This is a genomic window from Amycolatopsis sp. WAC 04182 (assembly GCF_003947465.1).
Classification (GTDB): Bacteria; Actinomycetota; Actinomycetes; order Mycobacteriales; family Pseudonocardiaceae; genus Amycolatopsis.
The window spans coordinates 167,999-225,669 of record NZ_QHJJ01000002.1; the positions used below are offsets into that span (position 1 = coordinate 167,999).

A 57,671-nucleotide genomic window follows, 5' to 3' on the forward strand; every position below is an offset into this window, starting at 1 on the left:
CGTGTTCGTAGCGGACTTCGGCGACCCATTCGATGCGGAGCGGCTCCCAGCTCAGGTCCTTCTGCGGCGCCCACCGGCTGCCCGCGCCCGGCATGCGCCCGCCCGCCTCCTCGTGGGTCTCGGCCCACTCGCGCCACGGATGGTTCTCCAGCGCGTTCTCCCGCAGCGGCGCGAGCTCGTCCACCAGCTCACGACGCCTCGCGGCGGTGAAACTGCTGGCCACGCCCACACTGTGCAGGACGCCTTCGTCGTTGTAGAGCCCGAGCAGCAGCGACCCGACGCCGACACCGTCCTTGTGCCACCGGAACCCGGCGACGACGCAGTCCGCCGTCCGCTGGTGCTTGACCTTCCACATCACCCGCTTGTCCTGTTCGTACGGCGCGTCGGCGGGTTTGGCCATCACGCCGTCGAAACCCGCGCCCTCGAACCGGGTGAACCAGTCCTGGGCGACGTCGGGATCCTCGGACAGCGGGGTGAGGTGGACCCGGGCGAACTTCGTGTCGACGACGCCTTCGAGCAGCTTCCGCCGCTCCGCGAACGGTTCGGGCGTCAGATCCCGGTCGTCCAGCGCGAGCAGGTCGAACACCACGAAACTGGCGGGCGTCTCCTCGGCCAGTTTGTTCACCCGGGACGCCGCCGGATGCAGGCGCAGCTGCAGTGTCTCGAAGTCGAGACCGCCCTCGGTGACCAGCACGATCTCGCCGTCGACGACGCAGCGCTCGGGCAGGGCGTCTTTGAGCAGCTGGACCAGCTCGGGGAAGTACCGCGTCAGCGGCCTGTCGTTGCGCGAGCCCAGCACGACCTCGTCGCCGTCGCGGAAGACCACGCAGCGGAAGCCGTCCCACTTCGGCTCGTACAGCAGCCCCGGCGTGCGGGGCAGTTCGTGCACGGCCTTGGCCAGCATCGGCTTGACGGGTGGCATCACGGGCAGGTCCACGAGGCCGATCCTAGGCCGCGTCACCGACAAAAGCGCGAGATCACAGCTCGGCCAGCAGAAGCCCGCTCCGCGGTTTCGGCGTGAAGTAGGTGGCCTTCCTCGGCATCCGCGATCCGGCCGCGTGCACGGCGAGCACCTCCGCGTACGGGACCGGGGCCAACAGGAATACCGCGTCCGCGTCTTCGGGCACCGGCGCGCCCGGCAGCAACGGACGCACGTTCGGCCCTTCCGGGTCGACACCGAGCACCCCGCGAAGCAGCTCCTGCTCCACCACCGAGTGGTCGCCGCCCGCCTTGCCGAGCGTCACCCGGAACGCCGACTCGCCCGCCAGCACGGTCACCTCGCCCGGCTCGGCGGGCGGCCCCGGCGGGCCGGGATGGACGTCGAACCCCGCCTCCGTCCAGCGCCGGACCAGGGTGGCCGGGCCGAGTCCGGTGCCGGCGAGCACCCGGTGGATGGGCCCGATCCGCAGCCCAGGCCCGCCGGTGACCAGCGCGAGCAACGCGCCACGCCCCGACGCCGCAGCGGCCGCGACCCGGTGATTGCCGTCCGCGACCAGGAGATCCAGCTCGTCCAGCGCCGCCAGCAGTTCGTCTTGGGCCGGGCCGGGACCGGCGAGCCACAGTTCGTGCTTGCGCCCCGGGCCGTCCACTGTGGACAAGCTCGGCACCTGACCCCGGCAGAACCGCTCGATCAGCGCGGTCAGCTCCCGGCCGCCGGTCGCGGGCACCAGCATCGCGGCACTCGTCGCGACACCGAGCCCGGCCAGCATCGCCGCCCGCTCCGCGACGACATCCGGATAGACGTCCTCGGTGTGCCGCACCCGGGTCACCCCGTCGTCCCGGACCGCGGCCGGATCGACCAGGCACAGCACGCCCAGCGCGACCCCGTCCGGCCCGTCGATGCGATACGGCGCGACGACGTCGGCGACCGGGCGATAGTGCCGCTCCCGGATCCGCTCGAACGTCGCCCTGGCCTGCGGCAACGCCGCCTCGATCGAGAGGCCGCCCGCCAGCGCGGCCGGCGTCCTCGCCGGGTGCTGGACCGCCAGCAGGCTGTCGCCGTGCGCCCCGGCGAGCGCGGCCTCCACCCGGCCCGGGTCGGCGAACTCGTCGACGTCGGGGCCGGGGACGCTGTCGCGGACGGCCCAGCCGCGGCCGATCGGGCGGATCCAGGTGCTCATCCGATCCATTTTGCGGGATAGCTCACGGAAAAAATCGGTCCCATGACCGGGTGTCTCCGTGGAATGCTTACCCATGCGAAGTAGTTGACGTCGTTCATGAGCCCGAGGAGACCGTCACAGATGACCACCCCGGCCCCGGTCACCGCGAAGGAAGGGGTCGGTTTCCGGTCCGAACGCGGCCCTGTCCTGATCGCCGTGATGCTGTGTTCCGGCCTGATCGCGCTGGACTCGACCATCATCGCCACGGCGGTGCCCTCGGTGGTCGCCGATCTGGGCGGATTCTCGCAGTTCCCGTGGCTGTTCTCGATCTACCTGCTGACCCAGGCGGTCACCGTCCCGCTGTACGGCAAATTCGCCGACGTCCTCGGCAGGCGGCCGGTAATGTTCTTCGGGATCGCGGCGTTCCTGGTGGGCTCCGTGCTCTGCGGCGCGGCCTGGAGCATGCCGGTGCTGATCGCCGCCCGCGCGGTGCAGGGCATCGGCGCGGGCGCCATCCAGCCGATCGCGCTGACCATGGTCGGCGACATGTACACGGTCGAGGAACGCGCCAGGGTGCAGGGCTATCTCGCCAGCGTGTGGGCCATCTCGTCGGTGGTCGGGCCGACGCTGGGCGGAGTGTTCGCCGAGTACCTCGACTGGCGCTGGATCTTCTTCATCAACCTGCCGCTCGGCGCGCTGGCGGCGTGGATGCTGTTCCGGAACTTCCGCGAACGCGTCGAACGCCGCTCGCACCGCATCGACTACCTCGGCGCCACGCTGCTCACCCTCGGCTGTTCGCTGCTGATCCTCGGCCTGCTGGAGGGCGGGGTCGCCTGGGGCTGGGCGTCCGCGCCGAGCCTGGCGATCTTCGGCGGCGCGGTGGTGCTGCTGGCGGTGTTCGTGTTCGTGGAACGCAAGGCCAACGAGCCCGTGCTGCCGCTGTGGATCTTCACCAAACGGACCCTGATCGGCGGGAACCTGATCGCCGTCGTCGTCGGCATGCTGCTGATGGGCCTCACCTCGTATCTGCCGACCTTCTCGCAAGGCGTGCTCGGCACCGGCGCTCTCGTCGCCGGATTCGCGCTGGCGGCGTTGACCGTCGGCTGGCCGATCTCGGCGTCGCTGGCGGGCCGGGTCTACATGCGGATCGGGTTCCGGGACACCGCGCTGATCGGCAGCGGGATCGTCATCGCGGGCGCGGCGCTCACGGTGTTCCTGACGGCGGGGTCGTCGATCTGGCTGGCGGCCTCGGCCGCGTTCGTCCTCGGGCTGGGGCTGGGCCTGGCGTCGAGCCCGACGCTGATCGCCGTGCAGTCCACGATCGGGTGGGAACGCCGCGGCGTCGTCACCGCGACCAACATGTTCAGCCGGTCGCTGGGCAGCGCCGTGGGTGTCGCGATCTTCGGCGCGATCGCGAACGCCACCCTGGCGAGCCGCTTCGCCAGCCCGCCCGCGGGGGTCACCGGCCTGCCGTCCGGGGTCGACGCGACCAGTGTCGTCCTGGAGGGCCACGGCCCGGACACCCCGACGACGACGTTCGTGCGCGGCGCCCTCGCGGACGCCACGCACCACGTCTTCCTGGCGATGCTGGTGGTCGCCGTGCTCAGCGTCGGCGCGCTGCTGCTGATGCCTCGGCGGACCGAAGAGCTGAAGTTCGACTAGTTCTGCAGCGGCACGGCGTGCTCGACGAAGTTCTCGACGAACCGCTCGATCGGCTCCGGCCCGGCCGGGTACAGCACGAATTTGCTCAGCCCGGCGTCGACGTACTCGGCGATCAGGTCGCGGGCGGCGCTCCAGCTTCCCGCGATCAGCCGGGACGTGTCCGCGTCGGACCTGGCCGCGAGCGAAGCCGCGAGCGCGTCCGGGATCCCGTCCTCCGCGACGACGAGGCTGATGCCGAAATGGTCGGCCTCGATTTCGCGGTCCGCCTCGGCCGCGGCCTCCTGGATCGCCTCGCGGCCGGCACGCGCCTCCTCCGGCGTGAGGAAACTGGCCAGCCAGCCGTCCGCGAGCCTGCCGACCCGCCGCAGCGCGCCCGGCGCCTTCCCGCCGAGCCACAGGTCGAGCCGCTTGACCGGCCGCATGCCGAGACCCGTGCCCTCGACGCGGAAGAACTCGCCGTGGAAGGTCACCTCTTCCTGTTCCAGCAAGGCCCTGAGCAGCCGCAACGACTCGTCGAACACCGCGGCGCGGCGGCCCTGCGGCACCGGGAACAACGGCAGTTCCGCGTCGCGCGCGGGCTTCAGCCCGAAGACCGGCAGGACCCGTTTCGGCGCGAGCGCGGCGAGGGAGGCGAGTTGTTTGGCGACCAGGACCGGGTCACGGCCGGGCAGCACCATCACCCCGGTGCCGACCTTCAGTTTCGTGGTGCGGGCGAGCGCGTGCGTCAGCCCGACGACCGGGTCGATCCTCGGCGAGTACACCGCCTCGGGCAGCCAGAGCGAGTCGACGCCCGCCCGCTCCAGCAGGTCGACCGCGGCCCCGAACTCGCCGGGCGCCGTCCCGGTCCCCAGCCCGGCACCGATCCTGATCTTCAAGTCCTCCGCCACACTCGCTCCCTTCCACGGTGTTCCCAGCGTGAACAACCCCGCACAAGCATGGACGCATTCCGCGAATCCCCCGTACATTCCAGTGTCGTGCGGGCCGTTCCCGCACGGATTGGGGGATTTTTCGATGGCAGGACAGGCTCCGAGCAGTTGGACGCGATGCTTCCATCGGGCGCCGTCGGCCGGGATGCGGCTCCTCGCCTTCCCGCACGCGGGCGGATCGGCGAGCGCGTACCGCTCGTTTTCGGCGGCCCTCTCGCCCACGGTCGAGGTGCACACCGCCCAGTACCCGGGGCGACAGGACCGGATGGGCGAGCCGGTCATCGACGACATCCACCTTCTGGCCGAGCAACTGGTGGACGTCGCCGCCGCGCTCCCGAAACCCTTCGCCCTCTTCGGGCACAGCATGGGCGCGATCGTCGGCTTCGAGGTCGCCCGTCGGCTCGAAGCGCGAGGCGTCGTGCCCGCCGCGCTGTTCGTCTCGGCCCGTCGTGGTCCGGACGTGCAGAAGGAGAAGTCGCATCACCTCGCCGACGACGACACGTTCCTCAACGAGGTCAGCCGTCTCGGCGGCACGGATCCCACGATCTTCGCCGACCCGGACATCCGCGCGCTGGCGTTGCCCGCGCTGCGCGGCGACTACAAGGCCGTCGAGACCTATCGCTACCGGCCCGGCCCCGACGTGAGCTGCCCGGTCGTGGCGCTCGCCGGGAACGCGGACCCGGTCCTGCACCTGCCGGACGTCGAAAACTGGCGCGAGCACACCACCGGCTCGTTCGAGATGGAGGTGTTCGAGGGCGGTCACTTCTTCCTCGAGGACAACCTCGACGCCGTCGTCGCGCGCATCCTCGGCAAGCTGACCGTCAGTCCCTGAGGCCTTCCCTGCTCGCCCACGCGACGACCTCGGTCCGGTTCGCCAGGCCCAGTTTCGCCAGGATGCTCCGCACGTGGCTTTCCACCGTCCGTTCGGAAAGCACCAGCTTCTCGGCGATCCGGCGGTTGCTCAGCGCGTCGGCGAGCAGGGCGACGATCTCGCGTTCCCGCCCGGTCAGCGGGTCGGCGGCGCGGCGTCCGGCACGGATCCGGTCGAGCAGCGCCGCGGCCCGCGCGAGTGGCCCCGGCATGGCCAGTCGCCGGAACTCGGCGAGCGCGTCGCGCGCGATCCCTTGCGCGCGAACGAGATCGCCCCGGGCGACCAGTGTTTCGGCGAGCAGCAACCTCGCCTGGGCGACCCCGGGCCGCGCGCCGATGCCTTCGTTGACGGCGATCGTCCGCTCGTACAACCGCACAGCCTCGTCGTGACGGCCCAGGACGGCATTGAGGCGGGCGGGCTGCTCCAGGGTCGAGCCGGTGCAGAAGACGCCGGCGCCGCCTGCCGCGATCGGCCGTACTTCTTCGAGGCGCCGCAACAGGTATTCCGCCATCTCGGTGTCGTGGAAGGCCTCGACCAGCGGCACGAGGTTGGGCAGCGCGCCGGTGGCGTGCACGGCGAACTCCGGGCTACGCACCAGCGGGACCACCTGCTCGTACCGGACCCTCGCCTCGTCGAGATCGCCCATGAGCAGGCTCAGCAACGGCCGCGAGACCAAGGTGACCGGCAGATGCGGGGCCCGCTCCAGCAGGCTCGCGTAATCCCCGCGGAGATCGCCGGGATCACCCGTGAGCAGCACGAGCTGGGTGCGGAAGGCGTAGGACATCCCTTTCGCGGAGAAGTCGTCCGCGAGTTCGGTGTCCGCCAGGTCCTCCGCCTCGAGGTCGAGCGCGCGTGCCTCGGCCAGGTCTCCGCGCAACGCCAGCACCGAACTGCGCAGCCGCAGGTCGTGCCAGCGGACCAGTGGCAGTCTCGTCAACCGGGCCAGTGTCGTCACCGCGACGAGTTCGTCGTCGACGAGCGCCATCCGCCCGTCCTCCAGGGCCGCGTCGATCCGCCATTTGTGGCCCCACAAGGAAACCAGCGGCTGCCCGGTCCGCGCCCCCAGCTCGGCCGCCAGCGCTCCGAGCCGCAGCCTTTCGGGGAGCGGCAGCTTTTCCGGTGCGACCTTCATCCGGGCGCGGACGGCGTCGATCAGCGCTTCGGGATCACCTGATTCCTCAGCGAGCGCGAAGGCCTCGTCCGCGAGTTTCCCCGCTTCCGCGAACCGGCCGTAGTCGGCTTCCACCGAAGCGCTGTGCGCAAGCAGACGTGCCCGCGTCGTGCGGTCGACGCCGTCCGCCGCGAGCGCGCGGGTGGCCAGATCACGGATCCCTGGCAGGAGATCCGGCGCCGCGACGTCGCGGACCACCAGCGCCGCGCGGGCGAGCAGCCCGGCGTCGGCGGCGCGCCGGGCATGGTCGAGACTCCGCGCGAACCGGCCAGTCCGGTATTCGGCGACGGCGAGGTCGAGCAGGAGACCGGCACGGTCCACTTCGGACAGACCGGCCTTCGCCCTGGCGTCCAGAGCGATCGCGAGAAAGCGCGCGGCCTCGTCGAAGGCCAGCGCCCGGTTCGCTTCCGCGGCCGCGATCGCCGCCCACTCCGCCGTCTTCACCGGCGCGGACGCCGAGCGCAGCCAGTGCCCCGCGACCGTCCCGGCGAGCGCAGGATCACGCCGGGCGTGTGCTTCGAGCGCGGCCGCGACGCGACCGTGCAACGCTTCCCGCTCGGTTTGCCCCAGATCCGCGTAGATCCCGTCGCGGACGACGGCGTGCGCGAACCGCCCCTCGCGCAGCACCCCGGCCTTCGCGGCTCGATCGAGCCCGTCTGCCACCTCTTCGAGCGACAGTGCGGATACCTCGGCGAGTAGGGCGGCTTCGACGTCCTCGCCGATCACCGCCGCGATCGCGAGCAGCCGCCGCACCGAGGATGCGAGGCCCGCCACCGTGGCACGCACGAGGTGGCCGAGTTCCGATCCACCCGCCGAACGCGCGATCGCGCCGAGATAGAGCGGATTCCCGCCGGAGCGGCGATACGCCTCGCGTGCTTCTTCCTCCGCCAGCCCGGTGAGGAGCGCCCGAGCCTCGGGCTCGGCCAACGGCGGCAGCGAGATGCTCCGCGCTCCCGGACGGCGCAGGAGATCCGGCAGGGCCGCGTCCAGCGCGGGCGTGTGCCCGGTGTCCCGATGCGTCGCGATCACGGCCAGCTTCGAGCGCCGCAGCTCCCCCGCCAGATGCCGAAGAAGGCGCAGGGACGCCTCGTCGGCCCAGTGCAGATCCTCCAGGACGACGACCAGGCCCGCCGGTCCGGCGGCGGCCACCAGCGCGTCCGACGCGGCGGCGACCAGCCGGAACCGTGCGGCCTGGACGTCGGCGGCGCCCTCGGTCTCGGCGAAAGCGGCCGTCACGGCCGAATCGACCGACGGCAGGGCCTCGACGACGCGCCGCCACGGCCACAGCGGCGGCGCGCCCGGATCGTCGGCGCACCGGCCCCACACGACGGCGGCCACGTCGGACACGGCCTCCTCGACCAGCCGGGTCTTGCCGATCCCGGGCGGTCCCGAGACGAGCACGAGCCCGCCGGAACCCGCGGCGGCGTCCGCGAGCCTGCCGCGCAGGATCGCCAGTTCAGCCGCCCTGCCCACGAACGGTTCCCGGTTCACGGAAGGAGTATCGCTCCGCGGGCCCGATTCCGTACCGCACTGCGTACTGGCACTGATGTCCGGCGGCGGCCGTCAGCGCAGAGTCGGCGTGTCCGACGGAAAGGAAAGCCCATGTACGCCACCGTGCACCAATTCCGGCGTTCGCACGCCGACGAGTCCGAGGGCTGGGGCCACGCCCTCGCCGCAGATCTCCACCCCGGCACCGGATCACCGGGCACCTGCACCCTCGCCCAGGTCGGCGGCCTGACCGGGCTCGTCGTCGCGTTGTGGCGCGACCGCGGGTCCGCGCTCGCCGCCGCCGACCGCCGCACCCCCGGCACCTTCGACGCCCGCGTCTACGAGGTCTCCGACGTCGAAAGCGGCGCCGCCGAGCCCAGGATCGCGCAGGCGACCTGGTTCGACCGGCCGCTCACCCAGGCCCAGGCCGACGCCGCCCGGTTCGGCGGGCGCGAACGGATCCGGCCCGCCGTTCGGGGACTCGACGGGGTCGGCGGCTTGTACGCCCTGACCGCCGACGACCGGTCCGGCCTCATCCTCGGCTTCACCGAGTCGATCGAAGCGATGGAGGCCGTCCAGAAGACGATCATGAGCACCGAGTTGCTGCCCGGCGAGGATCCCGCGCTGCTGCCGGGCCCGGACCGGATCGACGTCCACCGCGTGCTCCACACGTCCCTGCCCTCGCTCGGCCTGGTGGGTGAGCCGCGATGACCGCCGGGACGTCCGCGCGCGTCGGCACCTGGGCCGTGCTCGCCGAACGGACCTCGGCCACGTTCAGCGTCCGGAACTTCGGCTTCCGCGTGGTCCGCGGCTCGATCCCGGTCAGTCTGGGTTCGGTGCGCGTCTCCGCGGACGGTGTGGCCGCCGTCGAAGCCGCGCTGGACCTCGACGGCATCGACACCGGCAACGCCAAACGCGACGCCGACCTGCGCAAACCCGGTCTGCTGGCGATCGACGCGCATCCCGTCCTGACCTTCGCGGCCGACCGGGTCGAAGGGGGCCCGGGCGAGTGGTCGGTCCACGGCTCCCTCGGCGCGCGAGGCGAATCCTGCCTCCTGACCGTGACCGCGACCGGGCCGGAGGACAACGGCGACGGCACCTGGCGGGTGGTCGCCGCCGCCGTCTTCGACCGGCTGGCGATCGGTCTCCGCGCGCCGAGGTTCCTGATCGGCAGGGAGATCACGATCGCGCTCGACGTCGTGCTCGCCCCGCCCGGGTGATCAGGCCCAGGCGGAAAGTTCCTTGGCGAGCGCGGACGGCCCGCCGGCGGTGCGCAACGTCGGCGCGCCGGGCCAGCAGTCCTGGTGTTCGCCGGCGCGCAGGCTTTCGGCGAACCTGGCGACCAGCCTCGGCTGCGACGCCACCGTCCGGCCGCCGAGGTAGGCGACGACGACATGGTGATCGTCGCCCGAATGCGTCGCCACGGCGGCGGACCAGCCGTGCTCCTCGTGCCACATCAGGTCCACATCGCGCTCGGGGAACCCGGGAAGACGCCAGTTCAGCCTCATCCTGGCGGTGACCGGACCGGCGAGGTCGACCGTGCACGCGTCCATCCGTATCCCCAAGGCCGCGGCCACGTCCTCCAAGTAGGCGTTCAGCCTGGTCTTGAGCTCCAGACCTGCTTCCGTGGGCGCGGGGGTCGAGGTGGTCACGGTCCCTCATCTTCCTGTCACTTTGAGTTGGCGTGACGGGAATTACCCACCCCGGAGCGGCTTCACACCCTCATTTCGTCACACCACGGTTTCGGTTCGCTCAAGCCGTGGCTTCGATGACGCGGGTCAGTGCCTTGTGGAGCGCCTCCAGCTCGGAGACCTCCATCCCGAGCTTCTCCACGACGCGGTACGGGATCTTTTCCGCCTCCGCGCGCAACGCGCGACCGGATTCCGTCAACTCGACCGTCAGCAACCGCTCGTCCTCGGAGCTGCGCCTGCGCGTGACGTAACCGATCGTCTCCAGGCGCTTGAGCAGCGGTGACAACGTCGCGGGCTCGGCACGCAGAGCGACACTCAAGTCCTTGACGGCCTGCGGGCCCCGCTCCCACAGCGCCAGCATGACCAGGTACTGCGGATGGGTGAGCCCGTGAGGTTCCAGCAGCGGACGGTAGATGGCGATGACGCTGCGCGACGCGACCGACAGCGCGAAACACACCTGACGTTCCAGCGCGAGTGGATCCTCGCCCAGATCGATCGACTTCATCTCCGGCCCCTCCGAGTTCATGCCGCCGATCCTAGCCGTCACGCTAACGTTTAGCGTACTAATCATTAGTGTACTGTGAGAGCATCGACGGAAGGAGTCGCCCGATGCCCCGCAAGCGCCCGGACGTGTTCCGCTGGCTGTGGTACTCACTCGGCGGCAGGCTGCCCGAGCGCTACCACGACTGGATCCTCCACGACGCGACCACGGGAAGCTGGCGCTGGCGGCACGTCGCCCGCAGCACGGTGATGATCGCCCCGCTCTGCGCCGTGTGGCTGCTCCTGCCCGGCCCGCTCACCCTGCGGCTGGCGATCGTGCTGATGGCCGCGCTCGTCGCGTACTTCTACTCGATGGCCTACATGGAGGAGAGCATCGAGCACCGGCTCGCCAAGAACGGCTTCCCGCCGGGCATCGGCCGCCGGACGCGCGCGGCGGCCGTCGCGGTCGCGGAAGCCGACGTGACCGAGCGGTACCTCGCGCGGTACCGGAACCAGCCCTGATCTTCTCTTCGTCACGGTGCCTGCCTCCGCCGCCGGACCGGTGTCGCGAAAGCCACTTTCGGGACGTCTGATGTCCCGAAAGTGGCTTTCGCGACACCGCCGCCGGCAGCCGCCGTGGGTTCAGGCCGCCCGACGCATACGCGCCTCGGCGGCACGGTGCGCGGCCACGAGTTCCTCGGCAACACGCTTCGGCTCCGTTCGCAACCGGCTGGGCAACGTCTGGAGAACGACGATCCCCGCGGCGGCGTACCTGGCGTTTCTCGCCACCGTCGCCGCGTATTGCTGCTTGCCGAAGTGGAAATCGTACGAATCGATCTCCCAGGCCAAGCCGGCCGCCACGAAGTAGCCGTCGGCAGTCGCGATGTACTCGCCGTCCTCGTCCCGCAACTCGTGATTCCACAACGGTTCCGGCAAGCCGCTCATCCGCCACACCTTCATCGCGTCGACCTCAGCGGCGGAGCGGGCACCGTCGGCGATCCGGTGCAACGCCTCGCGCGGGATCGCGGTTCCACGGCTGCTTCCGGCATCGAGTTCGGCGAACAGTTCCGGAAGGCTCGTGCCTCGTTGCACCGTCTCTGCCAGCAGTGCGGAAACATCCTGGCGCGACCCGAGGCGACGACAGCAGTCGAGTACCGACCGGACCAGCGGTGCCAGCGGCACTCCATCGACCACGATCGCCTGTGGCAGCCGGGTCGTACGTTCGATGAGCACGTGCCCGGAACTGCCCACCTTGTGTTCGAGGGGCACCAGAAGGTGAAGGAGATAGGGATGGTCCGGCATACCCCGCAGTCCCTGCCTCCGACAGGAGACTGCTCCCGTCACCACGGCGTCCGGCCCGGCGTACAAGAGCGCGGCATCGATCAACTGCCGCCGCGTCGGCACGCCGGAACTCAGCAGTACGACACCTGGCAACAGCCGTTGCCACGGCTTCCCTGGACGGCACCGGCGATAGCAGGTCATGGACGGAACGCCCAGTTCCCCGAGTCTGGCGACGGTGATCACGCCACCGCGGCTGTGTTGATAGAGCCCCTCGGGGTCACGGGCCCAGTCTCCGGTTTTCACCCCTTGATCGTCAGCGCACCGACCGATCGAGCGCTAGCCCCGTTTCACAGACCTGTGGACAACTCGTCACACCAGTCCCACTGTGGATAACCTCGGGATGTTGCGAAAGCCACTTTCGCAACGTTGAGGGTTGCGAAAGTGGCTTTCGCAACGCCCCGGGCCACGTCGGCGCCCCGCAGCAAGCCGCCCGCGACCAGGACGGATGAGCCGTCGCGGCTAGAGTGCGCGGTGATGAGACGCAAGCTCCGCCCGCCGCTCCCGCCCCGCCACGGGCTCGACCCCGCGAGGCTCAAGATGCCCGCCGAGGGGCCGTGGACGACGTTGCGGGAGCACCTCGTCGAGCGGCTCCCCCGGGTCGCCCCCGAGCGGATCGAGGAGATGCTCCGGGAGGAGCGCATCGTCGGACTCGATGGGCCGCTGGGCGTCGATTCCCCGTTCGTGCCGGACTCGTTCATCTGGTTCCATCGCGACCTGCCCGACGAGGTCGACGTGCCGTTCGAGGTCTCCGTCGTGCATCGCGACGAGCATTTCCTGATCGCCGACAAACCGCATTTCCTCGCGACGATCCCGCGCGGGCGGCACATCCTGCAGACCGCACTGGTCCGTCTGCGCCGTGAGTTAGACCTTCCGCAGCTCAGTCCCGCGCACCGGCTCGACCGGGTCACCGCGGGGCTGATCCTGTTCGTGATCACTCCCGAAGTCCGCGGCAAGTATCAGACGATGTTCCGGATCGCCTGGTGCGCAAGGAATACGAGGCGATCGCCCGGTACGACCCGGATATCGCGCTGCCACGAGAGATCAGCAGCCGGATCGTCAAGGAACGCGGGGTCATCGCCGCGCAGGAGGTCGACGGCCCGCCCAACGCCGAAACGCGCGTCGAGCTGATCGAGCACCGCGACGGCCTCGGCCGGTACCGCCTGATCCCCGCGACCGGCCGCACCCACCAGCTCAGGTTGCACATGAGCGGTCTCGGGTTGCCGATCCTCGGCGACGACTTCTACCCGGAACTGACCGAAACCCCGCTCGACGACTTCACCGAACCCTTGCAACTGCTGGCGAAGGTCCTCGAGTTCACCGATCCGGTCACCGGGGAACGCCGCCGGTTCGAGAGCAGGCAGACGCTCCAGGCGTGGACGGATCTCGACGCGTGGCGCCGCGGGCCCTTGCCGCGAAGGCCTCCTTACCTACCCTGAAGGTAGTGAAGGAGGCCTTCACGGACTCGGAGGCTTACTTCCGCCAGAACTTGATCCCGCTCCAGGTCACCTTGACCGGCCCGGCGCCGCTCGCCGTCCGATAGGCGCCGAACTTGTCGTAGTAGCTTCCGCCGCTGCTGCTCACGGTCTGCTTCAGCGAACCGTTGATGTACACCTTGTGCGTGCTCCCGACCTGGTGCACGGTGTTGACCCGCACGGACGTCCCGACGGTCGCCCCGCTCCCCAGGGTGTCCCCGCCGTGGACGGCGTAGAGCCGCCCGCCGCGTTCGACCGCGAGCATGAAATACGGCCCGGCGGTCGGCGCGTCGCGGAAGGTCTGCTTCAGGCTGATCCGGCTGCCCGCCATGCTGGTGATCCGGAACGAACCCTCGAACTGTCTGGTCCCGCCGGTGTAGGTCACGTAGCGCCGTTCCGCGCGCTGATCCCCGCTTCCGGTGGAGCAGGTCAGTTCGAAGTTCAGCCCGTCGACGGTGCCGCAACCGCGTTCCTGGACCTTGAACGACGGGTTCTCCGCCGTCCACGGCCCGGTGCCGACCTGGGCGTTCGCCGGCATCGCCGACGCGATCAGGCCGAGCACGGCCGCCGCGACCACCCCGGCGGTCCGAAGACGTCTCCGCATCCTGCCTCCTGCACACTCAGGGCGGCGGTGTTGGTCCAGACCAGGACCAGGCTGCGACTGTACGAGCACGAACCGTCGTCGGACAAGACGTTGACGCCCCGGCGTCCCGCTGATTGGGTAACGACGGTGATCCTCTCCTTGACGGTCCTCGAAGGACTGGCGGCCGGGACGATCGACCTGGCCTTCCGGCGCTGGTCGAAACAGAACGTCCACCCGGGCGACGTGATGCGCCTGGAGGCCGGGGTGATCGAGGTGGTCTCGGTCGAGATCGCCGACCCCGCCACCATCACCGACGCCGACGCCCGCCGGTCCGGCGCGGAGTCGGCGAACGCGGTGCGGGGCACCCTGCGCGGTCCCGCGGACGCCCCGGTGTACCGCATCGGCCTGCGCCACCTCGGCCCCGATCCCCGGCGCGCGCTCAGCGCGGACGCCGAACTGTCCGAAAAGGACTTCGAGGGGATCCGCCGCCGACTGTCCAAGATGGACAAGCGACGCCCGTGGACGCACGAGACCTTGCGCCTCATCCACGACAATCCCGGACGCCGCGCCCAGGAGCTCGCCGACCTCCTCGGCCGCGAGAAGGATCCGCTGAAGGTCGACATCCGCAAGCTCAAGAACCTCGGCCTCACGCTCAGCCTCGAAGTCGGCTACCGGATCTCCCCGCGCGGCGCGGCCTACCTGCGCCTTACCGAGGATCCCGGTAGAACGCGCTGAGTTCCGGCGCGAGCCGTTCCGGCGGGACACTGTGGAACTCGCCGTCCAGCCCGACCTGCCGCGCTCCCGGGACCACCTTCGCGGTGACGAGAGCGGCGGTCTTCAGCCAGTCCGTACTGCCGTTGCTGTTCACCACCAGGACGGGTGTCGCGGTGGACGCCAGCTCGCCGGGCACCTTCGAGTCCTTCATCACGAAGGCGTCGTAAACGAGCGTGGGCGCGAACGACCGCAGTTCGGCCCACATCGGCGACGCCTTCGCTTCGGCCACGGCCTCCTCCGGGGCACCGACCGCGGACATCATGAACAGGGCGACGGCGTCGTCCCACCGGTCCGCCGCGACCAGCTCGCGCATCTCGTCGGCGTACCCCTCGGGAACTTCTTCCGTTTCGCCGCGATAGGGCGGCTCGAAAACCGACAGCCGCGCCATCGGCACACCGGCCGCGGCGGCGAGGAGGGCGAGCGCGCCACCGGAGGAAATGCCGTGCACGATCGCCGGCTCGCCGAGCGCGGTGACGACCGCGGCCAGGTCCTCGATCTCGCGCTCGACCGCGTACGGCGCGATGTCCCCGCTGTCACCCCGGCCCCGCCGGTCGTAGGTCACCACGGAGAACTCGGCCGTCAGCTCCGCGACCAGCGGTTCGTCACCGCGCCGGTCGTTGCCCGCACCCGCGACGACGACCACGACCGGCCCCGCGCCGCGGCGTTCGAACGCGATCGGCGTCCCGTCAGCGGACTTCGCTGTGTTGATCATGGGCACCATCGTGCCACTCGAACACCCGTTCGACAAACGAGCGAAGTCGGGGTAGGTTCGGTTGCCATGACCCCCGCGCTTCAAGCCTCGCTGTTCGACGAGTGCGCCGCGCTCGGGCTGGGCTCGCTCGACGGGCTCCGGCGCACCGAGCTGACCCGTGGCGCCTGGATAGACGTGCTCCCGGGCTGGCTCTCCGGCGCGGACGAGCTGTTCACCCGGCTCGCCGAAGACGTGCCATGGCACGCCGAAAGGCGGCAGATGTACGACCGCGTCGTCGCCGTCCCCCGGCTGCTGAGCTATTACCGCGAGGGCATGCCGCTCCCCCACCCGATCCTCACGGAGGCGAGGGAGACGCTCTCGGCGTACTACGCGGACGAGCTCGGCGAACCGTTCGTGACCTCCGGCCTGTGCTTCTACCGGGACGGGCGCGACAGCGTCGCCTGGCACGGCGACGACACCGGCCGTTCCCGCACCGAGGACACCATGGTGGCGATCGTCTCGGTCGGCGCCGCCCGCCAGCTGGCCCTGAGGCCGCGTGGCGGGGGCGAGACCGTCCGGCACGCCCTCGGCCACGGCGACCTGATCGTCATGGGCGGCAGCTGCCAGCGGACCTGGGAACACGCCGTCCCCAAAACCGCCAAACCGGTCGGGCCGAGGATCAGCATCCAGTTCCGCCCGAGAGGAGTCGCCTGAGGATCAGTCCAGCAGCACGGGCAACGCGTCGACGCCGTAGACGATCGAGACCTTGCGGAAGCTCACCGCGTCCGGGTCGATCGCCAGCCGCATCTCCGGGAACCGGCGTACCAGCGCGGGATACGCGGTGCGCAGTTCCATCCTGGCCAGTTCGGCACCGATGCACCGGTGGATACCCCAGCCGAAGGCGAGATGCGACGTCGGCTCGCGGGTCGCGTCGAACTTCTCCATGTCCTCGCCGAGGACGCCGTCACGGTTCGCGACGTTGAGCGAGACCAGCACGATGTCGCCCTTCGCGATCCGGACGCCGGCGACCTCCATATCCTCCTTGGCGAAGCGCGGGAAGGCCATCTGCACGACGGTCAGGTAGCGCAGCAGTTCCTCGACGAACTTGTGGACTGCCTCATCGTCGCCGCGGACGGTCTCGAACAGCGAGCGGTCCTTGAGCAGCACGAGCGCGCCGAGCGCGAGCATGCTCGCCGTGGTCTCCAGCCCGCCGGTGAGCACACCGTCGGCGAGGCCCGCGAGTTCGCGGTCGTCGATCTCGTCGCCGTGCTCCTTGATGAGCATGCCGAGCAGGCCGTCACCCGGGTTCTCGCGCTGCTTCTTGACGATCTCGTCCAGATAGGACAGTGACTCGGTCATCGCGCCGAGTGACGCGCCCGCGCCGCCGAAGAGATCGAACCGGGCGGTGCTGAGCCGCTGGAAATCGTCGCGGTCCTCGTACGGGACGCCCAGCAGTTCGCAGATCGTCAGCGACGGGATCGGCAGCGCGAAGGCCTCCCAAAGGTCGACGGGACCGTCGGCCTTCACCATCGCGTCGAGCTGGTCGGCGACGATCTCGTCGATCCGCGGCGCCAGGCGCGACAGCCGCCGCATGGTGAACTCCGGCGTCAGCAGGCGCCTCAACCGGGTGTGCACCGGCGGATCGGCGAATCCGAGCCCGCCGGGGTTCTGGTCCTCGGTCACGCCCGCGTTCCCGACCAGGTTCGTGAAGTCGTTGCTGAACTCGCTCACCTTGCCGAGCACGGCCTTGGCCTCGTCGTAGCCGGTGACCAGCCAGCCGTTCATCCCGAACGGCAGGTCGAGCTTGCTGACCGGCTCCGTCGCGCGGATCCGGCCCAGCTCGGCCACCGGGTCGAGACCGTCGCGCTTGAGCGGCAGCAGCGCGTTGTCCGGGATGATGGACATCTTGGACAGGTCGAACCCGTTCTTCTGCTGACGCGCGAGGTAGCGGCGGCCGATCCAAGCCAACACGCGCGAGCGAATGCTCCCCATACCCCGTACCCTACTCCAGCCGCTGACCACCTGACCTGGCACAACAGGCCGCCTTCGGCCGGCGGGACAGGAACTTCGACGGCTGTTCACCCGCCGTCCCACTCGATTAGTCACGTCCAGAAAGTCGGTTTTCCCTCGCGAGAGGTTCCCGGCGACCGGGAGACGTCGGTCACCGTCGGTCACGACGAACCGCGGGTAACGCCTGACATCGGACGCGCGTCGTGAGATTGTCGGACCTTACTGGGAGGATTCGGGCATGTCAGCCGCGCTCATCGGACGCGACCATCCCGCGGGGGTGCTCCGCGCGGAGATTTCCCGTGCCGCCGAAAGCCACGGCGGGCTGGTGCTGGTCACCGGCGAGGCCGGGATAGGCAAGACCACGCTCGTCACGGGCGCCGCCGAAGAGGCGAAGCGCCTCGGCGCGCTGGTGCTCAACGGGTCCTGCTGGGACTCGGCGAGCGCACCGGGCTATTGGCCGTGGACACAGGTGGTCCGCGGGTTGCGGCGGGCGGTCGGGCAGGGCCGCTGGGCCGCGATGGCCGACAGCGAATTGGACGTCCTGCTCGGTGAGGCGCGCGGCGACGGCGCGGCCGACGGGTTCCGCCTGTACGACGCGGTGACCAGCGTGCTGGTGGCCGCCTCCCAGGACCAGCCGATCGTGGTGGTGCTCGACGATCTGCACTGGGCCGACGCCGCGTCGCTGCGGTTGCTCGAGTTCGCCGCGCAGCACACCTGGTTCGAGCGGCTGCTGCTGATCGGAACGTACCGGGACGTCGAGGTCGAGGCGACCGATCACCCGCTTCGCTCGCTCATGATGCCGCTGCTCGCGAAGGCCACTTCGGTCACTCTCACCGGCCTCGAACCGGACGAGGTCGGCGCGCTCATGACCAGGACTGCGGGCGAGGCGCCCGACGACGAACTGGTCGCCGAAGTTCACCGCCGCACCGGCGGCAACCCGTTCTTCGTCGAGCAGACGGCGCGGCTCTGGCACAGCGGCGGTTCCGCCGAGACCATCGCGCCCGGCGTGGCCGACGCCCTGCAGCGACGGCTTTCCCTGCTCCCCCAGCCGGTCCTCGATCTGCTGACCACCGCGTCGGTACTCGGCAGGGAGTTCCACCGCAGGCTGCTCGCGGGCGTGGCGTCGGCACCCGTGCCCCAGGTGGACCGGCTGCTCGACCAGGCTGTCGCGGCACGACTGGTGGTGGTGCGAGGCCAAGGGCGCTTCGCCTTCGCCCACGACCTCGTCCGCGAAACGTTGTACGCGAGCCTGTCCGAATCAGACCGTCGGAAGCAGCATTCCGCTGTCGTCGCGGCGGTCCGCGAGACACCCGCGTCACGGGACAGTCTCTTCCCCGCGGACCTGGCCCGCCACGCGCTGCTCGCCGGCCGGGAAGTCGATCCGGACGAGGCCATCGACCTGTTGCTGGCCGCCGCGGTCGACGCCACCGGCCGCATGGCGGTCGAAGAGACGACCACGCACTACCGGCGGGCGATCGAGATCGCCGAGGACCGGCGGCGGCAGGCCGTCATCGCCCTCGAACTGGGCGCGCATCTGACCCGCCACCACGGGACGGACGAGGGCAGACAGGTCCTGGACGAGGTCTCCACGCTCATCCACGAACTCGACGACGACGATCTCCTCGCGCGGCTGGCGCTGACCCTGGTCCGCGCCGATCACCGAAGCCAACGGATCGACGAGACGGTCAAGGTGCTCACCGAAGCGCACGCGCGGCTTTGCGGCCGCGAGCCCGGACAGGAGCTCACCGTCGAGGAGATGACGCAGGAACTCTCCGCGCGCATCATGATGACCGCCCGCGACGACCACGACGATTCCGCGCTGTTGTTCGGTCTGTGGGCCCGGCACGACGCGATCTGGGGGCCGGGCAGCGCCGCGGAACGGGAACGGCTCACCGACGAACTGGTCGCCGTCGGCCGCCGCACGGCGAACCCGGAATTGGAGCACTACGCGGCTTCCTTCAAGTGGGTGGCGCAGCTGGAACAGGGCGATCCCCGGTATTTCGAGCAGTATCAGGAGTTTCTCGCCCTGGCGAGCACCGGCAAGGCCCCGAGTTCGCAGCTGGCCTCCCGGATCGACCAGAGCATCATCGCCACGCTTCAGGGCCGGTTCGCCGAAGCCGAGGCGTATATCGAGCAGGTGATCTCGTGCCACTCGGGAGACGAGCATCCCCATTTCGCCGACCTGCACCAGCTGCAGCGGTGGATCCGGTGGTGCCTGGAGGGGCGGTTCGACGAGCTCGCCGGGCTGCACCGCGAGATCTCGCGCAGCGGATACTCCTACGGCCGGATGCTGGAGGCGATCTCCGCGGCCCAGCGCGAGGACGCCGGGGAGGCCGTCCGGCTCACCGATCTCGCAGCCGACACGAAGCCGTATCCCCGCGACCTGGAAGCCCTGTGGTTGCGCTGCCAGGCGCAGACGGCGGCGGTCTCACGCGATCCCGAACGTTGTGAAGCGGCCCGCGCGCTGCTCGCGCCCTACAGCGGGGAGTGGCTGGTTTCCCTGTACGGCTGCGAAATCTCCGGCCCGGTCGACCTTTGGCTCGGCAGGCTCGACCTGGCGCAGGAACGCTGGAACGACGCGGTGGACCGGCTGCGCGGTGCCGTGCTTTCCGCGGATCGGCTCCGGGCCACGGTCTGGGCGACCGAAGCCAAGTCCTGGCTGGCGAAGGCGCTGCTCGGCCGGAACCTCGAAGGTGACACGGCGACCGCGGCGGCTCTCCTGTCCGAAGTGGCCGAAGAAGCCACCGCGCTCGGCATGCGGCCGGTCGTGGCCAGGGCGACGAGAGCACGGGAGGAAACGCGGGCTCCGGCCGCGCCGAGGGCCGAGTTCCGCCGCGACGATGCCGTATGGACCTTGCACTTCGATGGCGTCACCGCCCACCTTCCGGACTCGAAAGGCTTGCGGGACTTGCATTTCCTGCTCGGCAGGCCGGGTTCGGAGGTCGCGGCCGTCCGGCTGCTCGATCCCGAAGGCGGCGAGGTGGTCGTCGCCGCGAAGAGCCTCGGCGGAGACGCCGTCCTCGACGACGAGGCGAAGGCCCGCTACCGCGCGCGGCTCGACGAGCTGGACGAACTGATCGACACCGCGACCGAAATGGGCCAGGACGCGCGCGCCGCGGCGCTGGACCATGAACGGGACGCGCTGCTCGCCGAACTGCGGTCCGCGGCCGGGCTCGGCGGCCGCACCCGGCGCCTCGGCGACGAGGCGGAACGCGCCCGCAAGACGGTGACCGCGCGGATCCGGGACACCCTGCGCAAACTCGACGAGCAGCATCCGGCGCTGGCCGCGCACCTGCGCGCGGCCGTCACCACCGGTTCGTCGTGCCGTTACGCGCCCGAAGACAAAGTCCCCTGGCGGCTGTGAGCGACCAGGGGCTCGTGAGTGGCCAGGACGGTTAGAACCGTCCTGGCCACTCACGAGGTCAGGGCTCACTTGCGGTTGTAGAGCCGCATCGTCAAGGTGCCGAAGACCGCGAGGATGACCGCGCCGGCGATCAGCACCCAGGTGATCTCGCCGCCGTCCCAGTTGCCGTCCATCATCGAGCGGACCGCCGCGACCACGTGGGTCACCGGGTTGACGTCGACGAAGGCCTGCAGCCAGCCCGGCATCGTCTCCGGGTTGACGTAGATGTTGCTGAGGAAGGTCAGCGGGAACAGCACCATCATGCTGACCCCCATCACCGACTTCTCGCTGCGCAGCAGCAGGCCGAACATCGTCCAGATCCACGAGAACGCGAACGAGAACGCCAGCAGCAGGAGGATCGCGGCGGCCACGCCGCCGAATCCGCCGCCGGGGCGGAAGCCCATGATCAGCCCGACGCCGAGGATCACCAGCGACGCGATGAGGTACCGCAGCAAGTCGCCGAGCAGGTAGCCGACCATCGCCGACGGCCGCCAGATCGGCAGCGTGCGGAACCGGTCGAAGACACCCTTCTCGATGTCGGTGTTGACCGAAATCCCGGTGTACATGGTGATCATCAGGATGCTGCTCGCCATGATGCCCGGCAGCACGAACTGCAGGTACTGCGTCGGCGAGCCGGACAGCGCGCCGCCGAACAGGTAGGTGAACATCAGCGTCATCATGATCGGGAACGCCGTGACGTCGAACAGTTGCTCGGGCACGTGCTTGATCTTCAGCATCGCGCGCCACCCGAAGGTGACCGACGTCGAAAGCGCACTGGGGCGCGGAGGGCGGTTCTTCGCGATCAAGACGGCGGCGAGGTCCTCCGCCTTCGGTGCCGCGAGAACGGGTTCGTTGTCTTTGACTGCCGTGGTGCTCAAGCTGCACTCTCCTCAGGCGTGGCGGTGCGGTCGGTCAGGGCCAGGAAGACCTCGTCGAGGCTCGGCTGGCCGAGGGAGAAGGTGTCGACGACGATCCCGGCGCGCGCGAGTTCGCTGAGCGCGCGCGCGGCGTGCTCGGCGGCACCCTGTTCGGTGCTTTCCCCTGAGAGCCGCGCGGTGAGCGCGAGGGGGTCCTGCTCCAGCAGCACCTGTGCCTCCAGGTTGCGGACGAGCAGCGCTTCGGCCTCGGCACGCTGGTCGGCCTCGCGCAGCCGGACGTGGACCGCACCGGCCCCGACCGACGCCTTCAGCTGTCCTTTGGTGCCTTCGGCGATCACCTTGCCGTGGTCGATGACCGCGATCCGCGAAGCCAGCTGGTCGGCCTCGTCGAGGTACTGCGTGGTCAGCAGGACGGTGGTCCCGTGCCGCACGATCGCGCGCACGATGTCCCAGACCTGGTTGCGGCTGCGGGGATCGAGCCCGGTCGTCGGCTCGTCGAGGAAGAGCACGTCCGGCGTGTTGAGGATGCTCGCGGCGATGTCGATCCGCCGCCGCATGCCGCCGGAGTAGTTCTTCACCTGCCTGCCCGCGGCCTCGGTCAGGCCGAACGCCGCCAGCAGCTCCTCCGCCCGTGCGCGGGCCGCCGGTTTGCGGTGCCCGGTCAGCCTGCCGATCAGCACCAGGTTCTCGGTGCCGGTCAGGTCTTCGTCGACCGAGGCGTACTGCCCGGTCAGGCTCACCATGGACCGGACCGCGTCGGCGTCGCGGACGACGTCCTTGCCGAAGATGCGCGCTTCTCCGCCGTTGGGGCGGAGCAGGGTCGCGAGCATCTTCACGGCGGTGGTCTTGCCGGCGCCGTTCGGGCCGAGGACGCCGTACACGGTGCCGGCGGGGACCTTCAGGTCGATCCCGTCGACCGCCCGGTTCTCCCCGAACACCTTGACCAGCCCCGAGGCTTCGATGGCCAGTTCACTCATTTTTCGTTTCCTTTCAGAAGCATTCAGCAGACATAGGGGCGGGCGGCGCGTGCTTCGCGCAGGGCGAGGCCCCACCAGGCGAGTTCGTCGAGCAGGGTGGTCACGGCCTGTCCCTGCCCGTCGCTGTCGAAGGGGGTGCCGTCACGGGCGAAGGTGCCGTCGAGGAGGTTGAAGGCCACGGTGTCGCGCATGGTCACCGTGTGCAGTTCGGTGAAGATCGTGCGCAGCTGCTCCACGGCGTAGAGCCCTTGCGAGCGATAGCCGTAGGAGACGAAACCGACCGGCTTCGCGCGCCACTCGTCGTAGGCGCAGTCGATCGCCTGCTTGAGCGACGCGGGGAAACTGCGGTTGTACTCGGGGGTGACGACGACGAACGCCTCGGCCTCGTCGACCAGCCTCGCGAACCGCTTCATGTCCGACGTCGGATGCTCCGGCAGCCCCGCGGGCAGGTCGAAGTCGACCAGGTCGAGTACTTCGGTGACGAGGTCTTCCCGGCTTTCCGCCCGGCCGGTGAACCACTTGCCGACGGCGTCCCCCACCCGCCCCTCGCGGGTGCTTCCGATGATCACCGCGACCCGCAGTGGACTGGTGTCCATGACCGACCTCCTCTCGCTTCACCCCTTGGGCGCGAGAAAGCCGCCGGGCATTCGCTAGATCGGATCTAGCGGACGCCCGGCGGCTTCGGTCGGTGATCGCTAGGCGGCCAGCGCGATCGCGATCGCGCCCAGCAGGGACGCGTCCTGGTCGAATTTCGCCGAGACCAGTTCCGGCGGGAACGGCACGGCTTGCGCGAGCCGCTCGCGCAGCGCGGGCAGCAGGATGTCGGCCGAGCGCACCAATCCCCCACCGACGGCGATGCGCTGCGGATCGAGCGCGATGGCGAGGTTCGCGACGTGCATCGACAGTTCGTCGAGCGCCGCGCCGACCAGTTCCTTGGCCTGCGCGTTCTCCCTGGCGAGGCCGAACAGTTCACCCGCGGTCACCGGGCGGCCGAGCAGCACACTCGCCCGGCCGCCCAGCCCACGCCCACCGACGGCTTCCTCCAGTGGCGCCGCTCCACTGGCGAACCCGTCGGTGTCCTGCGGCGAGAGGAGGTTGTACCCGATCTCTCCCGCAGCGCCGTTGGCGCCGGCCAGCAGCCGGCCGCCGACCAGGACCGCCGCGGCGATCCCGGTCCCCAGCGAGAGGAACACCGCCGGATCGGTGTCCGCCAGCGCCCCCCATCGCCATTCCGCGAGCGCCGCCGCCTTGGCGTCGGTGCCCACCTCGATCGGCACGCCCTCGAACTCGGCGGCGACGAGGTCGCGCAGCCGCAGTTCCTCCCAGCCCGGCACGTTGGGCGCGAGCAGGATGCGGTCCTCCAGCACGATGCCCGGGCTGACCACGCCGACCGCGACGAGCCGGTCGGCGGCGCCTTCGTCGGCGAGCAGTTTCCGCGCCGCGGCGAGCGCGCGGCTCACCACCTGTCCGGCACCCGCTTGCGCGTCGGTGTCCAGCCGCCGGGTGACCAGCAGACTCCCGGCCCGGTCGGCCAGCCCGATCGCGACCTTCGTGCCGCCGAAGTCGATCCCCAGGATCAGGTCTTCCCCCGTCACCGCACGTTCCCCTCTGCCGCCCCCGCGAACGATTCCCGAATTCCCTTGGGCCCGAACGGCCACACGCGCTCCGCCTTGGCATAGGCCAGGAACGCCGCCACGCCGAGCGCGATCCACCCCACCGAAAGCCCGATCGAAAGCCAGGTGGCGGAGAAGTAGATGTAGACCCAGCCGAGCAGCGCGATGACCGTCGGGATCGGGTAGAGCCATTGCCGGTACGGCCGCTCCAGCTCCGGCCGTCGCCGCCGCAGCACGACGATCGCCGCGACCTGGGCGAGCGACTGGATGAGCACCAGCACCGTCACCGCCGCGTTGATCACCGCGGTGAGCGTGAAGAGCGAGCCGATCGCGGCGATGGCGCCCATCGTCAGCACCCCGGCGGTCGGCAGGTTCAGTTTCGGGTGCAGCCTGGCGAACACCGGCAGGAACACCTTGTCGCGCGCGGCTTCGAACGGGACCCGCGAACCGCCGAGCAGACCGGCGAACACCGAACCGATCGCGGCGATCACGATGAACACGGTGATGACCTTGGCCGCGCCGGAGCCCCACGCCTGCTCCAGCACGGTGGAGGCGACCGAGGTGGCGCTCTTCAGTTCCTCCAGCGGGATCGAGCCGAGCACCCCGAGCTGCAGCAGGAAGTACAGGCTCATGATGCCGAGGATCGAGAGGATGATCGACCGCGGCAGCGTCCGGCCGGGGTCGCGCACCTCGCCGCCGAGATAGGCGCTGGTGTTGTAGCCGAGGTAGTCGTAGATGGCGATGATCAGGCCGGCGCCGAGCCCCGCCCAGAACGCGCCGCCGTCGAACGAGAACGCGCCCGGCGTGAAGGCGAACGCTTGCGCGCCGTCGAAATGGGTGAAGGCCGCGACGATCACCGAGAGCGCGGCGAACAGCATGATCCCGAACAGGACGGTGGTCAGCTTCCCGATCTCGCCGATCTTGCGGAACAACGCCAGCACGATCAGGACGATGACGCCGAGTCCGATGATCTTGCCGAGCACCGTCGTCCCGCCGTCGTCGGCGACGCCGGGGACCAGGTACCCGAGGTACTGGACGAGCCCGATGATGCCGGTGGACATGATCAGCGGGATGAACAGCACCGCGCTCCAGGCGAACAGGAACGGCATGAGCCTGCCGGTACGGGAGCCGAACGCCTCGCGCAGATAGACGTAGGTGCCGCCGGCGCCGGGGAGGGCGGCGCCGAGTTCGGCCCAGATCAGGCCGTCGGCCAGCGCGATCACCGCGCCGATGAGCCAGCCGAACATGGCCTGCGGGCCGCCGAGCGTCACCACCATCGCGGGGATGGTGACGAACGGGCCGATGCCGCACATCTGGGTCATGTTGATGGCGGTCGCCTGGAGCGGCCCGATCTTCCGCTCGAGCCCCGGCCGCGGGGATGAACTCAAAACGCGCCTCCCTGTTAGTTAGTAAAGTTTCTTAACATAATTTGCGGCGTGTCGGAAGGCCGGTCCGCAAAGTTGTCGTCCTCCGGTCCACCCGGAATTGCCCGAAAGGGCGGATTCCCCGGGAATACGCCCGAACGGAGCAAGCCGGGACGTATCAGGGGGCCGTCGTTCCGCGTCCTTATCCAGAAGGACGTCTTCCCCAGGGACGGTGAGGTCCATGAAACGGCTGTTCGGCACGACGATGGCGATCGCCGCACTCGGGTTCGCGGCGGCCTGCGGCGGGGCGTCCGCACCCCGCGACACGGCTCCGTCCGAGGTGACGACGGAGACGGCCCCGACGGCGTCTTCCGACCCGGCCCCGACGGACGGTCCGGACACCGATCGCTCCCGTCCGCCCCTCGTCCCCGGGAGCCCGATCAGGTACAACAGCGACCTGCTCGGCACCGACCCCGCCACCGCCAAGAGCGCGATCGAGCAGAACCTCGAGCGGCTCTGCGAGAGTTCCCGGCGGTGCGGCGTTTCGGTCGTGATCGCGGGCGAAGGGAACTGCATCCGCAGCATCCGCCCGAATCCGGTGAACCCCGGCAAGACGATCACGATCCAGGCCAGGGCGTGCGCGACCGAAAGCCCGGCTCCATCGAAGTCGGAAAGCGAGCCGCCGAGCGGAACCACGAGCGGATGAGCACCCGGCGGCCGCTACGAAGGGGCCTCCGCGCTCCCACGCCTCCGGAGCCCGAACCCGCAGCGGGCCCGTCGCACGCACTCAAGCTGGTCGGCACGGTGCTGGCCAACACGACCCTGCTCACCGCGCTGCTCTACTACTTCGGGCTCGTCAACACGCAGACGTACTTCGGCTACTTCCGCGTGCACTACACCCTGCTCGGCCAGACGCCGGACGAGATCTTCGGGCGCGGCGTCGACGGCGTGCTCCTGCCCTTGACCGCCGTCGCGGGCGCCGCGCTGCTCTTCCTCGTCCTGACCAGGTTCCTGGAGATCCACCTCGGCGAGGCTTCCTGGTCCCGGCTGCTGCGGATCTGCTCCCCCGTCGCCGGTGTCCTCGGCCTCGCGCTGCTGGCCGCGACGACCGCGATCGCCCTCGATCCGGAACCCTTCCGCGATCGGCCCGGCATTCCGGGGGTCGGCTTCGCGATCGGGGTACTGATGGTGCTCTTCTCCTGGCGCCGCTGGACCTCGCACAGGACGGGAAGCACCCGTTCGAGCGCCGCGGAACTGGTGACCGGCTACGTCCTGGTGAGCGTCGGTCTCTTCTGGGCGGTCGGCGACTACTCGGGAGCCGTCGGCACGAGCCGTGCCTTCGAGGCCTCCGGGGTGATCTCGGCAAGACCGGCCGCGACGTTGTACAGCGCCGAAAGCCTCAACCTCACCGCGAACGGCGTCGCGCAGGTGAAGTGCGCGAACCCCGAATCGGCCTACAAGTACCGGTACACCGGGCTGAAGCTGCTGCTCCAGTCCAGTGGCCAGTACGTCTTCCTCCCGGCGAACTGGCGGGCTTCGACCGGTGTCGCGTTCGTGATCCCCAGGACCGACAAGCTGCGCCTGGAATTCGGGCCGCCCCGATCGGTCCCGCCGCCGGGATGCTGACGCGCGTCAGAGCAGATGACGCTCCAGCCACTCGGTAACCGCTTCGTCGACCAGCTTCGCGATCGGCAGCTGCGGCGCGGGATCGATGCCCGGGTCTTCGGCGAGCGGATGGGCGAGACCGGGGAGGCGACGCAACCGGATGTCGTCGGGCACGGAGTACCGGGCACGCAACGCGTCGACGAGTTCGTCTGCGTCCGCGCGAAACGTGGGGAAATCCTCTTCTCCACTGACGACCAGCAGCGGAACCTGCGTTTCCCTGGCCGAAATTTCACCCGATCGTGCGACGAAGTCGAGCTGATCCGCCGCCTGGTTCGCTTCGTCCGTCCACGGATACGGCTGTTCCAGCATGGTTTCCACCGCGCCGACCAGCGACCGCGCCCGGACCGCGGGGTTGACCAGCGCGGCGGCGCGCACCGGGATCTCCCTGGTGGCCAGGATCGTGAGCGCCACGGCACCACCGAGGGAACCGCCGACGACGGCCATCCGCGCGGTGTCGAAACCGAAGCGTTCCCGCAGTTCAGCGAGTGCGGCGGGGAATTCCAGCGCCGCCTGCCGGACGAACGGCTCGGCGTAGGCGAGCACCGCGTCCCGGACGGCCCGTTCGACCACCGCGTCCATGCTGCCGTCGACCATTCTCGCGCCGCACAACGGCATTCCGAGATACACCCGCCACGCGGGCACCCCGGTCAGCGGCAGCGCGGCCGCGAACGCGGCGTCGGTGCGGGGCGCGTCGATCATGTGCCAGGCGACGACCACCGGCGCGGGGCCGCTGACCTCGGCCGATGGTGGCAAGACGGTGAACGGTACCCCCGCCGCCGTGCCCGTGACCGGTTCTCCCACCGCTGTCCTTCCTCGCGTGCTGTCGATCTCCACGATATCCAGGACGCGGCGGAGGCGGACCTCGTTCCGCCACAAGCGAAACAGTATGCCCGCGGAGTCACCCCGACGCGCCGCGGAGGTGGTTGCGGGCGAGCGGCGGCGGCCGAATAGTGTTGCGGCCCGGCCCTTTGGAGGTGAACCGCCCGTGCCCGATGTCGACTACTACGAGGTGCTCGGCGTGGGCAAGGCCGCCTCGGTCAACGAGATCAAGACCGCGTACCGGCGGCTGGCGAAGTCGCATCACCCGGACACCGGCGGGTCCGCGCTCACCTTCCAGCTGGTCCGCGAGGCCTACGACACGCTCAGCGATCCGATGCGACGCGCCGGCTACGACGCGGGCGGCCGCTCGGTACGGGCCCCGATCCGGCCGCGCCCGCGGCGTCGCTTCGGCGAAGAACCGGGCTACGAGCCCGAACCGGTCGTGATCGATCCGGACGACCTCGAATGGTGGGAATTCGCCGCACAGGACGCGCGCGTGCGGCACGGACGGCGGCGCGGCCCCGGGCACACCCCGGTGGTGGCGGCGGTCGGCGGGATGGTGCTGGTGCTGCTGCCGGTGCTGACCGGCGTCGGCTTCTCGGCCCCCACGCTGATCGTCTGGCTGATCCTGACCGCCGGGACCGCGCTGCTCGTGCAACGGCTCGCCCGCGGCTACCTGGCGGCTTCGCGCGCCAAGAACCGGTTCAACGCCGAATTCGGCGGGAAACGCGTGTTCGGCACCCCCGGCGTCGAGACCGACGAACTCGCCGAACGGCTCACCGCCGACCTGCTCGAGCGCTACCTGACCCGGCTGCCCGGCGCCCGGATCTTCCACGGCCTCTCGTGGCCGGATTCGGTGTTCGCCGACGTCGATCACGCCGTGCTGTGCGGCAAGCGGCTCGTGCTCATCGAATCGAAGCTGTGGCTGCCGGGGCACTACGAAACCGATGACGACGACCGCCTGCTGCGCAACGGCCGCGCCTTCCGCGGCGGCGGGAGCAGGCTGACCGAAAGTCTCGCCGAATACCGGCGGATCCTGCCGGGGGTCGCGCTGCGCGGGGCGATGATCGTGTACCCGAGCCGGACCGGTGAGATCACCACGGATCTCGAGGATCCCTCCCCCGCGCCGCCCATGACGCCGGAACAGTTCCTGCACGAGATCGGCGGCTGGCTGGCGGCGGAGCCGTCTACTGTGGACTCGGCGACTATGCGGGTGGTGCGGGACCGGGTGGTCGGCACCGTCTGAGCCACCGCGAGGACTCCGGCCCTGCCGGGTGTTGCGAAAGCCACTTTCGCAACATTGAAGGTTGCGAAAGTGGCTTTCGCAACACCCGGAGGCCGTCCACTGTGGACTCCGCGACGATGCGGGTGCGAGACCGGGTGGTCGGCACCGCTTAGGGAGCGGCAAGCCCGCATTTCGTCCTCTGAATGCATTCGGGGCGAAGCGCGTGAAGGCCCCCTTCCCTCGGCTGAGCCGAGGGAAGGGGGCCTTCACGCGCAAAAGAGAGAACTACCGGACCGAGCGCTCCTTCTTGGCTCGCGCGGAACGGGTGCAGACCTCACCGACGTCGACCGTCTGGCCGCGGTCGATGTAGACGTCCGCCAGCCCGACGAGCTTGCCCTTCGGCGACGTACAGGTCAGCTGGTACGCCTCCTTGGGGCCGTAGGTCGGCGGGATCGGCGACTGGAACGACACACCGCCGGTCCAGTCGTCCACAGTGGACGGATTCGCCTGCGAGTAGTTGACCAGCACGGCCGTGTAGTCCCCGGCGGGCGGGTCGTACAGGATCGCGTGCTCTTCCGTGGTCGAACCGTTCGCCGACGACGACACCATGTTGCCCGCGGCGTCGAAGACGTACAGGTCCCAGTCCGTATCCTGGCTGGCCCACTTGACGTCGACGCTGAACTTCCCGTTGTCGACCTTGGGGAGCCCGTCGACGTGGAACGTGAAGCTCTCCGAAGCCGGGTCCGTCGGGTAGTTCTGGTTGATCGCCGGGACCCCGGCCGGGTTGACGGCCTGGATAGCGGGCTGCGCCGGACCCTGCGGCTCGCGGCCGTAGCGGCCCGCGACGTAGGGCCGGGTCGACGGGTTGATCGACCACGCGAACCGGCCGCCGGTGGAGGACAGCGACGAGTTCAGGTCGTCGGTGACGTAGATCGGCGGCTTCGTCGAGCCGTCCGGCTGCACCACCGGCGAGGTCGGCGTCTGGAAGGTCTTGTGCAGCTTCAGCTGGTAGCCCTTCGGCGCCGTACCGATCAGCGTCGAGTGCGCCGCCGGGTCGGCGGTGTTGGCCAGCATGTCGATGAACGCGGCACGGTTGCCGCCCTTGCCCGCGCCCGCGGCGGGGGCGACACCGGTGTACTCGGCGACGACACCGTCGGCGAACGGCGGGTGGAACTCGTTCGGGCCGACCTCGAAGGTGAAGCCCCAGCCACCGGTGGCCCAGTACGACCAGTCCTCGGTCGAGCCGGTCGTGTCGTAGAGCGCCCACGACGGCTGGCTGGTGTACCCGTTGCGCGAGGCCATCTTGTCGCCGAGCGCCTTGTACGCCGGCTCGTCGAGCGGCGGGCGGACGGCGGCGACACCCGGGACCCGCAGCACCAGGTTGGAGTACGTGTGCAGCGTGATCAGGTTGGTCACCTGGCGGTTGGACACGATCGAGCGGATGTTCTGCGTCTCGGGCTCGGAGAACGGGCCGGAACCGCGGAAGGTGTCACTGCGCCACAGGGTCGACGCGCCGGCGCCGCCCCAGAAACCCGCGTAGTTGCGGTTCGGGTCGGTGCCGCGTTCACGGCCGCCCGGGTTGGCCTTGCAGACGCCGGTCGCGAATTCCTTGGGCGAGTCGTTGACGTTGCAGTTCTTGCGCTTCATCTCGTAGTCGAAGCGCGAGAAGTCGCCCCTGGGCTCGGCCTCACGGGAGATCTCGAAGCCGTCGGGGTTGACGATCGGCACGATGATGTTGCGCGTCCGGCCGACCAGGCCCCGGATCTCGGCGTTGCCGCCGCTGTAGCCCTTGATCAGCTCGTACGCCCATTCCATGGCGTGCTCGCCCGCCGGCCACTCCCGGGCGTGGTGCACGCCCATGGTGAAGTTGACGGGTTTGCCGTCCGCGATGTTCTTGACGTCGCTCGCGACCTCGAGGCCGATGACGTCACGGCCTTCCCAGGTCGGCTGCGGCAGCGTGAACGCCGTGACGAGCTTGGGGTTCTTGCGGGCCAGTTCCTTGACCTCGAACTGGTAGTCGTAGAGGTGCCGGTAGCTCGTCCGCCCGGACGGCAGCGTGGAGCCCGGCGCCTTCGCGGCGTATTCACGATCGGTCTTGGCGTTCTGGATCGACTTCGCCGAAAGGTCGGCCTCGACCACCTTCGACTTGAAGCCGTTGTCCGCCAGCGTCTTGCGGTCGGCGTCGTTGGCGAGGACGACCTCGACGCCGGTGGCGTCGGCCTTCTCGGTGACGTCGAGGCCGAGCCGGAGCAGCTTGTCCTTGTCCTGCTTGGCCGGGGTTTCGACGCGGACCAGTTCGGCGCGCTGCGGCGCGTGCGCGGCACTGGTCGGCGTTCCCTGCGGTGTGAGGGCGAGGAAGTCGACCCCCAGCAGCGCGTCGCGCGACTTCCCGTCGTACCGGCAGGTCTGCACGACCAGCTTCTGGTCCTTCTTCACGAAGCCTTCGGCGAGTTCGTGGCTGCGCAACGCGGCGGACGCGGCGACCACGGCACCGGTGGCCTTGTCGAAGACCGCGAGGTCCCAGTCGCCTTCGGCGCCGCCACGAGGCGCGATCCGCGCCTGCAGCAAGCCGTCCACTGTGGACGTGAACTCACGCCGGTCGGTACCTGCGGTGCCCGGCTTCTGCAGCGCGGCGAAACAGGAACGCGGCACTGCCTGATTGGCCCGGACCACGTTGTCCGCGGCCACCGCCGTCGTGGCCGACGGAAGTGCCACGAAGGTGCCGGCGAGCACCAGGGTCGCCGCCGTCCATCCCGCTCTTCGCCGGTTTGGTGAATACCCCACAGACTGACCTCCTTGGACAGTCCGGTGACCGGGTGAGGTCACCGGTAGCGAGACCCTAGACCCGGGACACCGTCAGGGGGACCCGCCACAAGTCGCCTGCACCCCTTTCGGCCCAACGTTCTCACCGACCGTGCCGGAACGATCACCCGGATTCCTGTCGATCCCGACAGGAAAGCCTAAGAAAACCTTCAGGTTGGGTGGTTACCGTTCACCCATGACGACGCCCCAGGTCACCGCCAGGTCACCGCTGGCCCTGCTGGCCGCCGTGGCTTCGGTCGCCGGCGGAGCGCTGCTGATCCTGCTCCTGCAGGTCCTCCCCGCCACCAGCGACATCAGCCCGGTCCGCCGCACCATCAGCGAATACGCGCTCAGCGAGCACAAGTGGATCTTCGACGTCGCCGTCCTGCTGGTCGCGTTCGGCTCGGCGATCGGCTTCGGCGCGCTGATCCGCCGGAAGCACCTTCCCGCGCTGTCCGCGGCCTCGGTCTTCTGCGCCCTCTGGACGGTGAGCCTGGTGGTGATCGTGGCGTTCCCCAAGAACAACTGGGCGATCGGGCCGAGCACCGGCGGGACGGTGCACCGGATCGCGAGCGTCGTGGCGTTCGTCTGCCTGCCGCTGGCCGTGTGGTTCGCGGCGAAGGCCGTCTTCCCCTCCTCCCGCGCTCGGCGCGCGGTGACGCGGGTGCTCGCGGTGGCGGCCTTGGCCTGGTTCGGCGTGATCCTCGGGGCGATCGTGGTCTCGATGAACGGCGGTGAGCCCTGGTGGCGGGCGATCCCGCTCGGGCTGGTCGAACGCGCGATGGCGCTGACCGGGCTGCTCGCGCTGGCGTCGCTGCTCATCCCCGCGCGCGTGGTCACCGCACCGGTGGCCGAGCAGGCCGAAGCGCTGGAGACAGCGTCCTGAACACCGAAAACCTCGCCCGCGCTTGGGACGAAGCCGCCGACGGATACGAGGAGTACTACGTCCCCCGGTTCGCTCCCTGGGTCTCCGCGGCGGTGCGCGCCCTCCCCACCGACCTGCCCGGCGGCCCCGTCCTCGTGCCCTGCTGCGGGACCTTCCCGGAGCTCGACGTGCTCAGCGCACACCTGCCGGGTCGCGAGATCGTCGGCATCGATCTGTCCGCCGGCATGGCCGCGAGGGCGAGGCGGCGGGCCGCGGGCAATTCACTCGTGCGCGTCGTCGTGGGTGACGCCTCGGAACTCGAACCGGCCTCGGCCGCCGCGGTCGTCTCGGTCTTCGGTCTCCAGCAACTGCCCGAACCCGACGTCGCACTGCGGTCCTGGGCAGGCGCGCTACGCCCGGGCGGTGTGCTTTCGGTCGTCTACTGGCCGCACAGCACCGAACCGGGCGGGCCGTTCACGGTGCTGTCCGACGTGCTCCGGGAACGCGTCCCCGCGGGTGACCGCTCCTGGGAGGAACGGCTCGTACCCGCGCTGGAGGGCGCCGTGCTCGAACGGGACGAGCCCTTGTCGTTCCCGATGGTCCACCCCGACGCGGACACGTTCTTCACCGCGCACACCCGCTCGGGGCCGATGCGGCCGCTGGCGGACGCGCGCGGTGAAGACTTCATCGCCGCGCTGCGCGCGGAATTCCGACGAAGGGCGCCGGAAGGGGAATGGCGCCACCGTCCGTCTGCCCGGCATATCGTCGCGCGGGCGGCAGACCGGGCCTGACCTCGTCCTCCGCGGTGTCTTCGGCGTCCTTGCGCAAGCGTGCGGTGCAGACCGAAAGGTGCACCACGTTGGCGCGCTTGTGGTGGCGGTACACGTGGACATCGGAGGCGAAGCACGCCGCGGCCAGCAACGCCCGCCGCTGCTCGATGCGCTCGTAGCCGACCCCTGCCGGGCAGAACACGGTGACCTCGACCTCGTCACCGCGCGGTTTGGTCCACAGGATCACCGGCAGTTTGCCGTCGAGCGTGCACACCCGGGCACGGGCGAACCCGGTCCGCAGCCGGTGCTGCACGACGATCGAGCGGAGCCGGTCGCGGAGGAATCGCCGCGCCGAGCGCCAGTAGAACAGCCAGTTCGCGATACCGAACAGCACGACCGCGCCCCAGATCGGGCCGACCGCTTGGAAAAGGGAGTACAACGCGTACGGGAGCACGAGGAGCGCGCCGATCTCGTACCTCCAGTGAAACAGGGCGGTGACCGGATTGGGCCTCCTGACCACCGTGATCTCCCTGGCCAGCTCGGCGATCGCCTGGGGTTCCTGCCAACGGCTCATGACCTTCCTCCTGTCCGTCCGGCGGTTTGCTCGGCGGCCACGGCCGCCGCGGGAATGGAGCGGACGACACCGGCACCGGCGCAGTCCGGGCAAACGGCGTCCTCGTAGGGCCACCACCCCATGCCTCCGCAGGGCGCGCACGCGTGGACGGTGTCCCAGCGGGGATCGCGGTAGACGCGGCGCCTGCTGTTCGGCACCCGCGTCACCTGCCAGCCGCGAGCGGCCGCGCGCCTGTCCTCGCCGGCCGCGAAGAGCCATTCGTGGAAGCGTTCGAGAAGCCGGTCGAACCAAGACCGGGGCGCTGCCGTGTGGTTCTCGTGGTGGGACATGAGGGTCACCCCCGATACTGCGAAGCGCGGACTCGGGTCGGCACACACGACGCCTACTCCGGCATTCGTGTGGCCCGCAGGCGACGCGAACCAGGTCAGATGCGCAGCGTCACATTCAGATGGCTGACAGCATCCACTCTCCGGTCGTGCCCGGGTCGGACCGGTTCTCGTGACCGGGTGGGTCACGCACACCAGGACCAGGTAGAACAGGGTCTGTCACGACACTCGACACGTTGTGACCCGACGTTGACCCACGCGCCAGCACGGTCCGATTCCCTTGCTGTACTCTCCCCGTTGTGTGCACGTTCAGTCACCGCCCTACATTGCCTACCAAAGGTAGGTAAGCCCGTGTCTAGTGCCTACATGAAGCCTACATCGGCTGGGCAGCAGCCGGTAAGCCCTGATGCGGAAACCGTTACCGCGTCGGGTGTCGGACGTGAGCTGCGGCGGCTGCGCAAGGCCGCGGGCGAAACGCAGGCGGAGACCGCCCGGATCATCGGTGTCACCAGGGCGAACCTGACCCAGTGGGAGACCGGGAAATACCTGCCGTCGGCGCATAACGCGCGACAGCTCGACGATCACTTCCGCGCCGCGAACAAGCTGTTCACCCTGGTGGAGACGGCCCGTTCACCCCAAGACCACACTCCGCCCGTCGTCGGTGACGCCGCCACCGTCGACACCTCGCGGTCACTGCTGCAGGTCTTCCACACCGTCGGCGCCAAACTCGCCGAGCGCCTGATCCGGGACGAGCACGGGAAACCGCTCGGCTGGCGGCACAACCTGCAGAAGAGCACCGGGCCGAAGGCGCTCAGCACCGCGTACGGGATCAACACCATGCTGGTGGTAGGCGATCCCTACATCGACCTACATACGCTCGCCGAAGATCTGTACCGGCTCCAATCGGCACACGGCTGGCGGGGCCGCGCGGGCGGCAAACGGCCGGAGACCACCGCTTCGGTGGTGGACGCGCTTTTCCGCACCAGCACCATGTCCGCCGACGAAGGGCTGGACCAGCTCGAGGGGTCGCTCGATCCGTACAGCAGGACCCGCCCGTACCTGTTGTCCGCCGTGTTGCACACGGCGGTCCGGCTCCGGCCGGACGCCCCGCTGACCGACCGGCTGATCGACGCCCTCCTGGCGGCCCGGCTCGACTTCGACGGCTCACAGCTGTGGCCGGAGAAGAACGAGGCCGGGCTCGTCGCCCCGGAGGCGTCGGTGGTGCACACCGCGCGATCGGTCGTCGCTCTGCGGGAAGTCCTGCGCAGCCGTGAAGATCGCAACGACGTCCGTGAGGCGGCCGACGAAGCCACACAATGGCTCATCGACCGGTCGCATTCGGACGATGGCGTGGCCGAGGATCTCGAACGGCCTCGCCCCGACGGGGAAGGAACGACCCGGATCATCATCCGGCACTTCACCGCAGCCTGGGTCGTCCAAGCGCTCGCCACCGCCCCCTTCCTGCCACTCCCCCGGCTCAACCGGGCGCTCGGAACCCTTTGGGAGCGCTACGACGCCGATCAGGGACTGTGGGCATGGGGAAGCGGCGACCTACCCATCTGGCAGACATTGGACGCCGTCACCGCGCTCCGCGCGGCCGCCTTGGCCGCCGCCGGGCCCCCGCTCAGCCCTCCAGGAACCCCAGGAACTCCATGATCGACACCCCGCCCTCGACCCTCACGGCCGCGCCCGCGGGCGCGCACGCGTTCCTCCGTGAGGTCACCGGCAGTCGCCCCGGCCACGGCGACGCGGACCTTGCCTGGCTGCGCACGGTCGCGCACCGGGTACAGGACTCCCCCGGCACTTTCCTTTCGTGGCTCGAAGAAATCCTCGGCGACGAGGAAGCCGTCCGCGCCGCGGCGAAGCGTTCCTACTGGCATCCCAACGGATTCGCCAAAATGGTGCTCCACGCCTCCGCCGATTTCCGCATCCGGCTCCATGTCTGGCCGGAATCCGCGGAGCCGTCCCGCGGCGAGTCCAATCCGCACAGCCATCGGTGGGAATTCGCCTCGGCCATCGTCGCGGGCGCGGGCCTGCACATGGCCGAGTTCCACGAAACGACCGAAGGCGGGAAGCCGTACACCCGGTACCGCTACGGCGCCGATCCGGCGAATCCGGCCACGTTGCTCGCGGACGGCGATGCCCGGCTCGCGGTGGGGAAGACCCCGCACGTCCGGCTCGGCGACGTCTACTCGTGCGACACCACCGTCGTCCACACCGTCCGGCCCATCGAAGCGGGATTGACCGCGACAGTGGTGGTCCAGGGGCCGCACCGCACCGGCACCACGGTCGTGTACTGCGAACCCGGAGAGTCCGACGACCAGCCCAATGGCGAACTGACCGAGACCGATTTCCGCGTCCTGGTCGGCGCCGTCGCGAAAGCGGTGGCGGCATGCCGCTGACCTGGCCCGCCCCGCGCCGCGGCATCCTCACCGACCGGGCCATCAAACGCGCGCATCGCACCGGGGAACTGACGATCACCCCGTTCGAACCCGCCCTCGTCCGCCCCGCCGCGATCAGCTTGCGGCTCGGTCATGAGGCGTTCGCGCTGGAATCGACCGGAACCGTCGACATCGCCGACCGGAGCACGTATCCGGAGCTCCGGCCGAAGGAACTCGACGCCGAAGGCAGGCTGCGCGTCGAGCCCGGCGAAGTCGTTCTCGCGCCGACGCTGGAGAAGATCGGGCTTTCGGAGAAACTCGCCGGGCTCGTCGACGGCACCAGCGACTACGCGCGACTCGGCATCAGCGTCGTCCTGTGCGGTCAGGTCAGCCCCGGCTTCGGCAGCGAGACCGGCGCCGTACTGACCCTGGAGATCGTGAACCACCTGCGGCATCCGGTGCTCCTGCACCCCGGAACGCGGATCTGCAACCTGATGCTGTTCGCCTCCACCGGCAGCGAACAGCCCTACGGCACGATGCCCAACAACTACTCGAGCGACCACAACGTCGCCCCGTCCCGATTGGCGGATCATGTCGGGCGTAACTGAACTCTCGCCGATCGGCGACGACGTCCGGCTCGGCGACCTCGGCGAGCACGCGATCCTCGAGCACATCCTGCGGCCGCGCTACGGCGGTGTCCGCGGCTTCGGGGACGACTGCGCGGTCCTCGACGCCACGGAAGGGCTGCGCGGCGAACTGGTCGCCACCACCGACAGCTGCCCCACGCCGCTGGTCACCATCCTCGGCGAAACGGATCCCTACCACGCCGGGTGGCTGCTGGCGACGATCAACCTCTCGGATCTCGCCGCGGCCGGCGCCACCCCGCTCGGCCTGGTCGTCAACTACACCCTGCCGAAGACGACCACGGCGGGTGAATTCCGGCGGCTTCTCGACGGCGTGGACGACTGCACGAAGGTGCACGGCACCAAGGTCGTCGGCGGCGATCTCCGGGACGGCCCGGTCCGGCAGCTCACCGCGACCGCGATCGGCCGATGCGTCCCCGGCGGACGGCTCGGTCGCGCGGGCGCCGAAGCCGGCGACCGCCTGCTGCTGGTCGGTTCGCCCGGCTATCTGTGGGCGTACGCGCTGCTCGTCGAAAAGCAGGCACGGCTTCCCGGACCGCTTGTTGAGGACGTCCGCGAGCGCGCGTGCCGTCCGATGGCCCAGGTGGCCGCGGGCAGGATCCTCGCCACGGCCGGGCTGGCGCGCGCCGCGATGGACGTCTCCGACGGTCTCTTCCCGACCGTGCGGACCCTTTGTGGCGCCAACGGTCTCGGCGCGCGGATCACCACGGACATCCGGCTGGACGACGCGCCCGCCGACGTCTGCGCGCAGTCCGGACTCGGCCCGTTCGAGCTCGCGCAGGCCTGGGGCGACTGGACGCTCGTGGTCGCCGTGCGGCCACAGGACGTCGGACTCGCCAAGAAGACCCTCGCCGGTGAAGGCGTCGCGGCCCAGGAAATCGGCTCCCTCGTCCCCCGCGAGGAAGGCATTTCGCTGGACGACGGCGAACTCTGGGAAGGGATCGCGCAGGAGCGGTTCTCGCCCAGTTCCTGGCACGGCGGCGAGGTGCCGAAGCTGATCACCGAGGTTCTCGGCAGGCGCGCGGGCTGAGCCCGGCGGGCGCGGAAACGTTCGTTCCGCGCCCGCATTCACCAAAGGGCGCCTCAAAAGACATTGACAGTACCGGCGTCGATGCCGTTCCGTGAATACGGAAGATCACCGGAGTTCCACGGTCGCTCGAAACACGGGCGGCGCGGTTGTCACGCAAGGCCACGGCCGCCGCCATGAAGGAACGAATGGACCAGCCATCGGTGAATCCCGCCACGCGTATGTCGCCGTGTGTCAGCGGGACGCCGCTTCAGCACCCTTGGGAACACCCGTTCAGCCCAGAGTGATCCTGCTAGGATGAAACATAGGATGTTTGGCCGGTTTTCGCCATTCGAGCATCATATCAATTGCGCATACGGGGGTATCATGAAGTTGCGTATACTTGGCCGTCTCTCCTTGTCCGTCAATGGTGTTGACTACACGCCGACGGCACCCAAGTTACGACATCTTCTCGCATTGTTCATGATTAACTCCAACGAAGTCGTTTCGGTGGACTGCTGCATCGACGAATTGTGGCCGACGGACCCGCCGAAGAGTGCGTTGTCGACGCTGCAGACCTATACGCTGCAGTTGCGCAAGGTGCTCCGGTCCATACCGATGAGCGCCATCTCACCGGACGCGGCGCTGGAACTGCGCACCAGGCACCAGGGGTATCAGCTGGTGATACCCCGGGAGAGCCTCGACAAGGAACTCTTCGACAGACTGGTCGAAACGGCGAGAGAAGAACTGGGGCGGGACAACGTACGCCGGGCCTCCACGCTCTTCCACTCCGCCCTGCGGTTGTGCGAGGAGCCCGTTCTCGCCGACGTACGCCCGGGCCCGTCGATCGCCGCCTACCGGCTGGAGATCAAGGAGACCAGGTTCAGCGTCCTCGGCGAGCGCATAGACGCCGATCTCAGACTGGGTAGGCACCGCGCGGTGATCGCCGAACTGCGGCAGCTCATCTGCGCCCATCCGATGGACGAGAACATCCACGCCCAGCTGATGGTGGCGCATTATCGTTCCGGCCAGCGCGCGGAATCGGTGATGGTGTTCCATCGGCTCCGCCGCACACTCGCCGAAGACCTGGGACTGGAACCCAGCCCGCAGACGAAACGGCTGTTCGAAGCCATTCTCAAAACCGACAAACTGCCCACCGTCGAAGTGCCGGACAGCCTGTCCGGCCTACGGCTCGCCTGAACGCTTGCCCGCGGGGTGGCACTCATAGACCATCTCGACTGGCCATATGTGACATCTTCCGGCGGTGGGCCCGATTGGCCTGATTCCGCGAAACCGTACTCGCGTGATCGGACACGGATCTCGCGTGCTTGGACGCCGGACACCCGAGTGCGGCATCCAGACACGCGAGTCACGTGTCCGAACACGCGAATTACGCCTTCGTTCCACCCGACGAAGGTGCCCACCGGCGCATCGGACGCGGCGTGGGGAGCCTTACCTCCCTACCGGCCCGCGCACAACCACGACACGTTCGACCTTCCCTCAAAAGAACCGCCATCTTGAAACGGCCTTCGGCGACACGGTTGATCCGGTAGTGGTAATCGCCAACCTAGTACTGGCATTACCAGCTTACCGAGGTTGTCGGCCGCGACGGTTCCGCCATAATGGGTAGGTGCAGGCAAGGAAGGAACTCAGCGATTTCCTGCGGTCCCGGCGCGATCGGCTGCGGCCGGAGGACGTGGGACTGACGTCCGTCGGCCGTCGGCGCACTCCCGGCCTGCGCCGTACCGAAATCGCCCATCTCGCCGGGATCAGCGTCGATTACTACGTACGGATGGAGCAGGGCCGGGACGGGCGGCCATCGCCCACGGTGCTGGAGGCGCTGTCGCGGGTGCTGGGTCTCGACGAAGACGAACGCGGTCACCTGTACACCCTCGCCCGCTCGGAACCGGCGCCGCGGCGCGCGAACTCCGACGAGGAGGTCCGGCCGAGTGTGCGCAGGCTGCTCGAGCTACTCGACCCGAGCACGCCCGCGTTCGTCGTGGGCCGGCGGATGGAAGTCCTCGCCTGGAACGATCTCGCGGTCGCGCTGCTCACCGATTTCGAGGCCTGCCGTCCACCGCTGCGCAATATGGTGTGGCACGGATTCTGCGATCCCGCGGCCCGGCAGTTGTACGTGGACTGGGAGCAGATGGCCCGGCAGGAACTGGCGCACCTGCGGGTGGCGGTCGGCCGCTACCCGGACGATCCCGGCATCGTCGCGTTGGTCGGGGAACTGTTCCTGAAGAGCGAGGATTTCCGGCAGTGGTGGGAGAACCACGACGTCCAGGACCGGAGCCACGGCCTGCGGGAGTTCGATCACCCGTTGGTGGGCAGGCTCGAACTGCACTATGAATCCCTCGCCATCCCCGGCGTGCTCGACCAGAAGCTCGTGACCTACACCGCGGACAAGGGCAGCCCCTCCCAGGCCGCTCTCGACACGCTCGCCGCGGCGGCCGCCGAGACGAAGCGCGCGCACGAGGAGCGCGACCCCGCGCCGAGCGGCTGACTTCCGCCGATTTTCGCCCGATTCTTCAGCGTGCGCTGCCAGCCTGGCTGCAGGGAGAATCCCGCACCGCTCGAATGCCGGATGCGGAGCCCGGAGCCAAAGGCAGGTACTTCGGACACGACACGCTAGGCGGGCAGATGTCAGTCACTCTTCTCACCGGGAAATCACTACGCATGGCACGCCTTTCCCGGCGTGCCGACAACAGATACCTCTTCGTACCGCTCGACCATTCGATATCCGACGGGCCCATCGGCAGCGCGGCGGCTTTCAATCGCTTGATAGAAGACATCTCGGACGGCGGCGGCGACGCGATCGTCGTGCACAAGGGCCGCGCGAGAATGGTCGATCCGGCCTCGCTGGGCGATTGTTCCCTCGTGGTTCATCTTTCCGCCAGCACCACGCACGCCACCGACCGCGACGCCAAAGTGCTCGTCGGCGGAGTCGACGAAGCGGTGCGGCTGGGCGCGGACGCGGTCAGCGTGCACGTCAACATCGGATCCGAGACCGAAGCGGCGCAGCTGGCGGATCTGGGCGCCGTCGCTTCGGCCTGCACGAATTGGGGCATGCCCTTGCTGGCCATGATCTACCCCCGCGGCCCCCGGATCAGTGATCCGAGTGATCCGGCGCTGCTCGCGCACGTGGTCGGCATCGCGGCCGATCTCGGCGCGGACATCGTCAAAACGGTGCTCGCCGTCCCCGCCGAGAGGATGGCCCAGGTGGTGCTGAGCTCACCGATCCCGGTCGTGGTCGCGGGCGGCGCCGCCGTCGGAGGCGGCCTCGCCGAGTTCGCCACCTCGGCGCTGGCGGCGGGCTGCCGTGGCGTGGCCGTGGGCAGGCGGGTCTTCGAAAGCCCCGACCCGCGCCAGGCCGTACGTGAACTGGCCGTGGCGATCCACGGCTCCCAGACGACCGACTCTCTGCGCAAGGAACTGGTTGGTGCCCCGTGAAGTTCGCCTGGATCGATCTCCGTACCGTGCCCGACACCCAACGAGAGGCGGTCGTCGACGCGGCCGTGCACGCGAGGGTGGACGCCTTGGTCCACGACGACGTGCGGCTCCTCGACACCCTTCCCGCGACCGTCAAGCGCGTTCTGGTCCGGCCGGATCAGAACGGCGCCGGCGAGGGTTTGGTGCACCTCCGCGCCGTGGGCGGGGAAGCCGACCTGAACGCCCTCAAAAGCGCCTGGTACGACGAAAAGACCGACATCGCCGGGCTGGTGCACGTGCGCGACGACGCGTCGCTGACCCTCGCCTGCGACTCCGCGCGCTCGCTGCCCTACACGGTGGTGGAATTCCGCGACCCGACGAAGATCCCGCTCGAAATCGTCATCGCGGCGGCGGACGGCTCGCCTGGGCGGCTGATCTGCCAGGCCGCCGATCTCGAAGAGGCGCAGATCATCGTGGACGTCCTCGAAAAAGGCTCCGAGGGTGTGCTGCTGGCGCCCCGCGACGCCAACGACGTCTTCGGCCTGATGGAGATCCTGCGGGACAAGACACCGCAGCTGAGCCTGACCAAACTGACCGTCGAGTCGATCGAGCACTGCGGGCTCGGCGACCGGGTCTGCATCGACACCTGCACCCATTTCGGCGAGGACGAGGGCATGCTGGTCGGCTCGTACTCGCAGGGGTTCATCCTGTGCTGCAGCGAAACCCATCCGCTGCCCTACATGCCGACGCGACCGTTCCGGATCAACGCCGGGGCGTTGCACTCCTATGTGTTCGGGCAGGACAACCGGACGAACTACCTGAGCGAACTCAAGGCCGGGAGCACGGTACTCGGCGTCGGCGCCGACGGCCGCACCCGCCGGATCGTGGTCGGGCGGATCAAACTCGAGTCCCGGCCGCTGCTGAGCATCAAGGCCGTTTCCGAGGAAGGCGTCGTCGTCAACCTGATCGTCCAGGACGACTGGCACGTGCGGGTTCTCGGCCCCGGCGGCGCGGTGCTCAACGTCACCGAGCTCACACCGGGCACGCAGGTACTGGGGCACCTGGCCACCGACCAGCGCCACGTCGGCTGGCCCGTCGGCGAATTCTGTCTGGAAAAGTGACTTCCGCCGGTCCCGCCCGGACAGCGAACCGCGCGGGACCGGCCTTCGGACGGTGGTGGGCATGAAAAGGCGATCCTGGTGGGGAGAAGACCTTCTCGGCCGCGGTTCCGACGACGAGCTCTGGGCATACGGGGAACGTGCCGTCACCCGTGGCCGCCTCCGCGCGGAGGTGGCCTGGCTCGCCGGCGTGTACCGCCATCACGGCATCGGGGCGGGCACCACGGTCGCCCTGCACGGAACCCCCGGTTTCACCCAGTTGTGGTCCGTGTTCGCGTTGTGGGAGCTGGGCGCGCAAGTCGCCCTGATCGAGCAGAAGACCTGCCTCGACGAGATGACCTGTCTGCTCGGCCGGTGGCGTCCGCGGTATTTCGTCACTTTCGGCGGCAGCGGGCGCAGGAGCCGCCCGTTCACCGACGAATGCGAAGTGCTGGTGAGGCGGCTGCCCGACGGCGAACCCGCCTCGACCGGCCACTGTCTGCTCCAGCTCTCCTCGGGTACCACCGGCACGGGAAAGCTCATCGGCCGGACGCCGGAGTCGATCCTCGCCGAGCTCGGGCGGATCTCGGCGGTGGACGGTGTTCCCGGGCCGGGGGAACGGGTGCTGCTGCTGAACTCCCTCGCGCATTCCTTCGGCATGGTCGGCGGTGTCCTGCACGGGCTCGACACCGGTGCTCCCCTGCTGTTCCCCGCCCGCTCGTCGGTGGTGCGGACAGCGGACGTCGTCCTCGGTGAACCGCGGGACTTCGCGCGGCTCAGCGAAGAAACCGTCGCCCCCTTCACCTCGCTGCGCGCGGCGATCTCCAGCGGAGACGTCCTGCATCACGAGGTCTTCGACCGCTTCCGGGACCGCCACGGTGTGCGCATCGGCCAGGCCTACGGCACCACCGAGACCGGCGTGATCGCGATGGACGTCGCGGGCCGGTTCGCGGTCTCCGGTGTCGGGAAACCGGTCCCGGGGATCCGCACCCGGGTCGCGGACGGCGTGCTGGACGTCCATCTGGCCCGTTCGCCGTACGTCATCGAGGCCGAACCCTGGTTCGGTGGCTGGCTCTCCACCGGTGACCGGGTCCGGCGGGACCCGGTCACCGGCTCGCTGCAACTCCTCGGCCGGACCGAACGCGCCGGCGGGGGCCATCGGGATCTGGACCTGCTCGAGATCGAACGAGTGCTGGCGGCGCATCGCGAGGTCACCGACGTGGTCGTTCTCGGCTCCGACGTCATCGAGGCCCACGTGGCGGGCACGACGGCGCTGGACCCGGATCACCTCGGGTCGTGGTGTCGCCGGCTGCTGGGAGCGGAGAAGACACCATCGCGTTACCACGTCCTTCCCGCGCTCCCCCGCACCACCAACGGAAAGTACCTGCGGGACCGAAACGCGCTCCGGACCGCCGGATGGTCTCGGTGACTAGCCGGCGGTGATGAGGTCCGCTGCGAGACCGGCCGGTGCCACCGCGGGTCCTTCCAGCACCGGATCGGCGAGCAGGATGGCCGTCTGGAGTTCGCTCAGCGCTCGGGATCCCGTCTCGGCGACGGCCAGGAAACGGTGATACACCGCCAGGGCGTCGGCCTGCCTGCCGCTGCGGTAGAGCGCCGTCATCAGGCACGCGGTGAGCCGTTCCTCAGCCGGATGCCGGTGCACCAACGCGGTGAGCTTGCCGAGTACCTGGCGATGACGGCCCAGCCGGAGCGCCAGGTCGGCGCAGAGCACGACGGCCTCCATGCGTTTGGACCGCAGCCCGACCAAGGTTCGCTGTGCCCCTGGCCCGGTCTTGACGTCGACGAGTGCCTCGGTGCGCCACAGATCCAGCGCCTCGGTGATCGCTTCGGCCGCGTCGCCGAGTTTCCCGTCCGCGCGCCGGATCCGCGCGACCGCCACGAGTTCGTCGAACCTGTCGAGATCGAGTTCCCCCGGCTCGGTGCTGAACAGATAGCCCGCGTCGGGACCGGCTCCGGTGGTGCGCAGGCGCCCCGCCGCCGGGCCGAGTGCCTTGCGCAGCTGCAGGATGTGCGTGTGCACGGTCGACACCGAGCAGTTCTTCGACGCGCCGTCCCCGAGCTCTCTGGCGCACTGGGCGACGCTCACCTCGTGGTTGGCGTTCAGCAACAGCAGCGCCAGCAGCGTCCGCTGCTTCGGGGCCGATGGCACGCTCGGCCTTCCGTCGTGAACCACCTCGAGCGGGCCCAGCAAAGCGATCCTCACGGTTACTCGACTCCCTTCGATCTCTGCACTGGCGGTGATCCGGCGGTCCGCGCCGCTCATCCGGTGACCGGAGCGCTCACTTCCGCCGCCCGATCGTCCGTGCGGCGGCCGAACAAGGCGGCGGTGATCAGTGCGCCCACGACGACGGTGCAGCTGATGACCAGGTAGACCGCGTGGTACGTGGAAAGGCGTTCGGCCTGCTCCCCCGATCCGGCGAGCGCCGAGGCGAACGCCACGAGCGCGGCGATACCGACGCTCGAGCCGATCTGCTGTGCGGTGATGTTGAACGCGCCGGCGACACCGTGCCGCTCACCGGGGACGCCCGTGAGCGACGCCGCGGTGAGCGCGGTGTAGGCCAGTCCCTGCCCGATGGCCATCACCGCGACTCCCGGCAGGACATGCGTCAGGTAGTCGCCGTCCATCGGAGTGCGGAGCCAGAGCGCGACGCCCGCCGCGAGCAGGAGAAGTCCGACGACGAGGACCCGCCGCTGACCGAACCGCGACAGCAGACGGCCCGCGACGTTCGACGACACGGCCACGAGCAGGCTCATCGGGAGCACCGCCAGCCCCGACTGCAGGGGTGTGTAGCCGAGCATGCCCTGCATGTAGAGCGGCGCGAAGAACAGGACCCCGTTGAGCGCGAAGAAGAACAGGCCACCGGCGAGGGTCGCCGCCCGGACCGGCCGGGAACGCAGGATGCCGACCGAGAACAGCGGCTCCGGAGCCCGGCGCTCCCAGAGCACGAACCCGGCGAGGAGAAGGATCGCCAGCAGTGCCGACAAGATCGTGCCGGTGTCCGCGAGGCCGACCTCGCCCGCCCTGGTCACCGCGAAGATCCCCGCCAGCAAGCCGGCGGTGACCATCGCCGCGCCGGGCAGGTCGACCGGACGCCGATCTCCGGTCGAACTCGGCAGCAGCGGCCGGATGCCGAGCAGGACCAGCACGCTCATCACCGCGCTGAAGGCGAATACCGCGTGCCAGCCGAACGCGCTGGTGAGCACGCCACCGAGCACCAGCCCGACGCCGAAGCTCGCCGCGCCCACAGCGGTGTAGACGCCCAGTGCGCGGTTGCGCAGGCGGCCCGGCGGAAAGACCTGGAACAGCAACGCCATCGCCGCGGGTACGGACAAGGCCGCGCCCATCCCCTGCGCCGCCCTGGCCGCGATCAGCACCTCCGCCGTGGGCACGACGACCGGGGCGAGCGCGCCCACCGCGAAGACACCGATACCCGCCGCAAGCACCAGCCGCCTGCTGAAGACGTCGGCCAGCCTGCCGCCGAACAGCAGACAGCCCGCGAACGTGATCCCGTAGCCGGTCATCGTCCACTGGAGGAGGGCGTCGTCCATCCGCAGCTCCCGCCCGATGTCGGGCAGTGCCGGATTGACCACCGCCACACTGCCGACGTCGAGCGCCACCGCCGCCGCGAGCAGGATCAGGGTCCACCACAGGCGTGGCGTGAAACCGGCACCCAGTTCCTCGACGCGCGGCACTTGCTTGGTCACCGGACAACTCCTCGGATAGCGGCTTACGCGAGAGCCCGGACCACTATCGGTCGATCCGGGGATTCGGCCAGCCTCGCAGGCCGCGCGCCCGGCAGATAGTGCTCTGTCCTTCCTAGTAATCGGCGGGCTAGTCAACGGGATACCAGGAATCGCCGACGGGCTATAGCGGACCTTGCTCGATTTTTCATCGGGCATCGTGAGCATGGGTCACGTACCAGTCCGGCAAAGGAGGGAGATACCGGTGTCCGGCCAAGAACCTCACCCGCCTTTTCCCCGGCGAACCGGAAGTGGGCAGTGAACCGGGCGATCCACGGGCTCAGGGACTGTTTGGGCCAGTTCGCCACCGGCGTCACCGTGGTGACCGTTCGCCACGAAGGCGCCGTCCACGGTGCGACGGTCAACGCTTTCGCCTCGATTTCCCTCGCCCCACCGCTCGTGATGGTTTCGCTGGACCGCCGCAGCAGATTGTGCGGGCGGCTGGCGGGAGCCGCATTCGAAATCAACATTCTTTCGTCGTGGCAACAAGGAATCGCCCGGCATTTCGCGGGCAAGGGCACGGATCCGGCAGCCGAGATCCGCTGGGACGCGCTTCCGCATTCTCTCCGCCTCGCCGGCTGCGCCGCGTATCTGACCTGCGCGCCGTGGGCCTCCTACGACGGCGGCGACCACGTGCTCTACCTCGGCGAAGTACGGAACTTCGAAATCCGCGGCGGACCTCCGCTCGTCTTCCACCGCGGTAACTTCCACGAACTGCGCCAGACCGCCGCGCTCGCCCCCTCCACCGACGGGACAGGAATTCTTCGATGACACTCCAGCAGGAAACCGCCGGTACGGCGAACGGCAGCCACCCGGTCTCCCGGCCGATGAACGGGAAGGAATACCTGGAAAGCCTGCGCGACGACCGGGAAATCTACCTCTACGGTGATCGCGTCGCCGACGTCACGAAGCATCCGGCTTTCCGCAATTCCGCTTTGATGACCGCACGGCTCTACGACGCCTTGCACGATCCGGCCAAAAAGGACGTACTGACCACGGCGACCGATACCGGAAGCGGCGGGTACACGCACAGTTTCTTCCGCACCCCGCGGAGTCCCCAGGATCTGCTCGACGATCGCGAAGCCATCGCCGAATGGGCGAGGCTCACCTACGGCTGGATGGGACGGAGTCCCGACTACAAGGCCAGTTTCCTCGGGACCCTCGGCGCCAATGCCGACTTCTACTCGCCGTTCCAGGACAACGCTCGCCGCTGGTACCGGGAGTCACAGGAGAAGGTGCTGTTCTGGGACCACGCGATCGTGCATCCGCCGGTGGACCGGCATCTGCCATCCGAAGCGGTGAAGGACGTCTTCGTCCACGTGGAGAAGGAAACCGACAGCGGCCTGATCGTGAGCGGCGCGAAGGTCGTCGCGACCGGATCCGCGATCACCAACCTGAACTTCATCTCGCATTACGGCATGCCGATCAAGGAACGCGAATTCGCGCTGATCGCGACCCTGCCGATGACGGCGCCGGGGCTCAAACTCATCTGCCGTCCGTCCTACGCGGCCACCGCCGCGGTGATGGGCAGCCCCTATGATCATCCCCTGTCCAGCCGGTTCGACGAGAACGACACGATCTTCGTGATGGACAAGGTGCTCATCCCGTGGGAGAACGTGTTCATCTACGGTGACGCCGGCAAGGTGAACGAATTCGTCGCCGATTCCGGTTCACTGGAGCGGCTGACCTTCCAGAGCTGCATCCGGTTGGCAGTGAAGATCGATTTCATCGCCGGTCTCCTGCTCAAAGCGATCGAGATGACCGGGACCAAGGACTTCCGAGGCGTGCAGGCGCGTGCGGGCGAGGTCCTCGCCTGGCGGAACCTGTTCTGGGCCCTCAGTGAGGCGATGGCCAGGAATCCGCGGGAGTGGCGGGACGGGTCACTACTGCCGCGGAAGGACTACGGACTCGCTTACCGCTGGTTCATGACCCTCGGCTACCCGCGGATCAAGGAGATCATCGAGCAGGACGTCGCCAGTGGTCTCATCTACGTGAACTCCAGCGCGGACGACTTCAAGAACCCCGCGATCCGCCCCTATCTCGACAAGTACGTCCGCGGTTCGAACGGGCACGACGCGGTCAGCCGGGTGAAGCTGATGAAGCTGCTGTGGGACGCGATCGGCACCGAGTTCGGCAGCAGGCACGAGCTGTACGAGCGCAACTCCTCGGGAAACCACGAGTCGATCCGCACCGAGATCCTCGCGGCGCAGACCGAAAGCGGACAGGTCGACGGCTACAAGGGCTTCGCCGAGCAGTGCCTGAGTGAATACGACCTCGACGGCTGGACGGTTCCGGACCTCGACTCCTTCGACGAGCTGAAACACGTCATGCGCGGCCTGGGCCGTAGGTCTTGAGCCGGGAGGGACGCCGTGTATCTGCTGGGAACGCACCGGTCCGTCGCCGACCGGCTGAAACTCTCGACCCGTCGTGACCTGGGTGCGGGGAACTTCTTCTGGCACGTCTGCGAAATCGCCCGCGACCTCGACCGGCCGCTGCTCTTCCGGCACGAGGGCGGCGGGAAGACATCGGGCCATTCCCTCGGCGAACTGCGTGACCGGGTACTGCGCTGCGCGCGGTGGTACGCCGAAGAAGGGGTGAAACCCGGGACACGGGTCGGCGTCCACCTGACCGACGGGCTCTCCGGTTTCGTGCACCATGTCGCGATCACCGCGCTCGGTGGGGTCACCACGCTCACCAACCCGCTGATGCCGCCGGAGACCGCGGCCCACTACTTCGCCCGCACGGACACCACGCTCGTGGTCACCGACCTCGAACGACCGGCCACGGCGGGCACGCGGTTCGTCGGCGAGGAAGCGGTCGGTGTTCCCGGGGACGGACCGGCTCCGCCGCTGCCGGATCTGCACCGGCACCGGGACGAAGACCTGGTGTTGATCTCCCATTCCTCCGGCACCACCGGTGTACCCAAGCCGACGGCCTTCGCGCACCGCACGTTCTCCGTCGGCAAACGGGAGCGGCTCTGGAAATTCCCTTCCCTGCGAACGGATCGGATGCTCACCGCGCTGCCGCACAGCCATTCGTCCGGCATCAGCTACCTGAGCCTCGCCCTGATGCTCGGACTGCCGACCATGCTGGCCGACGGGACATCGGGCGCGGCGGTCGCGGAGGCGATGAACGCGTTCGAGCCCACGCTCGTGCTCGGCTTCCCCGGTACGCTCGCGGAGTTGCCGATCGGCGCGCTGACAACGGAAGCGGCGGGCGCCGTCCACACCTGGATGGGCATGGGCGACGCGTCGCACGAACGCCACATCCGCCCGTTGGTGGCACTCGGCCACACGCGGACGAACGGCACCGTGACCGCAGGTTCGACCTATGTGGACGGTCTGGGTTCGTCCGAAATGGGCATGGTGCTGTTCAAACACGCCTACACCGCCGATTCCACCACCTACGCGCGGGCGATCGGCAAGCCGGTGCGGGTGGTCCGCGAGGCCGCCGCCCTCGACGTCGCGGGCCGGGTCCTGCCGCCGGGCCGGGCCGGGCTGCTGGGGGTGCGCACGCCGAGTGTCACCCCGGGATATGTGAACGACGAGACCCTGAACCACCTTGCCCGCCGCGGCGACTTCTTCCTCACCGGCGACGTCGTGCGCCACGACGAGAACGGGAACTGGTACCACCTCGACCGCACGCCGGATGTCATCGAGACCCTCGACGGCCCGGTGTACAGCCTGCCGGTGGAAGAGGTCGTGCTCAACGAAACGAAGGCCCTGGACACCGCCGTGATCGCGGTGGTCGACCCCGCCGCCCCGGACCGGTCGCTGCCCGCCGCCGTGGTGCTCTTCGGGCACGGCGATCCGCCGGACGCCGAGGAGATCCGCGCCTCGTGCAACCGCGCGCTCGCGCGAGCGGGGCTCGCCGAGCTCGCCGCCGTCGTGGTGGCCGGCTCACGAAGCGATTTGCCGGTCGGGGTCACCGGGAAGGTGCTCAAACGCGAGCTTCGGGAAAGGCATCGGGAGCTCCTCACCCGCACGTCGAGCAGTGCCGAACAGAAGGGATGGAACGGATGACCGTGGTCGACGCCGACGTGGCCGCCGGGAACGGGACGGACGAGACCGCCGCGCGCGCCGTGGTCGACATCGTCACCGGGACCTGGCGTGCACAGGCACTCTACGCGGCGGTCGCGCTCGGTCTGCCCGATCACCTCGCCGAGGGGCACGTCACGAGTGCTTCCCTGGCCGCACGCGCGCAGGCCGATCCCGACGGCGTGCTCAGGCTGATGCGGTTGCTCGTCGCGATCGGTGTGTTCGACGGCGACGACCGGACCGGCTACCGGCTGACCCCGATCTCCCGGCTGCTGCGCACCGGCACCTCGACGTCGATGCGCGAGATGTGCCGCCTTTACGGTGAGGAGTTCCATCAGGCCTGGGGTTCGGTCGTCACCGCGGTGCGAACGGGACGTTCCGGCTTCGAGCACGCCTTCGACCGCACGCTCCACGAGTATCTCGCCGAGGTACCGGGGGCGGGACAACGCTTCCTCGACGCCATGAACGCCGGGAGCGCCTTCTTCGCGGACGTCCCCGAGGCATTCGACTTCTCGCGCGGGAAGACGGTCGCGGATCTCGGTGGCGGCAGCGGCACCCTGCTGTCCACCGTGCTGGAGGCCCATCCCCATCTCCGCGGGGTGCTGGTGGACAAGGAGCACATGCTGCCGGTGGCAAGGAACCAGCTCGTCGCGCGCGGCTGCGCGGACCGCTGCGACGTGGTGGCGGGAGACATTTTCCGATCCGTGCCCGAGAACTTCGATTTCTATCTGCTGTCCCGGATCCTGCAGGACTGGGACGACGGCGAGTGCATCACACTGCTCACGCACTGCCGCCGCGCCATGGCGGACGAGTCCGCGCGGGTGCTGATCCTGGAGCGGGTCATCCCTGATTCCGGGACCGAGGTCCTGCCACTGCTGTGGGATCTGCACCTGCTGATGATGGCGGGCGGGCGGGAGCGGACCCTGGCGAGCTACGAGTCCATTCTGGACGGTGCGGGTCTCCGGCTCGAGGCCGTCCATCCGCTGGCGCTGGAGACCAGATTGCTGGTCGCGGCGCCGGTGGCGCCCGGCCGGTCGCGGTGACGACGTCATGCGGATCTGCATCATCGGCCTCGGCCCCCGCGGGCTCTCCGTACTGGAACGGTTGTGCGCCAACGCTTCTGTCCTGGTGCCCGCGGACCGCGAACTCGTGGTGACCGTACTGGACTCGCATGTGCACGACGGCGGCCAGGTGTGGCATCGGCGCCAGGATCCGAAACTGCTGATGAACACCGTGGCCGCCCAGATCACCATGTTCCTCGACGACACCGTCGAGGCGGCGGGCCCGGTACTGCACGGCCCGAGCCTGTACGACTGGGCGAGGTCGATCGCGGACGCGCCGTCGTCCGGCGACATCCCGGACAGCGTCCACCGGGAAGCCGCGCTGCTCGGGCCGGACACCTATCCGTCGAGGGCGTTCTACGGCTCGTATCTGTACTGGACCCTGCGGCGGATCGTCAGAACCGCTCCGGCCACGGTGCGTATCGTGCTCTGCGCGGAGAAGGCCGTCGACCTGCGGGACGCCGAAGACGGTTCGCAGCGCGTCTGGCTGTCCGGCGGAACAGTGCTCGACGGACAGGACGCCGTGGTGCTCACCCAGGGCCATCTCGACACGTTCCCGAGCCGTGAAGAGTCGGCGATGGCGCGGTTCGCCAAGCACCACGGTCTGCGCTACCTCGCACCGGGCAACCCGGCAGGCGCAGCGCTCGAGGACATCGGCCCGGGTGAAACCACCGTCCTCAGAGGAATGGGACTGGCCTTCTTCGACTATCTGGCTTTGCTCACCGAGGGAAGGGGCGGCCGTTTCCTCCGCACCGCCGACGGGCTGGTCTACCGGCCGTCCGGCCGGGAGCCGCGGCTGGTCACGGGGTCCCGGCGCGGCGTTCCGTATCACGCACGCGGCGAGAACCAGAAGGGTGCGTACGGCAGGCACGAGCCGTTGTTCCTCACACCGGCGGTGCTCGAACGGTTTCGCGGGCGCGCGGAGCCCGCCGACTTCCGCGTGGACATCTGGCCACTCATCGACCGCGAGGTCCGCACCGTCTTCTACGGCACGCTGGTGCGCGACCGCGGATCCCCGGAGAGGGCGCGGGAGTTCACTCGCGCCTTCGTCGCGGCCGCAGGCGATCGGCCATCGCCGCCCGTGCTCGCCGATCCGCTGGCGCCGGCCCCCTCGGCCCGGGAAGAACGCGTGCTCGCCGAATTCGGGCTCGAGGAACGGTGGGATTGGCGCCGTGTGGCGCATCCGATCCCTGAGGCCGGGCTCGCCGGCACCTGCCGGTTCCGCCGATGGCTGCGGTCCTATCTGGACGAGGACATCGCGGAAGCGAAGCGCGGCAATGTGTCCAGCCCGCTCAAGGCGGCACTCGACGTGCTCCGGGATCTGCGCAACGAGATCCGGCTCGTGGTCGATCACGGCGGCCTCTCCGGCGACTCCTACCGTGACGACCTCCAGCACTGGTACACGCCGCTGAACGCGTTCCTCTCGATCGGTCCACCGGTGCGACGCGTCGAGGAGATGGCGGCGTTGATCGACAGCGGCGTGCTCAGTGTCCTCGGTCCACAGCTGTCCGTGCGGGCCTCGCCGGACGCCCGCCGATTCCTCGCGAGCTCGGCGCGGATACCCGATGTCACCGAAATCGCCACCGCCTTGATCGAGGCCCGCCTGCCCGAGGCCGACCTGCGGCGGACACAGGACCTGCTGCTGCGGAACCTGCTGGCACGAGGCGAATGCCGGCTTCACCGGATCCCGATCACCGACGGCGGTTCCTATCCGACCGGCGGCCTCGCCGTCACCCGACGCCCATATCGCCTGGTGGACCTCGGCGGGAGGCCGCACGCCCGCCGGTTCGCCTTCGGGGTACCCACCGAGACCGTCCACTGGGTGACTGCGGCGGGAATCCGGCCCGGCGTCAACTCGGTCATCCTGACCGACGCCGACGCGGTGGCCAGAGCCGCTCTCGAGATCGCACTGCCGAACTCGCCGTCATCCCGACCGAAGGAAACAGGAGAATCATGGATCTACAGCTGACCGGCCGTGTCGCGGTGGTCACCGGTGCTTCCAAGGGCATCGGACTCGCGATCACCCGGACCCTGCGCGAGGAAGGCGCCCGTGTCGTCGCGGTGTCACGGAAGAGCAGCCCGGAACTCGACCTGCTCGCCGGGGCCGGGTTGACCCACGTCGCGGCCGACCTGATGGATCCCGACGCGCCAGCCGACGTGGTGGCGCGGGCCGCGGACCTCTACGGCGGCCTCGACATCCTGGTGAACAACGCGGGCGGGCCACCACCGGGGGTGACCCTGCCGCGCTCCTCGTTCCTGGACGCGACGGACGAGGAATGGCGGAAGATGTTCGAGTTCAACCTGTTCTCCGCCGTCCGCGCCATCCGGGCCGCGCTGCCGCTGATGATCGAGCGTGGTGGCGGATCGATCGTCAACATCTCTTCGTGCAACGCGCGACAGCCCTCCCCCATCAACGTCGACTACGGCGCCGCCAAGGCGGGCATGAACAACGTGAGCAAGGTGCTCTCCGAGGAGTTCGGCCCGCAGGGCATCCGGGTGAACGTGGTCTCCCCCGGCCCGGTCCGCACGGCGTGGTGGACCGAGGAGGGCGGCGTCGCGGACCTCTTCGCGGCGAAGACCGGGACGGACCCCGAAACCGTGATGACCGAGGTCGTCCCGGAGATGATGCGGCTGGCGACCGGCCGGATCGCCGACCCGCGTGAGGTCGCCGCCCTGGTCGCGCTGCTGGCCTCGCCTCTTTCCGTCAACACCACCGGGGCGGAGTTCGCGGTGGATTCCGGATTCGTCAAGTCCATCTAGGGCGGAACGATCATGAACTCTCCGCTGAGGACCCCGGTCGCCATCGTGGGCGGCGGACCGGTCGGCCTGGTGCTCGCCTTGTTCCTCGACCGGCACGGCGTCCGGTCGGTGGTGTTCGAACTCGCCGAGTCCACTTCGGACCAGCCCCGCGGGAGCACGCACAGCGCTCGCAGCATGGAGCATTACCGGCGGCTCGGCCTGGCAGGCGAGATCCGCGAACTCGGCCTGCCTTGGGACCACTCGACGGACATCGCGTTCTACACCCGCTACAACGGGTTCCGGCTTGCCCGCAATCGCCGCCCGGCCGTGCGGGACCTGCTGCGCCAGGTCGCCTCGGGGCCGCGCACCGCGCAGGTGCCCGAGCCCATGCACCGCGCCAACCAGATGTACGTGGAACGGCTGCTGTACCGCCGGGCTCGCGCCGCGGCGAACATCGAGCTGCGGTTCGGCTGGCGGGTCACCGGGATCGCCACCGACCCCGGCGGCGTCGACATCCTTGCCGAGGACACCGGCGGCCGGGTCCGGGCCTGGCGGGCGGGCTATGTCGCCGGGTGTGACGGTGCCCGCGGCGTCGTACGGGGCCACCTCGGCGCTCGGTACGCCGGAGCGGGCAGGGTCGAACAAGAGGTGCTCGGCGGCCGCACGGTCGCGGCGCATCTGCGGATCCCCACGCTGTACCGGGACTTCCTCGTCGACGGCGGGGCGTGGAGTCATTGGGCGGTGAACACCGATCTGGTGCTGAACCTCATCGCGCTCAACGGCAAGGACGAGTTCTTCCTGCTCACCAGCTCCGTCGACCCGGACTCGGCACCCGACGACGCGCTGATCTCGGCGGTGCGGCTGGCCGCGGGCGCGCCCATCCCGGTCACCGTGCTCGGCAGACGGCCGTGGACGTCGGGGATGGCGCTCGTCGCCGACAGTTTCGGCACCGACCAGGTGTTCCTGGCCGGAGACGCGGCGCACCTGTTCACACCGAACGGCGGGTTCGGGATGAACACCGGTCTGGACGACGCGGCGAACCTGGCCTGGAAGCTGGCCGCCGCGGTACAGGGCTGGGGCGGCCCGGGGCTGCTCGCGTCCTACCACCTCGAGCGACGGCCGATCGCGATCCGCAACACCGGCGCCGCGCGTGAGCTCAACCTGGGCCTGGCGAACGTCGCCCGGCCTCATTGTGTGGAGCAGGACACCGCCGAAGGCAAGGAGGAACGCCGCCGGCTCGGCCGGATGCTGGCGGACTACGGCGACCGGACGCTCGACACCCTCGGTGTCCAGCTCGGCGCCCGGTACGACGGCTCCCCGATCGTCGACGGCCAGGACACCCCACCCGCGGACTCGCTCGACACCTATTCCCCGAGCAGTGTGCCTGGCGGGCGAGCACCGCATCTGTGGCTGGACGACGAACGCGCGACCGGCAGCTCGCTCTTCGATCACTTCGGTCTCGGATTTACCCTCCTCCGGTTGGGGCCGAAGGCACCGCCCGCCGTCGATCTGCGCGCCGAGGCGGCCCGGCGGAACATCCCGCTCAAGGTGCTGGATCTGCCGGATCCACTGGCCCGCGACCTCTACGAAAGGGATCTGGTGCTGATCCGTCCCGACCAGCACGTGGCGTGGCGAGGCAATGGTCTCGAGCGCCCCGACCGGCTCCTCACCGCTGTGACGGGCGGACGATGAGCGCCAGGGACTCCGGGCTGCTCGCCCCGGTGCGGGCCGGGACACCGGTGGAAGCGGCGACGACAGACGAAGCCTGGCTCCAGGCGCTCTTGGACGCGGAGGTCGGTCTGGCCCGCGCCCAGGCCGGACTCGGCGTCGTCCCCGAAGAAGCCGCCGAACGGATCGGCGAGATCTCCCGTGCGGAGGCCGTCGACCTGGTGAGCCTGGGGAGGCGGAGCCGTGAAAGCGCGAATCCCGTGGTGGCGCTGGTCGCCGACCTGACCGCACTGGTCGCCGAGAGCGATCCGGAGGCCGCCGAGTACGTCCACCGGGGGTCGACCAGCCAGGACATCGCCGACAGTGCCGCGATGCTGTTCGCCCACCGGGCCACCGGCCTGCTGCTGGCCGAACTGGAGCGAGTGACCGAGGGGCTGGCCAGACTCGCGGAGGAACACCGGAACCTCGTCATGCCGGGGCGCACACTGGCGTTGCAGGCGGTACCGGTGACCTTCGGCCTGAAAGCGGCAGGCTGGCTTCAGTCGGTAGCGGCCGCCGCAGACGGACTTCGCCGAGTGAGAGACATGCTCCCCGCTCAGCTCGGCGGCGCCGCGGGCACACTCGCCGGCTACGTCGAGTTCGCCCGTCTGCGGTTCGGCGAAGACGCCGGCGGTGCGCGCGTCGAACGGTATCCCGAAGAACTCCTCGCCGGATTCGCCGATGCGCTGGGCCTCGCCACACCGGTGCTGCCGTGGCATACCGCCCGCGCCCCGCTGGCAGAGCTGGGCTCGTCGCTGGCGGTGGTCTCCGGGGCGCTCGGCAAACTGGCCATCGACGTCCAGACGTTGTCCCGCACGGAAATCGGCGAGGTGTCGGAACCCGCGGGCGCCGCGCGGGGAGTGTCTTCGGCGATGCCGCACAAACGCAATCCGGTACTGGCCACCCTGATCCGCGCGGCCGCCCTCCAGGTGCCGGCGCTCGCCCTGATCCTGACCCAGTCCATGCTCGCCGAAGACGAGCGGCCAGGCGGCGCGTGGCACGCCGAGTGGCTGCCGCTACGGGACTGCCTCCGGCTGACCGGAGGTGCCGCCACCACCGCCGCCGAACTCGTGGAAGGCCTGGTGGTGCATCCGGACCGGATGCGGGAGAACCTGGACCGCACCGGCGGCCTGCTGCTGACCGAGCGGCTGGCCGCGGTGCTGACGCCGTCTCTGGGGCGGGTCGCGGCGAAAGCCCTGATGACCGAAGTGGCGGCCGAAGCCACGCGCACAGGCCGTTCGCTCCGCGAAACACTGCTGGCCGAC

At 69.5% G+C, this 57,671-nt stretch carries 51 protein-coding genes and 1 pseudogene (2 of these 52 running past the window's edge); 31 read left to right on the plus strand and 21 right to left on the minus strand.

Annotated elements, in window-relative coordinates:
* A protein-coding gene (locus tag DMH01_RS07980) for an ATP-dependent DNA ligase (protein WP_199745400.1) crosses the window boundary here: on the minus strand, positions 1-937 show its 5' portion. 143 nt of this gene lie to the left of the window's left edge; only the first 937 of its 1,080 coding nucleotides appear in the window; the start codon lies at positions 935-937; its stop codon lies beyond the left edge, outside the window.
* Positions 938-977: 40 nt separating this feature from the next.
* Positions 978-2,129 (minus strand): DUF1015 family protein, encoded by a 1,152-nt coding sequence (locus tag DMH01_RS07985; RefSeq protein WP_125674725.1) that lies wholly within the window; start codon positions 2,127-2,129, stop codon positions 978-980.
* Positions 2,130-2,240: 111 nt separating this feature from the next.
* On the opposite strand from DMH01_RS07985, the gene DMH01_RS07990 reads away from it, so the two are divergent.
* Complete coding sequence (locus DMH01_RS07990) at positions 2,241-3,761, plus strand: MDR family MFS transporter (RefSeq protein WP_125674727.1); 1,521 nt, start codon at positions 2,241-2,243, stop codon at positions 3,759-3,761.
* Here the strand turns inward: DMH01_RS07990 and DMH01_RS07995 are convergent.
* Positions 3,758-4,648 carry a TIGR03854 family LLM class F420-dependent oxidoreductase gene (locus DMH01_RS07995; protein WP_125674729.1) on the minus strand — a complete coding sequence of 297 codons (891 nt, stop codon included), beginning with the start codon at positions 4,646-4,648 and terminating at the stop codon, positions 3,758-3,760. The two genes, DMH01_RS07990 and DMH01_RS07995, sit on opposite strands and share 4 nt — an antisense overlap.
* A 124-nt stretch (positions 4,649-4,772) precedes the next feature.
* On the opposite strand from DMH01_RS07995, the gene DMH01_RS08000 reads away from it, so the two are divergent.
* Positions 4,773-5,519 (plus strand): thioesterase II family protein, encoded by a 747-nt coding sequence (locus DMH01_RS08000; protein WP_199745401.1) that lies wholly within the window; start codon positions 4,773-4,775, stop codon positions 5,517-5,519.
* Here DMH01_RS08000 and DMH01_RS08005 read toward each other — a convergent pair.
* Positions 5,509-8,220 (minus strand): AAA family ATPase, encoded by a 2,712-nt coding sequence (locus DMH01_RS08005; RefSeq protein ID WP_125674731.1) that lies wholly within the window; start codon positions 8,218-8,220, stop codon positions 5,509-5,511. The two genes, DMH01_RS08000 and DMH01_RS08005, sit on opposite strands and share 11 nt — an antisense overlap.
* 111 nt (positions 8,221-8,331) lie before the next feature.
* Here DMH01_RS08005 and DMH01_RS42935 point away from each other — a divergent pair, with 111 nt between their 5' ends.
* Both DMH01_RS42935 and DMH01_RS08015 read left to right on the plus strand, forming a co-directional pair.
* Positions 8,332-8,928, plus strand: a complete 597-nt coding sequence (locus tag DMH01_RS42935; protein WP_199745402.1) for a hypothetical protein — start codon at positions 8,332-8,334, stop codon at positions 8,926-8,928.
* Complete coding sequence (locus DMH01_RS08015; protein ID WP_125674733.1) at positions 8,925-9,437, plus strand: YceI family protein; 513 nt, start codon at positions 8,925-8,927, stop codon at positions 9,435-9,437. Before DMH01_RS42935 ends, DMH01_RS08015 begins: the two co-directional genes overlap by 4 nt.
* Here DMH01_RS08015 and DMH01_RS08020 read toward each other — a convergent pair whose 3' ends face one another.
* Positions 9,438-9,869, minus strand: a complete 432-nt coding sequence (locus DMH01_RS08020; RefSeq protein WP_125674735.1) for a DUF6292 family protein — start codon at positions 9,867-9,869, stop codon at positions 9,438-9,440.
* Between the two features lie 100 nt (positions 9,870-9,969).
* Positions 9,970-10,413: a MarR family winged helix-turn-helix transcriptional regulator gene (locus DMH01_RS08025; RefSeq protein WP_073847073.1), complete on the minus strand. Its 444-nt coding sequence runs from the start codon at positions 10,411-10,413 to the stop codon at positions 9,970-9,972.
* A gap of 104 nt (positions 10,414-10,517) precedes the next feature.
* Between DMH01_RS08025 and DMH01_RS08030 the strand changes: the two genes are divergently transcribed.
* A complete protein-coding gene (locus DMH01_RS08030; protein WP_125674737.1) occupies positions 10,518-10,910 on the plus strand; it encodes a DUF5313 domain-containing protein in 393 nt (130 codons plus the stop codon).
* Positions 10,911-11,030: 120 nt separating this feature from the next.
* Here DMH01_RS08030 and DMH01_RS08035 read toward each other — a convergent pair whose 3' ends face one another.
* Entirely contained in the window at positions 11,031-11,972 is a 942-nt protein-coding gene (locus DMH01_RS08035) for a hypothetical protein (protein ID WP_199745403.1), read from the minus strand.
* Between the two features lie 231 nt (positions 11,973-12,203).
* Here DMH01_RS08035 and DMH01_RS08040 point away from each other — a divergent pair.
* A pseudogene (locus tag DMH01_RS08040) lies at positions 12,204-13,165 on the plus strand (RluA family pseudouridine synthase).
* 34 nt (positions 13,166-13,199) lie between these two features.
* Here DMH01_RS08040 and DMH01_RS08045 read toward each other — a convergent pair.
* A complete protein-coding gene (locus DMH01_RS08045) occupies positions 13,200-13,805 on the minus strand; it encodes a hypothetical protein (RefSeq protein WP_125674739.1) in 606 nt (201 codons plus the stop codon).
* 126 nt (positions 13,806-13,931) lie between these two features.
* Here DMH01_RS08045 and DMH01_RS08050 point away from each other — a divergent pair, with 126 nt between their 5' ends.
* Positions 13,932-14,519, plus strand: a complete 588-nt coding sequence (locus tag DMH01_RS08050) for a hypothetical protein (RefSeq protein WP_125674741.1) — start codon at positions 13,932-13,934, stop codon at positions 14,517-14,519.
* On the opposite strand, the gene DMH01_RS08055 is transcribed toward DMH01_RS08050, so the two are convergent.
* Entirely contained in the window at positions 14,491-15,270 is a 780-nt protein-coding gene (locus DMH01_RS08055) for an alpha/beta fold hydrolase (RefSeq protein ID WP_233621445.1), read from the minus strand. The genes DMH01_RS08050 and DMH01_RS08055 overlap by 29 nt on opposite strands.
* Positions 15,271-15,336: 66 nt before the next feature.
* On the opposite strand from DMH01_RS08055, the gene DMH01_RS08060 reads away from it, so the two are divergent.
* Positions 15,337-15,963, plus strand: a complete 627-nt coding sequence (locus DMH01_RS08060; RefSeq protein WP_125674745.1) for an alpha-ketoglutarate-dependent dioxygenase AlkB — start codon at positions 15,337-15,339, stop codon at positions 15,961-15,963.
* A gap of 3 nt (positions 15,964-15,966) precedes the next feature.
* On the opposite strand, the gene DMH01_RS08065 is transcribed toward DMH01_RS08060, so the two are convergent.
* A complete protein-coding gene (locus tag DMH01_RS08065) occupies positions 15,967-17,241 on the minus strand; it encodes a cytochrome P450 (protein WP_199745404.1) in 1,275 nt (424 codons plus the stop codon).
* A 256-nt stretch (positions 17,242-17,497) separates the two neighbouring features.
* Between DMH01_RS08065 and DMH01_RS08070 the strand changes: the two genes are divergently transcribed.
* On the plus strand, positions 17,498-20,623 hold the full coding sequence (locus DMH01_RS08070) for an AAA family ATPase (RefSeq protein ID WP_125674747.1): 3,126 nt from the start codon (positions 17,498-17,500) through the stop codon (positions 20,621-20,623).
* 65 nt (positions 20,624-20,688) lie between these two features.
* Here DMH01_RS08070 and DMH01_RS08075 read toward each other — a convergent pair whose 3' ends face one another.
* The 5 genes from DMH01_RS08075 to DMH01_RS08095 form a co-directional block, all read right to left on the minus strand.
* Entirely contained in the window at positions 20,689-21,540 is an 852-nt protein-coding gene (locus tag DMH01_RS08075; RefSeq protein ID WP_125674749.1) for an ABC transporter permease, read from the minus strand.
* On the minus strand, positions 21,537-22,517 hold the full coding sequence (locus tag DMH01_RS08080; RefSeq protein WP_125674751.1) for an ATP-binding cassette domain-containing protein: 981 nt from the start codon (positions 22,515-22,517) through the stop codon (positions 21,537-21,539). The genes DMH01_RS08075 and DMH01_RS08080 overlap by 4 nt, the downstream gene beginning before the upstream one ends.
* Before the next feature lie 23 nt (positions 22,518-22,540).
* The gene (locus tag DMH01_RS08085) at positions 22,541-23,113 is read right to left on the minus strand and encodes an NADPH-dependent FMN reductase (RefSeq protein ID WP_125674753.1); all 573 of its coding nucleotides are present in this window, start codon (positions 23,111-23,113) and stop codon (positions 22,541-22,543) included.
* Between the two features lie 99 nt (positions 23,114-23,212).
* Positions 23,213-24,112: an ROK family protein gene (locus tag DMH01_RS08090; protein ID WP_125674755.1), complete on the minus strand. Its 900-nt coding sequence runs from the start codon at positions 24,110-24,112 to the stop codon at positions 23,213-23,215.
* On the minus strand, positions 24,109-25,518 hold the full coding sequence (locus DMH01_RS08095; protein WP_125674757.1) for an APC family permease: 1,410 nt from the start codon (positions 25,516-25,518) through the stop codon (positions 24,109-24,111). The genes DMH01_RS08090 and DMH01_RS08095 overlap by 4 nt, the downstream gene beginning before the upstream one ends.
* A gap of 217 nt (positions 25,519-25,735) precedes the next feature.
* On the opposite strand from DMH01_RS08095, the gene DMH01_RS08100 reads away from it, so the two are divergent.
* Together DMH01_RS08100 and DMH01_RS08105 are read left to right on the plus strand one after the other, a co-directional pair.
* Positions 25,736-26,200 carry a hypothetical protein gene (locus tag DMH01_RS08100; protein WP_125674759.1) on the plus strand — a complete coding sequence of 155 codons (465 nt, stop codon included), beginning with the start codon at positions 25,736-25,738 and terminating at the stop codon, positions 26,198-26,200.
* Positions 26,197-27,120 (plus strand): hypothetical protein, encoded by a 924-nt coding sequence (locus DMH01_RS08105; protein ID WP_125674761.1) that lies wholly within the window; start codon positions 26,197-26,199, stop codon positions 27,118-27,120. The genes DMH01_RS08100 and DMH01_RS08105 overlap by 4 nt, the downstream gene beginning before the upstream one ends.
* A gap of 6 nt (positions 27,121-27,126) precedes the next feature.
* Here DMH01_RS08105 and DMH01_RS08110 read toward each other — a convergent pair whose 3' ends face one another.
* Positions 27,127-27,960, minus strand: a complete 834-nt coding sequence (locus tag DMH01_RS08110) for a S9 family peptidase (RefSeq protein ID WP_233621446.1) — start codon at positions 27,958-27,960, stop codon at positions 27,127-27,129.
* A 184-nt stretch (positions 27,961-28,144) separates the two neighbouring features.
* On the opposite strand from DMH01_RS08110, the gene DMH01_RS08115 reads away from it, so the two are divergent.
* Positions 28,145-29,224, plus strand: coding sequence for a DnaJ domain-containing protein (locus tag DMH01_RS08115; RefSeq protein WP_125674765.1), 1,080 nt, complete (start codon positions 28,145-28,147; stop codon positions 29,222-29,224).
* A 264-nt stretch (positions 29,225-29,488) separates the two neighbouring features.
* Here the strand turns inward: DMH01_RS08115 and DMH01_RS08120 are convergent, their stop codons facing one another.
* Entirely contained in the window at positions 29,489-31,987 is a 2,499-nt protein-coding gene (locus tag DMH01_RS08120) for a M14 family zinc carboxypeptidase (RefSeq protein WP_233621447.1), read from the minus strand.
* A gap of 214 nt (positions 31,988-32,201) precedes the next feature.
* On the opposite strand from DMH01_RS08120, the gene DMH01_RS08125 reads away from it, so the two are divergent.
* Positions 32,202-32,891, plus strand: coding sequence for a DUF998 domain-containing protein (locus DMH01_RS08125; protein WP_125674766.1), 690 nt, complete (start codon positions 32,202-32,204; stop codon positions 32,889-32,891).
* Positions 32,892-32,983: 92 nt separating this feature from the next.
* Positions 32,984-33,661, plus strand: a complete 678-nt coding sequence (locus tag DMH01_RS08130; RefSeq protein ID WP_199745405.1) for a trans-aconitate 2-methyltransferase — start codon at positions 32,984-32,986, stop codon at positions 33,659-33,661.
* On the opposite strand, the gene DMH01_RS08135 is transcribed toward DMH01_RS08130, so the two are convergent.
* Together DMH01_RS08135 and DMH01_RS08140 are read right to left on the minus strand one after the other, a co-directional pair.
* On the minus strand, positions 33,555-34,214 hold the full coding sequence (locus DMH01_RS08135) for a hypothetical protein (RefSeq protein WP_125674768.1): 660 nt from the start codon (positions 34,212-34,214) through the stop codon (positions 33,555-33,557). The two genes, DMH01_RS08130 and DMH01_RS08135, sit on opposite strands and share 107 nt — an antisense overlap.
* Complete coding sequence (locus DMH01_RS08140; RefSeq protein ID WP_125674770.1) at positions 34,211-34,543, minus strand: hypothetical protein; 333 nt, start codon at positions 34,541-34,543, stop codon at positions 34,211-34,213. The genes DMH01_RS08135 and DMH01_RS08140 overlap by 4 nt, the downstream gene beginning before the upstream one ends.
* 363 nt (positions 34,544-34,906) lie before the next feature.
* Here DMH01_RS08140 and DMH01_RS08145 point away from each other — a divergent pair, with 363 nt between their 5' ends.
* The 9 genes from DMH01_RS08145 to DMH01_RS08185 all read left to right on the plus strand — a co-directional run bounded on the left by DMH01_RS08145 (position 34,907) and on the right by DMH01_RS08185 (position 44,529).
* Positions 34,907-36,196, plus strand: a complete 1,290-nt coding sequence (locus tag DMH01_RS08145; protein WP_125674772.1) for a helix-turn-helix transcriptional regulator — start codon at positions 34,907-34,909, stop codon at positions 36,194-36,196.
* On the plus strand, positions 36,193-36,942 hold the full coding sequence (locus DMH01_RS08150) for a hypothetical protein (protein WP_125674774.1): 750 nt from the start codon (positions 36,193-36,195) through the stop codon (positions 36,940-36,942). The genes DMH01_RS08145 and DMH01_RS08150 overlap by 4 nt, the downstream gene beginning before the upstream one ends.
* Positions 36,933-37,529, plus strand: a complete 597-nt coding sequence (gene dcd, locus DMH01_RS08155) for a dCTP deaminase (RefSeq protein ID WP_125674776.1) — start codon at positions 36,933-36,935, stop codon at positions 37,527-37,529. The genes DMH01_RS08150 and dcd overlap by 10 nt, the downstream gene beginning before the upstream one ends.
* On the plus strand, positions 37,513-38,595 hold the full coding sequence (locus tag DMH01_RS08160; RefSeq protein ID WP_125674778.1) for a thiamine-monophosphate kinase: 1,083 nt from the start codon (positions 37,513-37,515) through the stop codon (positions 38,593-38,595). Before dcd ends, DMH01_RS08160 begins: the two co-directional genes overlap by 17 nt.
* Before the next feature lie 363 nt (positions 38,596-38,958).
* Positions 38,959-39,771: an AfsR/SARP family transcriptional regulator gene (locus DMH01_RS08165; RefSeq protein ID WP_255432047.1), complete on the plus strand. Its 813-nt coding sequence runs from the start codon at positions 38,959-38,961 to the stop codon at positions 39,769-39,771.
* A 430-nt stretch (positions 39,772-40,201) separates the two neighbouring features.
* A complete protein-coding gene (locus tag DMH01_RS08170) occupies positions 40,202-41,077 on the plus strand; it encodes a helix-turn-helix transcriptional regulator (protein WP_125674782.1) in 876 nt (291 codons plus the stop codon).
* A gap of 173 nt (positions 41,078-41,250) precedes the next feature.
* A complete protein-coding gene (locus DMH01_RS08175) occupies positions 41,251-42,024 on the plus strand; it encodes a 2-amino-3,7-dideoxy-D-threo-hept-6-ulosonate synthase (protein WP_233621448.1) in 774 nt (257 codons plus the stop codon).
* A complete protein-coding gene (locus DMH01_RS08180; protein WP_125674786.1) occupies positions 42,021-43,124 on the plus strand; it encodes a 3-dehydroquinate synthase II in 1,104 nt (367 codons plus the stop codon). The genes DMH01_RS08175 and DMH01_RS08180 overlap by 4 nt, the downstream gene beginning before the upstream one ends.
* Positions 43,125-43,185: 61 nt before the next feature.
* Positions 43,186-44,529, plus strand: coding sequence for a class I adenylate-forming enzyme family protein (locus DMH01_RS08185; RefSeq protein WP_125674788.1), 1,344 nt, complete (start codon positions 43,186-43,188; stop codon positions 44,527-44,529).
* On the opposite strand, the gene DMH01_RS08190 is transcribed toward DMH01_RS08185, so the two are convergent.
* Both DMH01_RS08190 and DMH01_RS08195 read right to left on the minus strand, forming a co-directional pair.
* Positions 44,530-45,270, minus strand: coding sequence for an AfsR/SARP family transcriptional regulator (locus DMH01_RS08190; RefSeq protein WP_158633199.1), 741 nt, complete (start codon positions 45,268-45,270; stop codon positions 44,530-44,532).
* Positions 45,271-45,380: 110 nt separating this feature from the next.
* Complete coding sequence (locus DMH01_RS08195; RefSeq protein WP_199745406.1) at positions 45,381-46,826, minus strand: MFS transporter; 1,446 nt, start codon at positions 46,824-46,826, stop codon at positions 45,381-45,383.
* 294 nt (positions 46,827-47,120) lie between these two features.
* On the opposite strand from DMH01_RS08195, the gene DMH01_RS08200 reads away from it, so the two are divergent.
* The 8 genes in view from DMH01_RS08200 to DMH01_RS08235 are tightly spaced (at most 15 nt apart) and all read left to right on the plus strand, a layout consistent with a single transcriptional unit that may run on beyond the window.
* Positions 47,121-47,633, plus strand: a complete 513-nt coding sequence (locus DMH01_RS08200; protein ID WP_125674794.1) for a flavin reductase family protein — start codon at positions 47,121-47,123, stop codon at positions 47,631-47,633.
* Positions 47,630-49,216 carry a 4-hydroxyphenylacetate 3-hydroxylase family protein gene (locus DMH01_RS08205; RefSeq protein WP_125674796.1) on the plus strand — a complete coding sequence of 529 codons (1,587 nt, stop codon included), beginning with the start codon at positions 47,630-47,632 and terminating at the stop codon, positions 49,214-49,216. The genes DMH01_RS08200 and DMH01_RS08205 overlap by 4 nt, the downstream gene beginning before the upstream one ends.
* A 15-nt stretch (positions 49,217-49,231) precedes the next feature.
* Positions 49,232-50,884, plus strand: a complete 1,653-nt coding sequence (locus DMH01_RS08210; RefSeq protein ID WP_125674798.1) for a class I adenylate-forming enzyme family protein — start codon at positions 49,232-49,234, stop codon at positions 50,882-50,884.
* Entirely contained in the window at positions 50,881-51,942 is a 1,062-nt protein-coding gene (locus DMH01_RS08215) for a methyltransferase (protein ID WP_125674800.1), read from the plus strand. Before DMH01_RS08210 ends, DMH01_RS08215 begins: the two co-directional genes overlap by 4 nt.
* A 7-nt stretch (positions 51,943-51,949) precedes the next feature.
* Positions 51,950-53,929, plus strand: a complete 1,980-nt coding sequence (locus DMH01_RS08220) for an FAD/NAD(P)-binding domain-containing protein (RefSeq protein ID WP_125674802.1) — start codon at positions 51,950-51,952, stop codon at positions 53,927-53,929.
* A complete protein-coding gene (locus DMH01_RS08225) occupies positions 53,914-54,720 on the plus strand; it encodes an SDR family NAD(P)-dependent oxidoreductase (protein WP_125674804.1) in 807 nt (268 codons plus the stop codon). The genes DMH01_RS08220 and DMH01_RS08225 overlap by 16 nt, the downstream gene beginning before the upstream one ends.
* A 12-nt stretch (positions 54,721-54,732) precedes the next feature.
* Positions 54,733-56,391 (plus strand): FAD-dependent monooxygenase, encoded by a 1,659-nt coding sequence (locus tag DMH01_RS08230; RefSeq protein ID WP_125674806.1) that lies wholly within the window; start codon positions 54,733-54,735, stop codon positions 56,389-56,391.
* Positions 56,388-57,671, plus strand: the 5' portion of a protein-coding gene (locus DMH01_RS08235; protein ID WP_125674807.1) for an adenylosuccinate lyase family protein. 138 nt of this gene lie beyond the right edge of the window; the window shows 1,284 of its 1,422 coding nt (coding positions 1-1,284); its start codon is at positions 56,388-56,390; its stop codon lies beyond the right edge, outside the window. The genes DMH01_RS08230 and DMH01_RS08235 overlap by 4 nt, the downstream gene beginning before the upstream one ends.

Excerpts from the sequence above, each read along its gene's own strand:
- DMH01_RS08140 (WP_125674770.1), bottom strand. The coding sequence starts at position 34,543 with ATGTCCCACCACGAGAACCACACGGCAGCGCCCCGGTCTTGGTTCGAC.
- DMH01_RS08085 (WP_125674753.1), bottom strand. The coding sequence starts at position 23,113 with ATGGACACCAGTCCACTGCGGGTCGCGGTGATCATCGGAAGCACCCGC.
- DMH01_RS08145 (WP_125674772.1), top strand. The coding sequence starts at position 34,907 with ATGAAGCCTACATCGGCTGGGCAGCAGCCGGTAAGCCCTGATGCGGAA.
- DMH01_RS08060 (WP_125674745.1), top strand. The coding sequence starts at position 15,337 with ATGACCCCCGCGCTTCAAGCCTCGCTGTTCGACGAGTGCGCCGCGCTC.
- DMH01_RS08080 (WP_125674751.1), bottom strand. The coding sequence starts at position 22,517 with ATGAGTGAACTGGCCATCGAAGCCTCGGGGCTGGTCAAGGTGTTCGGG.
- DMH01_RS08105 (WP_125674761.1), top strand. The coding sequence starts at position 26,197 with ATGAGCACCCGGCGGCCGCTACGAAGGGGCCTCCGCGCTCCCACGCCT.
- DMH01_RS08150 (WP_125674774.1), top strand. The coding sequence starts at position 36,193 with ATGATCGACACCCCGCCCTCGACCCTCACGGCCGCGCCCGCGGGCGCG.
- DMH01_RS08030 (WP_125674737.1), top strand. The coding sequence starts at position 10,518 with ATGCCCCGCAAGCGCCCGGACGTGTTCCGCTGGCTGTGGTACTCACTC.
- dcd (WP_125674776.1), top strand. The coding sequence starts at position 36,933 with ATGCCGCTGACCTGGCCCGCCCCGCGCCGCGGCATCCTCACCGACCGG.
- DMH01_RS08055 (WP_233621445.1), bottom strand. The coding sequence starts at position 15,270 with ATGATCAACACAGCGAAGTCCGCTGACGGGACGCCGATCGCGTTCGAA.
- DMH01_RS42935 (WP_199745402.1), top strand. The coding sequence starts at position 8,332 with ATGTACGCCACCGTGCACCAATTCCGGCGTTCGCACGCCGACGAGTCC.
- DMH01_RS07985 (WP_125674725.1), bottom strand. The coding sequence starts at position 2,129 with ATGGATCGGATGAGCACCTGGATCCGCCCGATCGGCCGCGGCTGGGCC.
- DMH01_RS08230 (WP_125674806.1), top strand. The coding sequence starts at position 54,733 with ATGAACTCTCCGCTGAGGACCCCGGTCGCCATCGTGGGCGGCGGACCG.
- DMH01_RS08185 (WP_125674788.1), top strand. The coding sequence starts at position 43,186 with ATGAAAAGGCGATCCTGGTGGGGAGAAGACCTTCTCGGCCGCGGTTCC.
- DMH01_RS08205 (WP_125674796.1), top strand. The coding sequence starts at position 47,630 with ATGACACTCCAGCAGGAAACCGCCGGTACGGCGAACGGCAGCCACCCG.
- DMH01_RS08135 (WP_125674768.1), bottom strand. The coding sequence starts at position 34,214 with ATGAGCCGTTGGCAGGAACCCCAGGCGATCGCCGAGCTGGCCAGGGAG.
- DMH01_RS08015 (WP_125674733.1), top strand. The coding sequence starts at position 8,925 with ATGACCGCCGGGACGTCCGCGCGCGTCGGCACCTGGGCCGTGCTCGCC.
- DMH01_RS08125 (WP_125674766.1), top strand. The coding sequence starts at position 32,202 with ATGACGACGCCCCAGGTCACCGCCAGGTCACCGCTGGCCCTGCTGGCC.
- DMH01_RS08045 (WP_125674739.1), bottom strand. The coding sequence starts at position 13,805 with ATGCGGAGACGTCTTCGGACCGCCGGGGTGGTCGCGGCGGCCGTGCTC.
- DMH01_RS08175 (WP_233621448.1), top strand. The coding sequence starts at position 41,251 with ATGGCACGCCTTTCCCGGCGTGCCGACAACAGATACCTCTTCGTACCG.
- DMH01_RS08065 (WP_199745404.1), bottom strand. The coding sequence starts at position 17,241 with ATGGGGAGCATTCGCTCGCGCGTGTTGGCTTGGATCGGCCGCCGCTAC.
- DMH01_RS08000 (WP_199745401.1), top strand. The coding sequence starts at position 4,773 with ATGGCAGGACAGGCTCCGAGCAGTTGGACGCGATGCTTCCATCGGGCG.
- DMH01_RS08070 (WP_125674747.1), top strand. The coding sequence starts at position 17,498 with ATGTCAGCCGCGCTCATCGGACGCGACCATCCCGCGGGGGTGCTCCGC.
- DMH01_RS08025 (WP_073847073.1), bottom strand. The coding sequence starts at position 10,413 with ATGAAGTCGATCGATCTGGGCGAGGATCCACTCGCGCTGGAACGTCAG.
- DMH01_RS08220 (WP_125674802.1), top strand. The coding sequence starts at position 51,950 with ATGCGGATCTGCATCATCGGCCTCGGCCCCCGCGGGCTCTCCGTACTG.
- DMH01_RS08160 (WP_125674778.1), top strand. The coding sequence starts at position 37,513 with ATGTCGGGCGTAACTGAACTCTCGCCGATCGGCGACGACGTCCGGCTC.
- DMH01_RS08225 (WP_125674804.1), top strand. The coding sequence starts at position 53,914 with ATGGATCTACAGCTGACCGGCCGTGTCGCGGTGGTCACCGGTGCTTCC.
- DMH01_RS08100 (WP_125674759.1), top strand. The coding sequence starts at position 25,736 with ATGAAACGGCTGTTCGGCACGACGATGGCGATCGCCGCACTCGGGTTC.
- DMH01_RS07990 (WP_125674727.1), top strand. The coding sequence starts at position 2,241 with ATGACCACCCCGGCCCCGGTCACCGCGAAGGAAGGGGTCGGTTTCCGG.
- DMH01_RS08165 (WP_255432047.1), top strand. The coding sequence starts at position 38,959 with ATGAAGTTGCGTATACTTGGCCGTCTCTCCTTGTCCGTCAATGGTGTT.
- DMH01_RS08215 (WP_125674800.1), top strand. The coding sequence starts at position 50,881 with ATGACCGTGGTCGACGCCGACGTGGCCGCCGGGAACGGGACGGACGAG.